The following is a 56,433-nucleotide window of genomic DNA, read 5'->3' as shown; positions in this document are numbered from 1 at the left end:
AGTGCTGCTGGCGGACATGGCGCGGCGCGCGGATCTCGTAATCCAGAATTTCCGCCCTGGGGTCGCCGAACGCATGGGGGTGGGCTACGACAGCCTGGCCGCACGTTGCCCGGGCCTGGTCTACGTGTCCATCAGCGGCTACGGACCGGACGGCCCCTACGCCAACGCGCCCGCCTCCGACTCCGTGATGCAGGCGGATAGCGGCCTGATGTTCGCCAACCAGACACCCGCCGGCGAGCCGCGCCGCATCGGCCTTCTGATGGCGGACATCGCCACCGCGCTGTACGCCGTGCAGGCGGCCAGCGCCGCGCTCTACCAATTGGCGCGCAGCGGCCGCGGCCAGCATGTGCAGCTGAATCTGCTGCAGGCCTGCGCGGCCTTGCAGGTGAACGACATCCTTGCGTACGGCATTGCGGGACAGCGGGAGGCCGTGGCGGTCAGCGCCCCCAACGGCGTCTTCGACACCGCGGATGCGCGCCTGTCCGTGCTGGCGTTGAACAACGACCAGTTCGCGCGCTTGTGCCGCGCGCTCGAACGAACCGACTGGCTGGCGGACCCCGCCCTGTCCACCAACGCAGGCCGCATGGCGCAGCGCGAGCGACTGCATCGGGAAATGGCGGAACAGTTGGCGCGGCGCCCTGCCGCGCACTGGGTGGAGCGCCTGGCGCGCGAGGACGTGCTGCACGCGTACGTGCGGGACTACGACGGCCTGGCGGCGCATCCGCAGGCCACGCATCTGGGACTGCTGGAACCGCTGGCGCAGCCCGGCGGCCAGCCCCTGCCCTATGCGCGCGCGGCAGGGGCCTTGTCACGCCGGCCGCTCACCGCGGCGCCGGCGGTTGGCGAGCACACCGTGGATGTGTTGACCGAGTGGGGCGTCGCGCCCGCCGACATCCAGGCCATGCTGCATGCCGGCGTGCTGCGCCAGGCGGAATGCGGCAAGGAGGCCCGCTGATGCGCGCCCTGGTCTGCCATCGCCATGGTCCGGTTGAAGACGTGTTGCCCGGCGAGCTTCCCGAGGCGCCGGCGCCCGCGCCCGACGAAGTCACCATCGCCGTCGAGCATGCCAGCGTCAGCCACGCAACCAAGCTGCTCATCGAGGGACGCTATCAAAGCCGTCCGCCGCTGCCGTTTGCGCCCGGCACGGAGGCCGCGGGCCGCGTCATCGCGTGCGGCGCCAAGGTCACGCGGTTCAAGCCCGGCGACAAGGTCGTGGCGCTGGCGCGCTGGGGCTGCTATGCCGAACGACTGACCTTGCCGGAATACACCGTCTATCCCGTGCCCGAGGATCTGCCGCTTCTGACCGCGCTGCCCATTCCCATCTCGTACGGCACGGCATGGGGCGCGTTGTTGTGGCGCGCCGCGATGCAGCCCGGCGACACGGTGCTGGTGCTGGGTGCGGGCTCGGGCGTGGGACTGGCGGCCGTGGAGATTGCGTCGGCGCTGGGCGCGACCGTGCTGGCCTGCGCCAGCACACCGGCCAAGCGCCAGGCCGCGCTGGACGCGGGCGCGGTGCAGGCGTTCGCCGCTGACGAGTCCATGCCGCAGGCCGTCAAGGCGGCCAGCGACGGGCGCGGCGCTGACGTGGTGCTGGACGCGGTGGGCGGCGACGCCTTCGAACGCAGCGTGCGCGCCGCGGCGGCCAATGCCCGCATGGTGTCGGTGGGTTTCGCCAGCGGCCGCGTCCCCGACGTGCCGCTGAACCTGCTGCTTGTAAAGAACATTGCCCTGCATGGGTTTTTCTTTGGCCGCTACATCGGCTGGACGCCCGCGGACGAACGCATCGTCCACGCGCCCGCCATGCAGCGGACCATGTCCACCCTGTTCGACTGGGCCCGCCGCCAGCGGATCCGGCCGGCTGTAACGGCGATCTATCCGATCACCGGTCTTGCCGCAGCACTCGCCGCCCTGGAAAGCCGACAAGTCGTCGGCAAGGTGGCGATCACGATAACGACGGAGACAACCCCATGCGTACCAACGACTTCCGGCGCGCCGCCCGGCCACGCCACCTTGCCGCCGCGGCGCTAGCCGCCTGCTGCGTCAGCCTGCCCGTCGCCGCGGTGGCGGCCGACGCCTATCCCAGCAAACCCATCACGATGGTCGTGCCCTACCCGCCCGGCGGGCCGACCGACATCGTGGCGCGGCTGGTGGCCGCCGAGATGTCCAAGACCATCGGCCAGAACATCGTCGTCGACAACAAGCCCGGCGCCAGCGGCATGATCGGCGCGGACCTCGTGGCGCGCGCCGCGCCCGACGGCTACACGTTCCTGGCCAACGCGTCGCTGCACGTCATCAACCCGTACATCTACGCGTCGATGCGTTACGACGCCTTCAAGGACTTCGCGCCCATCACGCAGCTTGCGGACGTGCCGCTCGTGCTGGTCGTGCCTGAAACGTCGAAGGTGCGCACGGTGCAGGACCTTGTGGCGCAGGGCAAGGCCCAGCCGTTGAACTTCGGGTCGGCGGGCTCGGCCTCCGCGCAACAGCTTGCGGGCGAATCGTTCAAGGTGCGTTCCGGCCTGCCGATGCAACACGTGCCTTACAAGGGCAGCGCGCCCGCGCTGACGGATCTGGTGGGCGGACAGATTCAGTTGATGTTCGATTCCATGCCGTCGGCGATGCCGTTCATCAAGTCGGGCAAGCTGCGGGCGGTGGCGGTGACAACCAGCCGCCGCGTCGATGAACTGCCCGACGTGCCCACCATGGCCGAATCCGGATTCCCGGGCTTTGACATCAGCACGTGGTACGGCCTGTGGGCGCCCAAGGGCACGCCGCCGGCCATTGTGGCCAAGCTGTCCGAGCACGCGGCGCGGGCGCTCAAGCAGCCCAATGTCGTGACGCAGTACGCCGGCCTGGGCGCCAAGCCGGTGGGATCGGATCCCGCCACGTTTGCCCGGTTCAACGTGACCGAGGGCGAAAAGTGGCGCGACATCGTCAAGGCGGCGCATATCACGCCGCAATAGTGGACATCCGCGTCCGCGGGCGGGGCTAGCCGCGCCTGCGGCGTGTCACCATGCGTACTTCAGGGTGGCAAGCACCAGGCGGCCCGCGCCATAGGTGCATGCCGTGGCGGTGACGCAGGTGCCCACGTAGGTGCGGTCAAACAGGTTGCTGGCGTTCAGATCCAGCGTCAGTCCGCGCATCGCGGGCTGCAGCTGTCCAAAATCGTAGGACAGGGCCGCATCGAACAGCGTGACCGCCGGAATCCGCAAGGTGTTGGCAGGGTCGCCCCAATCGGCGCCGATGTAGCGCACGCCCGCCCCCAGTCCCAGGCCTTGCAACGGGCCGCCCTGCACCTTGTAGCCCAGCCACGCGGCCGCCTGGTGCGCCGGCGCGTAATACTGCTTCTTGCCCTGGCGCGACTCCGGCACACCATTGACGATATCCACGTTGGCGCTTCGCGTGACCACCGCATCGACATAAGCGTACGACGCGATCAGATCCCATCCCCGCGCCAGGTTCGCCTTGCCTTCCAGCTCGATCCCGCGCGCGCGGATCTGGCCGGTCTGCGTCTGAAAGCCCGGCGGCCGTCCGGGCGTCGTGTCGCTGGTCAGCACGTTGTCCTGCGTGAGCTGATACGCCGACAGCGTGACCAGGCTGTCGCTGCCGGGCGGCTGGTACTTCAGCCCCGCTTCGATCTGCCGGCCCTCGGCAGGCCGGAAGGGATTCGAATTGAAATCCGTTCCCCCCGTTGGCGCGAAGGACGTGGAGTACGCCACATACGGCGCCAGGCCGTTCGCCATCAGATAGGTCAGCCCCGCGCGCCCCGTAAAGGCGGAATCGTCCTGCGACGTCTTGGCCGACGTCAGCTGGTTGCGCGTCGTGCTGCGCGCCATGTCGTAGCGCCCGCCCAGCGTGAGCAACCAGCCGCCATAGGAAATCTGGTCCTGCATATAGACGCCCGTCTGCTCGGTGTCTTGCCGCGTGTCGATGCGCGGGATCAGATCGCGCAGCCTCGGGCGCGGCTTGCCATAGACGGGGTCGAAGAGATCCAGCGCGGGCACCCCGGCAATGACGTTGGCGAATTTGTAGGTGTCGCGCATGTCGAGATAGTCGAGGCCCATCAGGAATTCGTGTCCGACGGCGCCCGTGCGGAACCGCGCGATGGCCTGCGTGTCAACATTCAGCGTGGCGCCGGTGCCCTGCCCGCGCGTCATAGTGCGCGACCACGTCCGCATGTCGACCGGACTCAGCAGATAGCCGACGGCGGTGCGGGCCTCGCCGCGCATGTGGCTGTAGCGCAATTGCTGTTTGACGCTCCAGGTGTCATTGAACGCATGCGTGAACAGATAGCCCGCCGAATATTGCTCGCGGTCATAGCGATCCCAGCCGGGTTCTCCGGGAAACCGGTCGCGCGGGATGCGGCCATTGGGATTGCTGTAAAGCGTTCCTGCGGCGGGCAGGTTGCCGTACAACGGCACCTGCCGGTCCTCCTGGTAGAACCCCAAGAGGCTCAGCGACGTGGCGGCGCTGGGCCGCCATGTCAGCGCCGGTGCCACGAAAGTGCGATCGTCCTTGGTGTAGTGCGAAGACTGCGCGGCATCGCGGGCCAGCGCCACCAGGCGGTAGCTCCACACGCCGGCCTCGCCCACCGGACCGCTCAGGTCCATCGCGGCCTGGGCACGTCCGTAGCTGCCGGTCTGCAGCGCGATCTCGCGCTGCGGCGTGGCAGTGGGCAGCTTGCTTACCATGTTAATGAGGCCGCCGGGATTGTTCTGGCCATACAGCACCGACGACGGCCCCTTGAGCACCTCGATCCGTTCCAGGCCATAGGGCTCGATCTGCAGCATGCCGAAGCTGTAAGCGCCGAAGGGCAGGCGCGCGCCGTCCAGGTTGTTGCGCGCCCCGAAGCCGCCGCGCAGATAGATGTTGTCGTAGCGCAGATCCGTGCTGCCGCCCGGCGCATAGACGCCAGGCGTGTAGGCCAGCGCCTCGACGATGCTGCGCGCGCCGCGCGAGGCGATCTCGTCCCGCGTGACGACGTTGACCGTCTGCGGGATTTCGATGATCGGCGTGTCGGTCTTGGTGCCGGTGGCGCTGCGCAGCGCGACGATCCCCGTCACCGGTCCGTAGGCGGATTCGTTCGCGCCCTCCACCCGCACCGCGGGCAGCAGGGCCGTGGGTCCCGGCGGCAACAGCTGAAGCGTGAAGACGTTGGCCGCGTCGCGGCGCGCCGCCAGATTGGTGCCGGCCAAGAGGCGGGCCAGGCCCTCCGCCACCGGCCACGTCCCTTGCAGGCCCGCCGTCGCGCGGCCTTCAGCCAGGGCAGGGTCAAACGACAAGTTGATGCGCGCCGCACCGGCAAAGGCCGTGAGCGCCGGCCCGAGCGGACCGGCCGGAATGTTGAAGCGGGTGGACGCCGCCGCGGACGATGCCGCCTCGCCGGATTGCGCGTGCGCCTGCGGCGCGGTCACGGCCAACGCCGCACATAGCGCGCCCGCGGCGGCGCGGCGTTGCGGCCAGGCCGCGGAAGGAGTGAATCTGGAAGACATGCTGATCCCGACAGAGTCCAAGCGAAGGTGCTTTATGAACATGTCGGACGAGCGCAAAAAAGGTGACATGCGGGAGGACACGCGTTGCGGTGACAACTTGCCGGACCGCGCCGCGCCGGGTCTCAAGCGGGAACGACGCTGACCCAGTATCGCGTCCGGGTCACCACGCGCACGGGCAGGCTGCGCGCCACGGCGAACAGCGCGGCGTCGGTATCGTCCAGCTGAAAGCCGCCGGATATCCGCAGATCGGCCACGGCGGGATCACAGCGCAGCACGCCGGGGCGATATCGCCCCAGTTCCCGCAGAAAATCCCCGAGCCGCTGGTTGTCCGCGTACAGCACGCCATCCAGCCAGGCTGCGGGAGAGTGCCGGCTGGAGGCAGGGGCCTGCACCGCCAACGCTGAGAAATCCACGCGCTGCCCGGGTTCCAGCACGAGGCCTGCCGTGTCCGCGCGCGGTTGCACCCGGACCCGGCCTTCGATGACCGCCACGCGGGTGCGCGCGTCCATCTGCCGCACCGAAAAGTACGTGCCGAGCGCCTGCGCGCTGCCCTCGGCGGTACGCACCAGCAAAGGCCGGGGATCGGCAGTTGCCGAATGCGCCGAGCGCAGCAGGATTTCCCCTTCCCGCAGCCACACCAGGCGCTGCGCGGCGTCGCAGGCCAGATCCACCGCGCTGGCGGTGTTGAGCACCAGGATGGCGCCGTCGGGCAGTTCGATCCGGCGGCGTTCGCCACTGCGCGTGGCGTAGTCGGCCGTCCATTGCGCCGGGGCCGCGCGCCACGCCAGCCAGCCGGCAGGCGCCGCCACGATCAGCCCGGCGAGCACCTTCAGCCCCGCCCGCCGCGACGCCGTGGCGTGCACGGTGGCGCGGCCCAGGCCGGGCGGCAGACCGCCCAGCTTGGCCAGCACCGCCTGCGCCCGCGTCCACGCACGGTCGTGCTCATCGCTGCGCTGGCGCCAGCGTTCGCACGCCAGACGGTCGGATTCCGAGAAACGCCCGGAATGCAGGCGCACCAGCCACTCGGCAGCCTCGCCGGCAATCTGTGGGTCGATCGGCATGCCCGCGCCGTTCATGTGTCCGCGAGGATGCAATGGGTGAACGCCTCGGCCATGTGGCGTTTGACCGTGCGGACGCTGACGCGCATTTCGGTGGCGATCTGCTCGTACGTCAGGCCATCCAGTTGCGACAGCAGAAAGGCCGCTCGCACCTTGTCGGGCAGCGCGGCGAGCAAGGCGTCCACCTCGCGCAGCGTCTGCAGCACGGCGAGCCGCTGTTCCTCGGAAGGCGCGTGCCGCGCCGGCATTGCGGCCAGGACCTCGAGGTACGCCTGCTCCAGCGCCAGCCGCCGATACAGGTCCACCATCAACCGCTTGGCGATGGTGGTCAGATAGGCGCGCGGTTCCTGCAGATCCGGCAGGGCCCGACGGCGATACGCGCCAAGCAATCCGACAAAAGTGTCCTGCGCCAGATCCGCCGCATCCGCGCTGTTGCCCAGCCGGCGCCGCAGCCAGCCGAACAGCCAGCCGTGATGCGCGTCGTAAAGCCGCTGCACGGCAATGGCGGGAGAGGGGTCGGAAGTCGGCATGGATCGCGCCAGGCAAATTATCTAAATAGGAAGCAGTCGCAATTATCCTGATTAAGCGGCGGCGTGACAACGTCGATTGCCGAGCATGAATGCCCGATCATCGGCCGGGGTTGTCTGCTCGGCGCATTCCCCGGGTTTCCCCTCATAAGCAGCGCCCTTCCCCTGGATAAGAATTCAGGGTTGCTGATCCGCGGCCGCCGCGCATGTGGCGTGCCAACCAACCCAGAGGTCCCAGGCATGAAGGCGTTCTTCCACGACGATCAAAAGCTTCACCATCCGCAGACCTACTTTTCGCGCGGCAAGATGCGCACGCCGCAGGAGGTGCCGTCGCGGCTGGACGGCCTGGTGCAGGCGGCGCGCAAGCTGGGATTCGACGTCCAGGCGCCCGCCGACGACGGGGCGGGTGCGATCGCGGCGGTCCATAGCCTGGATTACCTGCGCTTCCTGCAGGACGCGCATGAGGACTGGATGAAGCTGCCCGGCGACTGGGGCGGCGAAGTGGTGTCGAACGTCTTCGTGCGAGAACGCAACGCGCTGCGCGGCGTGCTGGCCAAGGCCGGACGTTACCTGGCCGACGGCAGTTGTCCGGTCGGCCCGAAGACGTGGCAGTCGGCGTATTGGTCGGCGCAATGCGCCATCGCGGGCGCCGATGCCCTGCTGGCCGGAGACCGCAGCGCCTACGCGATCTGCCGCCCGCCCGGTCACCACGCGCGGCGCGATGCCGCGGGCGGCTTCTGTTACCTGAACAACGCCGCTATCGCCGCAGAGCGGCTGACGTCGGGATTTCCCCGCGTGGCCATCCTGGACACGGACATGCACCACGGCCAAGGCATCCAGGAGATCTTCTACGAACGCAGCGACGTGCTGTACGTGTCCATTCACGGCGACCCCGAGAACTTCTATCCGGTGGTGGCGGGCTTTGAAGACGAGCGCGGGGCGGGCGAAGGATACGGCTACAACATCAACCTGCCCATGCCGCACGGCTCGCCCGAATCCGTGTTCTTCGACCGGTTGGCGCAGGCGCGCCGCGCGATCACGTTGTTTCAGCCCGATGCGCTGGTGCTGTCGCTGGGATTCGACATCTTCGAAAAGGATCCGCAGGCCATGGTCAGCGTGACCGAAGACGGCTTCGAGCGATTGGGCCGCGAGGTGGGCGGACTGAATCTGCCCACGCTGATCGTGCAGGAAGGTGGCTACTACATCGAAGGCCTGGAATCGAACGCGAAGCGGTTCTTCGCGGGTCTGGCCGGCGCCTGATCCGACGGCGGGCAAGCTGGCCGTCAGAAGCTGACCGCCAGTCCCACCGAAAAGCCCGACACGTTGTTGCCGAAGACATAGCGTCCCACCAGCCGCGTGCGCGTGATGATCACGTCGTACGCGCTGGAGTCCAGTTCCAGCCCCGCCCCCAACGCGGTCAAACGGTCGAAGCCGAGCGCCCCGCGCTGGTCGCCCAGGAATTCCGAGTGCGTCAGCTCAAGCACATACCGCAGCGGGCGCTGCAACAGCACGAACCCGGTGGGCGCCCGGTAGCGCGCCCACAGGTTGGCGGACTGCGCCACCGCATTGCCCTGCACGGCGGACGAGCTGTCGAAGCTCTTGAGCCGGATGTCGGAATAGCGCAGCTCCACGTCCACTTCGTAGCCGGGCCGGTAATGCTCGTAGTCCAGCATCAGCGATCCGCCCAATCCGTAGGCGTTCAATGAGCCTCGGTCCAGGAAGTCCACCTCCCTGCCCGTGCGCTGCCCGACATACCAGCTTGCGGCTCGCAGGTCGCTGGTGACGTTGCCCAGCGCGAAGTTGAAGATGGGCCGCAGCTTCAATTCATCGGTCAGCTTGAAGTCCCACCCGATGCCGCCCGTGGCAGACACGCTGTTCCACTTGGTCGGGATGCTGCGCGTTTCTGCGCCCTGCGTGGCGACGAACGTCGGGTCGTAGCGGCTGCCCGCGATGACGCCTTCCAGATAAATGGGCACCGACTTGGACACCGTGTCGCCACCGCCGAGCTGGGTCATGTAGAAGCCGGTGGATCCCGACGTGGATCCCCCGCCGCCGCTGATGGACAGGGAGCTTGTCGTGATGTCGGGCACGATAGAAAAAGACATCAACGCCAGCACGCCGTTCGCGCGCTTTTGCAGATCGTCTTGCGATAAGCGCACGGTTGGCTGCGCCGCCGCGCCCGACGCCGCTGCGCACGCGCACGCCGCGATCAGCCTTGCCGACGTCATACCGGCCAGCCGCCTGGCCGTCTGCATTCGATTCGACATGCCATTCCCCACGTTTCCGACGCGTTTCCCGCCTCATGCGCAAGCGTGATTCCCAGGGCGGCTGGCCGTGTTCAAGCCTGCGCCGCCGCTTCCCAAATCGTCACCCGATCCCGCCCCGACTGCTTTGATTGGTACAGCGCCTGATCGGCGCATTTGATGACGGCCTGCGGCGATGCGCCGTCCCGCGGCCACTGCGCCACGCCTACGGACACGGTCACCGGACGCACGCCGTCGGGCATCGGGCGCGCCGCGACGGCCGCCCGGATGCGCTCGGCCGCCTGGGCTGCAGTCCGTGCCGCGGACCGCGTGGCGTCCTGCGCCGTGTCCTGCGCCGTGTCCTGCGCCGTGTCCTGCGTCGTGTCCTGCGTCGTGTTCTGCGTCATTTCGTGCGCCGTGTCCTGCGTGTCGTCCTGCGCTTCGTCCTTCCCGCCCCGCTGAGGCAGGATCATCACGAATTCCTCGCCGCCGATGCGAAAGGCCTGATCGCCGGCGCGCACGTTCTCCTGCAGGGTCCGCGCCAGCGCCACCAAGACCTTATCGCCCGTGGGATGGCCATACACATCATTGATCTGTTTGAAGTGGTCGAGATCGAGCGCGATGACCGCGAACGGCGACGCGGCGGCGACCAGCTCGTCGATCCGCGCGCGCAGGGCGCGGCGATTCATCAGCCCGGTCATGGGATCGGTCAGCGATTCCGTGTTCAAGCGGCCGACTTCGTCCCGATGGCGCGCTTGCGCGGCGGCCAACGCCTGCCGCAGCTTTTCGGCCTCGAAATACCAGGTCTTCAGCGTGGTGGCGCGCAAGGCCGTCGGACCAACCGGCTCGTCGCTGGCGAAGGCGTCAGCCAGGCGTGCGAGGGGCCGCGCGATCGCGTAGGCGCATGCGCTGACGAGCAACAAGGTCAGCACCACAGCCGGCACGGCGAACTGCAGCGACGCGCCCAACAGGTCCTGGAGGGGCGACAGCGCGCTGTCGAGCGGACGCTGCACCACGACCGCCCAGTTGCCCTTGACCAGCGGCGCGTATCCCGCGATCACCGCCGCGCCGGAAGCGTCCATGACTTGCTCGACGCCCGGCCCCGTCGCGGGCGACAGGCGCGCCTGGACCGCGCTCGCAATGTCCGCGTCCGCGCCATGCCGGTACAGCATCTGACCCTCGCCGTTGACCAGATACACGGAGGTGCCGTCCGCATACGCATGCTGGCCGACGAGCCGGTCCAGGCCGCCGCCATGCTCCAGCACAACGATGGCGGCGAGATAGCCTGAAACCGCGTTTTGCGGGCCAGGCACAGGTTCCACCAGTGTCAGCGTCGCAAAGCGCGCGCCGGGCAGGCAGCATGGCCGCGCCCATTGCCCCGCGCGCAGCTCCCGTACGCCCAGTTCGTCCAGTTGCTTGATGGCGGCCAGCGGCGACGGACTGTCCTTGGACCGGCTGGTGATCCGGCCACCGGGATCGGCCAGCAGCACCGCCGTCACGCCTTCGATCGTGCCGGCCAGATCCGACAGTTCAGCCTGCAGCGCGCCGGGCGCATCCGCCAGCCGCGGGATGCGGTTTGCCCCGGCGGTAAGCTGCCGGTCGCCCGTCTGGATATACAGATTGATGATGTCCGCCAGCTTCTGCGCGTAGGCCAGATTGGCGTCGAGCGTGTTCTTGACGACCTGCGTCTTCTGCGCCTGGTAGCCCGCGTACATGGCATTGAAAAAGCCGACCGCCACGCTGAGCACCGCCAGCGAAATAAGCACGGTCAACAAGCGCACTCTGCGTTCTCTTGCCATGTCGCTCCTGAGGGGAGAGCACCGCGAATCGCCCGGATCGGCGTAGCTGCCGGATGCGCGCGCCACGGAGGACGACTGCGCAGTCACCGGCGCGGGCTGGCGCACCGGGATAACGCAGAATACCGAACTATTTTTGGGTAATCCAGCGGTCACCAACCGCAGTTCGGCACGCCCAACGCGGCGCTTGGGCTATGCGTCCGGTGCCTGCTGCAGGCGCATCGCGACGCGCCGCTCAACCGGCAGCCCGTGGCCGGCCTCGGCCGCCAGCACCGCATGCAGCCGTGAGCCGGGCACTGCCTGCACATCGCGGAATCCGAGCCGCGCATACCAGGGCGCATTCCATGCCAGGTCGCGAAAGGTCGTCAGGGTGACCGCAGCCAGGCCGGATGCCCAGGCATGGCCGCACGCGGCCTGCACCAGGGAGCGGCCAATTCCCATGCGCTGATGACCGGCATCGACCGCAAGCTCCCGCAAGTGCAACGCGTCTTCGAAGCGCTCGGCGCATAGAAATCCGCACAAGTGGTCCGACGTTTGCGCCACCCATGAGGTGCCCTGCGCGATCAGGCGCAGATGGTCGGCCTCGGACATCACCGCGTCGTCCGCGATCCATTCCAGGCCGGGCGCGGCGCGAAACAGCGCGCCCGCGGACCGTTCGATCGCGGGCAGCTGCGCAGCATCCTCGGGGCGGGCGGGGCGGATAAACGTGGACAAGGCGACTCCAGATTGCGGCGGGCGCATGCGATTCTACGCCCCGCTCTGGTTGACGCTCCTCTCTGCCGGGAGTCAGACACCGATCTGCCACGACCCGCCATCAACGCGCGCCATGTTTCAGCCGCCGCGCAGAATCCAGTGTTTTAATCGGCGCTCCCTCGCGGGAAATTTCGTCCGGGCGGCAGCGAGACGCCGGGCCGGGCGATTCCAACAACAAGATTCAGGATTTCGCACGTGTTTCATGTCATCACAGGGCTTATCGCGCTCTACGTCATCTGGCGCTTCGTCTGGCAATTGAAGTGGCCCGCTTCCAGCCGAGTGCTGCTGTCGATATTGGTCGTGCTGGCCGCCGAGCACCATCTCATCACCCGCAACTTCTTCGGCACCATGGCGTCGCCCGAGGTGCCCGCCGCCGTGCTGATGACGCTGGGCTGGGCATTTGGCGCGCTCATTCTGCTGGCCAGTTTTCTCTTCATTACGGATGTGGCCGGGATCATCGTGTCGCTGTTCTCGCGCGGACGCGGACGCGCGCTGCTGGGCTGCACGCGTCTGCGCGCTGGGTCCGCCGTGGCCGCGCTTGCGCTGTCCGCCGTTGGCGTCTGGCAGGCCGTGCGCGTGCCGGAGGTCAAGACGATCGAGGTCGCCTTGCCCAACCTGCCGCAAGCGTATGACGGCTTTCGCATCGTGCACCTGACCGACCTGCACGCCAGCCGCCTGCTGCAGGGCGACTGGATGCAGGCCGTCGTGGCGCGCACCAATGCGCTCAAGCCGGACCTGACGCTCATCACCGGCGATCTGGTCGACGGCACGCCTGCGGCGCGCGCCGCCGACGTGCAACCGCTGGCCGATCTGCGCGCGCAATATGGCGTGGTGGCGATTCCGGGCAACCACGAGTATTACGCCGAGTACCTGGGCTGGATCGAGGCCTTCAGGAAACTCGGCCTGCGCATGCTGCTCAATGAACACATGACAATTGAACGCGACGGCCAGCCGCTGGTCCTGGCGGGCATCACCGACAGCGTGGCAGCGCGCGTGAACCAGCCGCTGCCGGACATCGACGCGGCCATGAAGGGCGTTCCGCCGTCGTCGGCGGTGATCCTGCTTAGCCATCGGCCCGTGGGCGCTGAGCGCCACGCGCAAGCCGGCGCCGGCCTGCAGCTGTCGGGCCATACGCATGGCGGCCAGATTCTGGGTCCGCATTTCATCACCCAACTGGCCAACGAAGGCTATGTGTCGGGCATGTACCAGGTCGGCAACATGCAGCTCTACGTGAGCAACGGCGCGGGCCTGTGGCCAGGCTTTCCCATCCGGCTTGGCCGGCCGTCGGAGATCACGCAGATCGTGCTGCGCGCCGCGCCGCCCGCCTGACGCGGACCTGCCACACACGCGGCGGCGCATTGACAAGCGCCGCCGCGCTGACTTAGCATTCGGCCCTGCTTTTTCAACGCCTTTCGCTTCTTGGGTGCAACCGTGTCTGCCATTCGTCAATTCGCCTGAACGCCGACGAGTACCGTCCTGGTACCGCGGTCAGCCTGCCCGCATTCGCTGCTCGACGCCATGTAATGAGCACACCCCCGCCCGGCAGGCGCGGATCCAGGAAGCGCAACACCTCCCATCCCCGCTTCCCCTCCCGTAAAGACTGTGTCGTCGGCTTTTCCCATTTGCTGGAGAAGACCCATGACGCTGGATTTCTGCGCCTACGCGCAATCGCTAGACCTGTTCCGATATCCCCGAACGCCCCACCTTGAAGGCTCGCGCCTGCAGGACGGGGACGAAGGCCATGACCACGTGCCCTATCGCACGCTGGCCGGCCAGACGCTCGTCGTCGAAGAAAAGCTGGACGGCGCCAACACCGGCATCAGTTTCAGCCCGTCCGGCGAACTGCTGCTGCAATCCCGCGGCCACTACCTGGTGGGCGGCGGCCGCGAGCGGCAGTTCAGCTTCGTCAAGGCCTGGGCCGCCGCGCACGCGGACTGGCTGCTGGAGCGGCTGGAAGATCGCTATGTGATGTACGGCGAAACGCTGTCGAAGAAGCACTCCGTGTTCTACGACGCCCTGCCGCATCACTTCTTTGAATTCGACGTGCTGGACCGGCGCACCGGCGAGTTCCTGTCGACCGGCGCGCGCCGCGCGTTGCTGGCCGATGGTCCGGTGCTGTCGGTGCCCGTGCTTTACGAAGGCCCCGCGCCCGCGCGGCTGGCCGAACTGAAGGCCATGCTCAAGCCGTCGCTTGCCAAGACGGCTGGCTGGCGCGATGCCTTCGAGGCCACCGTGCTGCGCGAAGGCCTGGACCTGGCTCGCGCGTGGAAGCAGTGCGACAAGTCGGATCTGTCGGAAGGCCTGTATATCAAGGCCGAAGCGGACGGCAAGACCATCGCCCGCTACAAGTGGGTGCGCCGCGACTTCGTACAGGCCATTCTGGATTCGGACATGCACCATTCGGAGCAGCCGTTCATCTCCAACCAGCTCGCCGACGGCGTCGACCTGTACGCACCGCGCCTTGCAGTCGGCTGGGACACGTTGCGCGACGCGCGCACGGGAGAGACATCATGAATCACGAACACATCCGGGCCCTCGTGCCCAAGCCGGGGCGCGGCGCGGACTATGCGGCCTGCCTGGCCGCCTTCCCCGCGCTGGAGCTGGCCAAGACCACGCCGCAGGACCCCCGCTATCACGGCGAGGGCGATGTATGGACGCATACGCAGATGGTGGTGGACGCGCTGCTCGCGCTGCCGCAGTACCAGGCCGCGACCCGCGCCGAGCAGGAGATCGTGTTCCTGGCCGCGCTGCTGCACGACGTGGCCAAGCACAGCACCACGGTGATCGACCCGGTAACCGGCGCCATCGGCCAGCCTGGCCATTCGCGCAAGGGCGCCATCGACGCGCGCATCGCATTGTGGGACGCGGGCGTGCCGTTCGCGGTGCGCGAAGCGATATGCCGGCTGATCGCCACGCATCAGGTGCCGTTCTTCGCGCTGGAAGGCTCGCGCCGCGGCCGCTCGCCGGAGTTCATCGTGCGCGAGTTGTCCTGGCACGTGTCCCTTCCATTGCTCGCCATGCTGGCCGAAGCCGACATGCGCGGCCGGATATGCGCTGACTCCGCCCGCGTGCTGGACAACATCGCCCTCTTCTGCGAGCTGGCGCGCGACGAGCAATGCTTCGGCCAGCCCCGAGCCTTTGCCGACGCGCACACCGCCGTCAGCTATTTCCGCGGCGCCGACGTGCATCCCGACTATGCGTTGTTCCAGGAGCCGGGCTCGCGGGTCATCGTCATGTCGGGGTTGCCGGCGTCCGGCAAGAACACGTGGGTGGCGGCGCATCATCCGGATCTGCCGGTGGTGTCGTTCGACGACGCGCGCGAGGAACTGGGCCTGCGCCATGGCAAGAACGAGGGCATGGTCGCGCACCTGGCCATTGACCGTGCAAAGGCACTGCTGCGCGCCTGCGCGCCGTTTGTGTGGAACGCCACCAACCTCAGCGAGCTGATGCGCAAGAAGACACTGGATCTGCTCTTTGCCTATCACGCGGACGTGGAGCTGGTGTATCTGGAAAAGCCGCGTGCCGAGCTGCTGCGCCGCAATGCGCGGCGCGATACGTCGCTGTCCAACAAGACGCTGACCGGCATGCTGCACCGCTGGGACCTGCCGCTGCCCACGGAGGCACACCGGGTGGTTTATGCGGTGTAGCGCGGTGTAGCGCGGGTCAGGCAGGCACAAGCGCCGGCGTCAGCATGCTGTCGCGCAGGCGCAGCACGGATGCGCACGAGGTGTCGCGATGCGTCACCAGCGACAGCGACAGCGCGCCCTGCGCATCCAGGTCGGTCAGCGGCACAAACGCCACGTGCGGCGTCGAATACGCGCGGGTCACGCCGGGCACCAGCGCCACGCCCAGGCCGCTGGCGACCAGGCTGACGAGCGTCTGCACCTGAATGGCTTCCTGGCTGATGCGAGGCGAAAACCCCGCCTTGTGACACAGCGCCAGCGTCACGCCGTTCAACCCCGGCACCTTGGCTGGCGAATACAGCACGAAGTTTTCGGACCGCATGCGTTCGAGTGCGATCGGGCCCGCGTCGGCCAGGGGATGGCGGGCCGGCACGGCCAGCATCAGGTCGTCGCGCTCGACCACCCATGAATCCAGCTCGCTGTCTTCGGCCAACGGACCGCGCACCAAACCCGCGTCGATCTCGTTGGCGCGCAGCATCGCCACCAATCCGACCGTGCTGTCTTCGCGCAGGTCCAGTTGCACATCCGGGTACTGCGCGCGGAAGGCCGGCAGGCAGCGCGGCAGCAGCATGTACGTGGCCGAGCCCACAAAGCCCAGGCGCAGCGTCCCCCATTCCCCCAACGCCACCCGGCGTGCCGCCTGGCGCGCCTGATCGGTATGGAACAGCGCGCGGCGCGCATCGGCCATCAGGGCGTCGCCCGCCGGTGTCGTGGTGACGCCCTTGGCGCCCCGCACCAGCAGCGGCACGCCCACCGCGTGCTCCAGCTTCTGGATCGACACCGACAGCGCAGGTTGGGCGATGTGCAGCGCATCGGCGGCGCGGCGGTAACTCCCCAGCTCGGCGATCGTGACGAATTGCCGAAGCTGGCGCAAATCTATAGCCATAACAGATTCCGTATCAAGCAATACCGAAGCCATATTAGACGCGTATGTGCGGCGCCGATAGGATTTCCGCCATGACGACAACTCCCCTCTCAAATGGCCCGGCGCTGGACGGCATCCGCGTCCTGGACCTGACTTCCGTCGTATTCGGCCCCTATGCCTCGCAGATCCTGGCCGACTACGGCGCGGACGTCATCAAGGTCGAAGCGCCCGGCGGCGACTCCACCCGGCAAACCGGCCCCGCGCAGGAACCCGGCCTGTCCGCGATCTTTCTGGGTCTGAACCGCAACAAGCGCAGCATCGTGCTGGACCTGAAGCAGCCCGCCGCGCGCGAGGCGCTGCTGACGCTGGTGGACCAGACCGACGTGCTGATGCACAGCATGCGGCCGGCCAAGATGGCGGCGTTGGGGCTGGACCCCGCCACGCTGTGCGCGCGCAACCCGCGGCTGGTCTATGCCGGCCTGTATGGCTTCGGTGAAGGCGGCGCGTACGACGGCCGCCCAGCCTACGACGACATCATCCAGGGCCTGTCGGGGTTCGCGGATCTTGTCGGCCGCCAGACCGGCGCGCCGCGCTACCTGCCCACCGTCGCCGCCGACAAGACGTGCGGCCTGGTCGCCGCGCACGCCATTCTGGCGGCGCTGTTCCAGCGCACGCGTACCGGACAGGGACAGCAGCTGGAAGTGCCCATGTTCGAAAGCATGGCGTCCTTTGCGCTGGTCGAGCACTACTACGGCCGGCATCTGGCGGACGAGCCCGGCGACGCCGGTTATCCGCGCGTGCTCACCCCCTGGCGCCGGCCCTGCCAGACCGCAGACGGACACGTCTGCCTGATGCCCTACACCGACGCGCATTGGCGCGACTTCTTCAACGCGGCCGGCCGCCCCGATCTGGCGCAGGATCCGCGCTTTACCGACATCTCGGCGCGCACGCGGCACATCGAGACCCTGTACGAATTGCAGGCCGGCCTCGTCGCGGCCCATGACACGGCGTACTGGCTGGTGCTGTGCGAGCGGCTGCAGATCCCGGCCGCACCCGTGAACCGGCTGGAAGATCTGGAGACCGACCCACATCTGGCCAGCGTGGACTTCTTCGTGCCGCTGGAAAGCGCGTCCGGCAGTCACTACCGCTTTCCGCGTAACCCCGTGCGTTTGCAGCATTCCCACGTGCCGCCTGCCATGCCGCCGCGCCTGGGCGAGCACACGCGCAACGTGCTGGCCGAAGCGGGCCTCTCGCCGGCAGCCGTCGACGCGCTGCTGGACACCGGCGCCGCCTGCCAAGCCAACACCCTCCTTTCTGAAAACGCCAAGGACCCCGCATGACCCAAGACCGCGACACCTCGCCCGCCATCCAACTCGGCCAAGGTTTTTACTGGCAGGACCTGACGGTCGGCCAGCGCTTCCAGACATTTCGCCGCACGGTGACCGAGACCGACATCGTCAACTTCATCAGCGTCACCGGCATGCTGGAGACCATCTTCATCGACGCCACCTACACCCACGGCGCCATCCAGGGCCGCCCCGCGCCGGGCGCGCTGACCTATGGCCTGATCGAAGGCCTGATCATGCAGGGCATGGTGCAGGGAACGGGTCTGGCGCTGCTGGAGGTTCACAAGAAGATGATTGCGCCGGTGGTGGCCGGCGACACCATCTGGGCCGAGATCGAAGTCACCGGCGTGCGCCCGACCTCGCAGCACAACCGCGCGGTCGTCACGTCCGCCATCGACGTGCGCAACCAGCACGGCAAGCCGGTGATGGCCTACACGGCAGTGCGCATGCTGGCCGGCAGGCCGCGCTGACCAGGCTGACCGCTATCAGCGGCAGGCATCCCGCAGAGGACGCCGCCGCCCATCCGCAGTACCCATAACAGCCCAAGGAGACAACCCATGAAACAAGCACTGCTGGCGACCACGCTGGCCATTCTGGCGCTAGGTGGCGCCGCCAGCGCCCAGGCCGCGTGGCCCGACCGCCCGATCACGATGGTGGTGCCCTTCCCGCCCGGCGGTCCGACCGACCTGGTGGCGCGCGTGCTGGCCAAGCAGTTGACGGACCAGCTGGGCCAGACCGTCGTCGTCGAAAACAAGGGCGGCGCCAACGGCAACATCGGCATGCAGTACGCAGCCGCGGCCAAGCCCGACGGCTACACGGTGCTGTACAACACCTCGTCCATCGCGCTCAGCCCCAACCTGTATCGCTCGCTGGCCTTCGACCCGGTCAAGGACTTTGCGCCGGTGTCCACCACGGCCGTCATTCCGCTCGTCCTGCTTGTGCATCCGTCGGTGCCCGCCGACACGGCGCCGGCCTTCGTGGACTATGCCCGCAAGCATCCCGGCAAGCTGTCGTACGGCTCTGCCGGCGCCGGCAACGTCACGCATCTGGGCGCGCTCCTGCTTTTGCGGTCGCTGGATATCGATGCGGTCCACGTGCCCTATCGCGGCAGCGCCCCGGCCATGACGGATCTCGTCGGCGGACAGGTCCAGGTGATGACCAATACGCTGAACGATTCGCTGGGCTTCATCCGCGAAGGCAAGCTGCGTGCGCTGGCGGTGACCAGCGAGACGCGCAGCGACCAACTGCCCAACGTGCCGACGGTGGCGGAAACCGTGGCGCCGGGTTTTGGGATGGGGGCTTGGCAAGGCGTGGTGGTGCCGGCCGGCACGCCCGCGCCTGTGATCGACAAGCTCAATGCCGAGATCCTGCGCGCCCTGAAATCCCCGGAGATGCAGAAGCAGCTGAAGGTGCAAGGCGCGCAGGCGCTGGGGTCGACGCCGCAGGAGTATGCCGCCTACATCAAGAGCGAGATCGCGCGATGGGGCGAGGTGGTGAAGGCGGCGAACGTGAAGCTGGATTGAACGCAATTGCGCCTACGCGTCACTCGCCAAGACAAACGCCCGCGTGAAGCGGGCGTTTTCAATACTGCTTTGGTAAGCCGGGCGACTTAACGTCCCGCGGCCTTGGCGCTCAGGCCATTTGCCACGCCCATGTCGGTCTTGGGCACGTCGCGCAGGATCACGCGGACGTCTTCGCCAGAGATGTCGAGACTGGCGCACACGGCCTGGTTCAGCGCCGCGATCAGGGCGGCCTTCTTGGCTTCGTCGCGGCCTTCGATCAGATCCACGTCCACGCGCGCCATGCGCTTGCCGATTTCCCCCGCGACGATCACGTGTTCGGCCGGGACTTCGTGCAGCACGGCGCGCACGCTGGACAGCGGCGCCGCGATGCTTTCGACCACCGCGTTGGACGCGGCTTTGAGCAGGTCGGCTTTCTGGGCGGCCGTGTGGCCTTGCATGATCTGGACGTTCAAGAGGGGCATGACGATTCCGATGTTCCGATAAAAGGAAAACCGGTCAAGCCGACCGGCAAGCCATCATATCGTGACTGCGCCCGCGTGCAAGCAACTGCACGCGGGCGCAAGGGGTCATGCGGGGAACGCCGGAATCAGGCGGCGGCCTTGCCTTCGCGTTCCAGTTCCGGTTGGGCGTTCGACGCGTCTGCATCCGCCGTAGCCGGGGTTTCCGTCAGGGTTTCAGCCGACACCGGCGTCTCGGTCAGGGCCGGCGTGACCAGTTCCACGACCTTTTTGCGGGACAGCATGCCCAGGAACTCGTCGTCCTCGCCCGTCACGGCGACCGGCTGGTCGCTGTGCACCAGTTGCGCCAGCACTTCGCCCAGGCCCGCGGTGGCAGGCACCGACGCCAGGTCCTCGACAAAGCGGGACACATCGCGTGCGCCTTCCTGCATCGCCTTCGCGGCCGCCTCGGCGGTCAACACGCCGGCGAGGCGCTTGCCGTCCAGCACCGGCGCGTACTCGTAGTTCAGCGCGCTCATGCGGTCCACCGCATGCGCGGGGCGCGAGCGCATGGTCAGCGTCAGGCGCGCCGGATTCACGGCGTGCGTGGCGTTGAGCACCTTGGTGCGGTTCACGTCCTGCAGGAACGACTGCACGTAATCGTTGGCCGGGTTCAGCAAAATGTCTTCCGGCGTGCCTTCCTGCACCAGTTCGCCGTCCTTCAGGATGGCAATGCGGTTGCCCAGGCGCAGCGCTTCGTCCAGATCGTGCGTGATGAAGACAATGGTCTTGTTGAGCTTGGCCTGCAGTTGCAGCAGCTGATCCTGCATTTCGCGGCGGATCAGCGGGTCCAGCGCGGAGAACGCTTCGTCCATCAGCAGGATTTCGGCGTCGGTAGCCAGCGCGCGCGCCAGGCCGACACGCTGCTGCATGCCGCCGGAAAGCTGATGCGGGTACTGGTTCTCGAAGCCCGACAGGCCCACCTGTTCCAGCCATTCGCGGGCGCGCTGCTCACGCTCGGCCTTGCCCACGCCTTGCACGGTCAGGCCGTACGCGGCGTTGTCCAGCACCGTGCGGTGCGGAAACAGGCCAAAGCGCTGGAAGACCATGCTCATCTTCTTTTGGCGGAAGACTTCCAGATCGCGCTTGTTCAGGCTGACCACGTCCACGCCATCGACCAGGATGTGGCCCGCGCTGGGCTCGATCAGGCGGTTGAAGTGACGGATCAGCGTCGACTTGCCCGAACCGGACAGGCCCATGATGACGTAGATGCTGCCTTCTTCGATGGACAGGCTGATGTCGCGCAGACCCAGCGTGTGGCCGCTTTTGGCCAGCAGCTCTTCCTTGCTCATGCCGCCCTGCGCGGCTTCCAGCCACTTCTTCGGATGCGCTCCGAAGATCTTGTAGATGTTCTTGACTTCGATCTTGCTCATCGCTGGCCTCCCATGCGCATGCGCTGTCCATACGATTGCGTGATCCGGTCGAACAGCACGGCCAGCACCACGATACCCAGGCCTGCCAACAGGCCCCGGCCCACTTCCAGGCGGTTGATGCCCAGCAGCACTTCATAACCCAGACCGCGCGCGCCGATCATCGACGCAATGACGACCATCGACAGCGCCATCATCGTGGTCTGGTTGATGCCGGCCATGATGTTGGGCAGCGCCAGGGGCAATTGCACGCCGAACAGCTGCTGACGCGGATTGGCGCCAAAGGCGCGCGACGCTTCCAGCACTTCGCGGTCGACCAGGCGGATGCCCAGGTCGGTCAGACGAATGAGCGGCGGAACGGCATAGATGACGGTCGCGATAATGGCGGGAATCTTGCCCAGGCCGAACAGCATGACGACGGGAATCAGGTACACGAAGCTGGGCATCGTCTGCATCACGTCCAGCACGGGCAGCATGCCCGAACGCAGCCAGTTCACACGCGCCATCAGCACGCCCAGCGGGATGCCGATCAGCACCGACAGGCCGGCAGCCATGATCATCAGCGCCAGCGTCTGCATGCCGGCGTCCCACAGGCCCAGCACGCCGATCACGCACAGCAGCGCGCCCATCGCCAGGCTCAGCCCGACGCGGCGGCTCACGCCATAGGCGATCGCAATGGTGACCGCGACAACCGCCCACCAGGGCGAGCTGCGCAAGAGTTGCTCCAACCACACCAACGCATGCAGCACGGGCTGGGACAACGTCTCCAGCGTGTCGGCATAGTTGGTGACCAGATGATCGACAAAGCCGTCGATCGCCCCCCGTACCTGACGGGCGGGAATAATTTCAGGAAACATCGTTTTGACTCCATTCTGGCGCGCTCGCCGCCCGTGTCGCCACCGGGCGCGCCGGCGCAGCGGAAAACAACGAGACTGAGACGGGTGCCTGGCACCTGGACGGATGATGGATCGCGCAGATCACATCCGCATCGGTGCCCTGCACCGGTATCACTGCCACCGCAGGTGGCGGCACAAGCACGCTTGCCGGGCCGGACGCTTGCGCCCGGCCGGCGGCCATCCCGGCAAAGAGGTCCGGTCCCTCAAGGGGCCGGTACGCGCCACCGCGGCGCGCAGCCAGGATCACAGTGCTTTACAGCGCGCTTTGGACGCGCCCGGCGACGTCGGCGGGGACCCACTTGGTCCAGACGTCGGGTTTGTTCTTCAGGAACCACTTGGCCACGGCGGTGGATTCATCGCCGGACTCTTCCATGTGGGCCAGGGTTTCGTTGATGACCGGCAGCGGCACCGAAACCTTGGACAGGAATTCGGTCAGCTTGGGCGCATCTTCGGAGAACTTGGTGTTCACCGCCGTGAAGACGGGATTGTCGGGATAGGCGCTGGGCTCCGGCTTGGCGCACTTGGGCGACGTCAGGCACTTGTGCTTTTCGGCGTCGTAGGGCGGCAGGTCCAGCTTGACCAGATCCATGGCGCCGACCAGCGGCGTGGGGGACCAGTAGTAGAAGACAACGTTCTGCTTGCGCTTGTAGGCCGACATCAGGGCCGCTTTCTGCGCCGCGCCCGTGCCGGGCGAATACAGCGTGTAGGAGTCGTCAAGCTTCAGGGCATGGAACAGGTTGTTGCTGGTGACTTCGCAACCCCAGCCTGCCGGGCAGCCGTAGAAACGGCCCTTGCCAGGCTCTTCCGGATCCTTGAACTGGTCCTTGAACTTGGGCAGGTCGGCGGCGGACTTCAGTTCCGGCAGGCGCTCGGCCGTGTACTTGGGGATGTACCAGCCTTCGGCGCCCATGTACAGGTCACCGATGCGCTTGACCTTGCCGGTCTTCTCGGCGCGGGCCCAGGGGTCGGCCACGCTGTTCAGCCAGATTTCGGTATTGATGTCCAGATCGCCGCGCTCGAGGGCAGCCAGGGCGGGCAGCGTTTCGGTCGGCAGGGTTTCGGTCTTGCAACCGTAGCCCTTTTCCATGATGAAACGTTCGACGTCAACCAGGACCAGATTGGATTCCCAGTTCATGGCGCCGAAGGTGACCGGCCGCTTGATTTCGCATTGCGGCGCGTCGGCGGCTTGGGCCGAACCGGCAAACGCAAACAGAACGGCCGCGGCGGCCAGGGTCTTGACAGGGGTAAAACGCATTGGCTTTTGCCTCCATAGGTTCAGGCACGCACGCCGGGAACAGGCCCGGGAGGCACCGTGGAGCTAAGGGGGTTGTGCGGAAGACGGGCAGAACCGCCAATACAAACCGACACTAGCAACAAGACGGCCCGCGAGGGACGCGGCGTCTTGCAAGACAGGGAGCTTCAAAAACGGGTTTTTGAGAACTCAGAGAAAGAGAACAAACTGAACGAAGAAGGCGGCATCTTAAACGAAATTGACATGCCGACCAACCCCGAGGGTGAATGAAACAGATACATTCGCCACGAAAAACGTCAGGGAAAACCCGGTATGCACTTGGGTAGATGGCCGTTTCCCCCAGGGAAAATTCGTCCCTGGATGATCGATACATTTAGTTAACAATATGTTCGGATAAACACATACAGGGCGTTCCAAAACGGGCGTCAGGAACGGGAAACGGCGAGTTGGCGGGGGCGTTTGGACGCGCATTTCCCGGCAAGCGGCCCGGCTTTTCTGCCGCAGTTCGGGCGAGGTGTCAGACACCCTTGCGGCAGAGCCTAAACCTGAAGACTGTCTCACCGGGGTGTCAGACACCGGGGCAATTCGCCGCGCCCACTTCGGCCTGGCCGTATTCCAGCGCCGCTTTGCGCCGGAGCCGAGTTCTGACGGAGCATCGAATCACCCGCACCTGCGCCCACGGGCGCAGAGGTTGATCGAGGAACCCACCGACCCTCAGCTACCCGCGGTGGCGTGGGCCGGCGCGAAGAAGTAATCCTTCCAGCTGTCGGCCTGCCCGTGCAGCACGCCGATCTCGCGCAGCTTGTCGGCATACACCTTGGTCTGCTGCGGCGTGATAGTGAACTGGTTTTCGGGATCGTCCAGGATCTTCTTCACAAAATCGACCGGGAGCTTGGAATTCTGCTGGCGAATGAAGATCGCGGCGGCCTCGTCCTTGTGGCCGGGAATCCACGCCGCAGCCTCCGCCAGCGCAGCGTAGAACGCCTGATAGGTCTTGGGATTGGCGTCGTGGAATTTCTGGGTGGTGTACAGCACGTTGAACGTCGCGGGTCCGCCCAGGATGTCGTACGAACTGATCACCTTGTGCACCGCCGGATTGCGCTCCAGCGCCTGGTAGTAGAACGGCGCGCTGGAAAAATGCGCGTTCACTTCCAGGCCGCCGGAGATCAGCGCGGTGGTCGCATCCGGATGCGGCAGGCTGATGGAAATATCGTCGAAGCGCTTGAAGTTGTCCTTGCCATAACGCTTGGCCGCTTCGATCTGCAGGGTGCGCGACTGGAATCCGACGCCCGCGGCCGGCACCGCGATGCGATCCTTGGCGCCAAAGTCATCCAGCGTCTTCACTGCCGGATTGTTGCTCAGCAAATAGTTGGGCAACGACCCCAGCGCCGCCACCAGCTTCACGTTCTGCTTGCCGCGCGTGCGATCCCACAGCACCAGCGCAGGCGGCACGCCGGCCGACACCATGTCCAGCGCGCCCGCCAGCAGCGCCTCGTTCATGGCCGACGCACCGGAAATCTGCGCCCATTCCACCTTGATATCCACGCCGGCCTGCTTGCCGTGCTTCTCGATCAGCTTCTGGTCTTTGACCACATCAAGGATCAAATACGCGATGCCGAACTGCTGCGCCACGCGCAATGTGCCTTCGGCATGCGCCGGTGCAGCGGCCGCGACTAGCGTTGCGAAGGCCAGCGCCGAGGTCGCTGCAAAGCGCCGCAGGGGAAAGGGATTGATGGACATGAGGTCGCGGGCTCCTTGGGCCGGTGGGTTCGCCACACCGCGCCATTCGCGATGTAGGGTGGCAACGCAGGGTGGCAACGTAGGTTGGCCGGCGATCCTAGCAACGCGCGCGCGGCGGAGGAACGAACTATTTCTGCTATCCAAATAGCGCCGATGGCAGGCCGCTCAGCGCAGCCTCAATGCCCACGCCGAACGCGCCAGCGCAGCCGAAGGAAACAAGCATATGTCCAGATATTCTTTGTCGGCGCAGCCTTCGCTCCGTAGCATGCCCCCAAGCTATTTCACATGCATATCGGGGCGGGCAAGTTCGATGGTATGCCGCCAGTCCGCCGTCACGAACGACGGATCGGCGATTTGCAAATCACCGGGTTGATGCGCTTTGTCCGGCCATCACTGCCCGGGCGGGTCTCCGTACATATAGTCCCGCCGCCACGGATACGACAGATCGGCGGGAAGATCCAGTTCATCCGCGCGCCCCGTCGCGGGATGCTGCGCAAGAATCTGATGCAGCGCGATCCACCCATGCTCGAAGGCCATCGCGCAACCGGCCAGATACAGCCGGTAGGCGCGCAGCGAGCGCTCGCCCTGGTCCGCGCCCAGAATGCGCGCCGCGTCCGGCAACCGCGCTTCCAGCCGATCGCTCCACGCCCACAGCGTGCGCGCATAGTGCGGACGCAGGTTCTCCACGTCCAGGTCTTCCAGGCCGCCGTTGGCCAATGTCTGCATCACGACGCTGACGTGCGTCAGCTCGCCGCCCGGGAAGATGTACTTCTCGATGAACTCGCCCATGCCGTTGCCGAGTTCCGCGTTATCCACGCCGGCGGCGGTGATGCCGTGGTTCATGATGAGCCCGCCCGGCTTGAGCAGGCGGCGCAGCGTGGCGAAGTAGCATTCCAGTTGCGCGCGGCCTACGTGCTCGAACATGCCCACCGACGCAATCTTGTCGTAGGGTTGTGACGCGTCCAGCTTGCGGTAGTCCAGCAGTTCGATGCGCACGCGGTCTGACAGGCCTTTTTCCTGAATCAGCCGGCTGACGTGCGCATGCTGGTTGCGCGACAGCGTGATGCCGGTGGCGTCCACGCCATAGTGTTCGGCCGCCCACAGCAACAGCCCGCCCCACCCCGCCCCCACATCCAGGAAGCGCTCGCCCGACGCCAGGCGCAGCTTGCGGCAGATGAGATCCAGTTTGGCTTCCTGCGCCTGCGCGAGCGTCATGCCCGGTTCGCGGAAGTACGCGCAGGAATACACGCGGCGCGGATCCAGCCACAGCGCGTAGAAGTCGTCGGACAGGTCGTAGTGAAATTCGATCTGCCGGGCGTCGCGCTCGATGGAATGGCGCCACACCGACATCACCTTGCGCACCAGGTCAGTCAGCCAGCCGCCGCGCGCCGCGTCCATCGGAGAGCCGGGCAGCAGCGCCGCGGCCGCCGCCATCACATCGCGCATGCTGCCCTCGATATCGATGCGGCCTTCGACATAGTCCTGGCCCAGCACGCCAACGGCCCCTTCGGCCAGATGCGCCAACGCGGTCTTGTCATGCGTCACGAACCGCACGCGCGGGTCGGATGGGCCGAGCACGGCGCCATCGGGCAGCACAAGCTGAACGGAAACAGGCAAGGCCTGAAGTTTGCGCTCCACGACAGATAGCAAAGGATTCACGGCTTATCCTCCGGATGCATAGGGACACCAGGGACGCTAACGGAAAATGCCCGCAATCTTCCTGTAAGCCCGCCCATGATAAAGTCCCCGGCTTGGCGCGGCCAATACAGCCTCTGCACTGCCACGCGCCCTGTCCCTGCGTTTTACCGCGATCTACATGCCCCCAATGCAAACATCCCGCAGCAGCCTGCCCGGTTGGCTCATTCTCATGGGCGCGCTGACGGCCATCGGCCCGTTCGCCATCGACATGTATCTGCCCGCGTTCCCCACGATCGCGGCGAACCTTGGCGTGGCCCGCGGCGATGTCGAACGCACGCTGGCGGCGTACCTGATCGGCCTGGCGCTGGCGCAGGTGTTCTACGGCCCGATGGCGGACCGCTACGGCCGCAAGCCGCCGCTGCTGGTGGGCCTGACGCTGTTCATGATCGCCTCGCTGGGGTGCGCGCTGTCGGGTTCGGTCGAAGCCCTGACCGGCTGGCGCGTCGTGCAGGCCATGGGCGGCGCGGCCGGCATCGTGATCCCGCGCGCGGTCATCCGCGACCATTACGAAACCCATGAAGCCGCGCGCGCGATGTCGCTGCTGATGCTCATCATGGGCCTCGCGCCCATCCTCGCGCCGCTGATCGGCGGCCAGCTGCTGGCCATCACCTCGTGGCGCAGCCTGTTCTGGGTGATGCTGGCGGGCGGTGCGATGCTGATGGCCGCGGTCATCATGATCATGAAGGAATCGCTCACGCCGGACCGCGTGGTGCCGCTGCGCTGGAGCACCATCCTGCAGAACTACCGCGGCCTCTTCGCGCACCGCGGCTTCATGGCGCACAGCCTGGCGGGCGGGTTCGGGCAGGCGGGCATGTTCGCCTACATCATCGGTTCGCCGCGCGTCTTCATCGAACTCTACGGCGTGCCGCCGCAGTACTACGGCCTGCTGTTCGGCACCAATGCGCTGTCGCTCATCATCTGCTCGCAGATCAGCGCCCGCCTGCTGCGCACCCACACGCCGCGACAACTGCAGCGCCGTGCGCTGGTCACGCTGGCCTGCGCCAGCCTCGCCGCCGTCGCCCTGACGCTGGCCGGCCTGATGACGCTGCCGTTGCTGATGCTGTGCCTGATCGCCTACATGGGCAGCCAGGGCTTCGTGAACCCCAACTCGGCGGCGCTCGCGCTGTCCGACCAAGGCAAGCGCCTGGGCGCTGCGTCGGCGCTATTGGGGACGCTTCAATTGTCCTGCGGCGCCCTGGCGGGTTTTGCCGTCAGCGCCTGGCAGGCCGACACCGCCCTGCCCCTGACGACCACCCTGGCGGCGTGCGCCTGCCTGTCCTGGACAGCCGGCCGTGTGGCGCGTTCGCACACGACTTAGTCCTTTGGCTTGATTTATTTAAGAATTCCGTATTAGAATCGCGGTCTTCACATGAAGTTTCCCGTGCCGGACTACTATGCTTTGTAGTTCAGCACTCTGACCCCCAACCGCGTGTTGTGAATTCAAGCGTGAATTCAAGCGGGTGGCAGGCAGCGGGTATAAGCACTGGGGTGAAATCACTTTCCCCCTCATCCACTAAGACTGGGTGGCCGGCCAAGGCAGCGCACAGCGCAGCCCACACAGCCCGGCGGCTAAACCCCCGTCTACCCCCCGAAGCGATGCGCGGCAAGAACGACACTAAAGAGGTGCATCCATGGCACGCGTATGCCAAGTGACCGGCAAAGGCCCGATGGTGGGCAACAATGTTTCGCACGCGAACAACAAGACCAAGCGCCGCTTCCTGCCCAACCTGCAATCGCGCCGGTTCTGGGTTGAAAGCGAAAACCGCTGGGTTCGCCTGCGTGTTTCGGCCAAGGCCATCCGCACGATCGACAAGAACGGCATCGAAGCCGTGCTGGCCGACATGCGTGCCCGCGGCGAACTGGCCTAATCGGCCGCCCCGCCAATCTACATACTAGGAGCACGACATGGCCAAAGGTATCCGCGAAAAGATCAAACTCGAGTCGACCGCCGGCACGGGTCATTTCTACACGACCACCAAGAACAAGCGCAACATGCCCGAGAAGATGCTGATCAAGAAATTTGATCCGGTCGCTCGCAAGCACGTCGACTACAAGGAAACCAAGCTGAAGTAATTCAGCCGGTATCCCGCAAAAAAGGCCCTGTCATGCAGGGCCTTTTTTATTGCCGTTATTTTCGTGCCATTCGTTTTCCACCGCCATTTGCCGCCGCGCTGAAGGCCATGTTTCAATTAGGCCGCACCCGCGGCGCCCCAGGCGCGCGCAGGGGCCCGATTCATTCAACGCTGCGATAACCCGCCATGATCCGTCCCTGCCTCACCCTGCTGCGCCGCGCCGTTGCGCCCGCTCTCATCGCCCTGGCGCTGGCGCCTGCCGCCCCCGCCGCCGCGAAAGACAAGGAACCGCCGATCCGCATCGGCGAGATCAACAGCTACAAGGCCATTCCCGCCTTTCTGGGCCCGTACAAGAAGGGTTGGCAGTTGGCGCTTGAAGAAGTCAACGCCGCGGGCGGCGTGCTGGGCAGAAAGCTCGAGGTCATCTCGCGCGACGATAACGGCAACCCCGGCGACTCGGTCCGCGCCGCACAGGAACTGCTGGCGCGCGAAAAAGTCGAGTTGCTGTTCGGCGGCTTTCTTTCCAACACGGGTCTCGCCCTGACCGACTTCGCCAAGCAGCAAGAGGTTTTCTTCCTGGCCGCCGAGCCGTTGACCGACAAGATCACCTGGCAGGAAGGCAACCGCTATACCTACCGCCTGCGTCCCTCCACCTGGATGCACGTGGCGGCGCTGGCCCCCAAGGCGCTCGCCCTGCGCAAGAAGCGCTGGGCCATCGTCTATCCCAATTACGAATACGGCCAATCCGCCGTGGCCACGTTCAAGGCCATGATGCAGTCGTTCCAGTCCGACGTCGAATTCGTCGCCGAACAGGCCGTGCCGCTGGGCAAGGTGGATGCCGGCGCGGTCGTGCAGGCATTGGCCGACGCCAAGCCCGACGCCATCTTCAACGTGCTGTTCGCCGCCGATCTGACCCGCTTCGTGCGCGAAGGCAACACGCGCGGCCTGTTTGAAAACATGCCCGTCGTGTCGCTCTTGTCCGGCGAACCCGAGTACCTGGAACCGCTGGGCGCCGACACGCCTACCGGCTGGATCGTCACCGGCTACCCCTGGTACGCCATCGACACCCCGGCCAACAAGACCTTCGTCGAAGCCTACAAAAAGCGCTTCAACGAGACGCCCAAGGTCGGTTCCGTCGTCGGCTATGCGTCGCTGATGTCCATTGCGCAGGGCCTGAAGGCCGCCGGTTCCGTCGACACGGAAAAGCTCGTCGACGCCTTTGCCGGCCTGAAGGTGGACACGCCCTATGGTCCCATCCAGTACCGCAAGATCGACCATCAATCGACGATGGGCGTCTATGTGGGCGTGACGGCGGTCGAAGACGGCAAGGGCATCATGAAGGATTTCGCCTACATCGACGGCGCCCGCCTGCAACCGCCTGACGAGCAGGTGCGCAAGATGCGGCCGGCGCCTGCCCGCTGATGAATGTATCCGGGCTGCTGCTGCAGCTACTCAATGGCCTCGCCGACGCCAGCGCGCTGTTTCTGGTCGCCGCCGGGCTGTCGCTGATCTTTGGCGTGACGCGCGTGGTCAACTTCGCGCACGGCTCGTTCTACATGCTGGGCGTGTATCTGGCCTGGACCTTCACCAGCCACTTCGGCGGCGGCGCGGGCTACTGGTTCGGGCTGCTGCTGGCGGCGCTGGCCACCGGCCTGATCGGCGCCGCGGCCGAATTGCTGGTGCTCAAGCGCCTGTACCGCGCCCCCGAACTCTTCCAGTTGCTGGCCACTTTCGCGCTGGTCCTCATCATCGGCGACGTGGCCCTGGCGGTCTGGGGTCCCGAAGACCTCTTCTCCGCCCGCGCGCCAGGCCTGTCGGGCGCCGTGCAAATCCTGGGCCGGCGCTACCCCGAATACGACCTGCTGCTGATCGCCGCCGGTCCCATCGTGCTGGGCCTGCTGTGGCTGCTGCTCATGCGCACGCGCTGGGGCCGGTTGCTGCGCGCCGCCGCTGAAAACCGCACGATGCTCGCGGCCCTTGGCGTGAACCAGGCCTGGCTGTTCACGTCGGCCTTCACGCTGGGCGCCTTCCTTGCCGGCCTGGGCGGCGCGCTGGCCGCGCCGCGCGTGCCCGCCACGCTGGGCCTGGACCTGGAGATCATCGCCAGCGCCTTCGTGGTGGTGGTCGTGGGCGGGCTCGGATCGATACCGGGCGCGTTCCTGGCGGCCGTCCTGATCTGTTCGGTCAAGGCGCTGTTCGTGTTCCTGGGCCAGGTCGCCATCGGCCCCTGGGTATTCAACCTGTCCAAGCTCACGCTGCTGGCTGAATTCGCGGTAATGGCCGTGGTGCTGGTCGTGCGGCCGTGGGGCCTGATGGGCAAGCCGCCCGCGCCGGCCTCGCACGCCGGTCCGCCCGAACGCCCCATCGCCCCCGCCGGGCCACGGCTGCGTCTGGCCTACGCCGTGCTGCTGGTCCTGTTGGCGCTGGTGCCCGTCGCCACGCTGTACTGGCCCTATCTCAGCATCCTGATGACCGAGATCCTGATCGTCGCGCTGTTTGCCGCCAGCCTGCACTTTCTGACCGGACTGGCGGGCATGACCTCGTTCGGCCACGCCGCGTGGTTCGGGCTGGGCGCCTACGGCGCCGCGTTGCTGCTGAAACTGGCCGCCATCCCCATGGAGGCGGCGCTGCTGCTTGGCCCTTTCGCCGCGGCCCTTGGCGCGCTGGTGTTCGGCTGGTTCTGCGTGCGCCTGTCCGGCGTGTACCTGGCCATGCTGACGCTGGCCGTCGCGCAGATCCTGTGGGCGCTCACCTACCAATGGGATGACGTGACCGGCGGCAGCAACGGGCTGACCGGCTTGTGGCCCTCGGCATGGCTCTCGCAAGGACCGTGGTTCTATTACCTGTCGCTGGTGCTGTGCGCGGCCGGGGTCTGGTGGCTGCGGCGGCTGGCGTTTTCCCCACTGGGCTTTGCGCTGCGCGGCGTGCGCGATTCGTCCTTGCGCGCCGAAGCGCTGGGCATGGACACGCGCCGCATCCAGTGGGCCGGATTTGTGGCCGCCTCGTTCGCGGCGGGCCTGGCCGGATCGCTCTATGCATTTTCCAAGGGCAGCATCGCGCCCGACGTGCTGGCGGTAAGCCGCTCGGTGGACGGGCTGGTCATGGTGCTGCTGGGCGGCATCCAGACGCTGGCCGGTCCCCTCGTTGGCGCGGCCTCCTACACCTGGCTGCAGGATGCTGCGGCGCGCAGCACCGAATACTGGCACGCAGTGCTGGGCCTGGCCATCCTGGCGCTGGTCATGGCCTTCCCCGAAGGCCTGGCCGGCGCGGCAGCCCGCCTGCGCAGGAGGTCCGCATGACAACGGCAGTTCCCCTGCTGCAGGTGCGCAACCTGCGCAAATCCTTCGGCGGCATCGACGCGCTGGCCGACGTGTCGTTCGACCTGCAAGCCGGACACATGCTGGCCTTGATCGGCCCGAACGGCGCGGGCAAGTCGACATGCTTCAACGTGCTGGGCGGGCAGTTGCGCCCGGATTCGGGTTCGGTTCGGCTGGACGGGCAGGAGCTTGTTGGCCTGTCGGCCGGCAAGATCTGCCGGCTGGGCGTGGGCCGCAGCTTCCAGACCGCGGCCACGTTCCGGTCCATGACCGTGCTTGAAAACGTGCAGACAGCCCTGCTGTCCCGCGACCGGCTGCTCTTCAACCCTTGGCGGCGCGCCGATCGCCATGCCGCTGATGAAGCCAGGACCCTGCTGTCGCAAGTGCAGATGGCGGACAAGGCTGACGAGGCCTGCGGCACGCTGGCCTATGGCGACGTCAAACGGGTGGAGCTTGCGATGGCGTTGGCGCACCAGCCGCGTCTGTTGCTGATGGACGAGCCCACGGCCGGCATGGCCACCAACGAACGCCACGCGCTGATGCGCCTGACCCGCCAGCTGGCGGACACGCAACGCATTGCCGTACTGTTCACGGAACACAGCCTGGACGTCGTGTTCAAGCACGCAGATCGCATCGCGGTGCTGGTGCGCGGCGGCCTGCTGGCCGAAGGCGCTCCCGCCGCCATCGCGGCTGACGAGCGGGTCAAGGCCGCTTATCTGGGCACCGAGGCGCCGCAAGGCGCCTGACGTCAACGCGGGCCGCGGACCGTCAGGGCCGCGACGGCGCCTGCGTCAACAAGCCCGCCGCAATCATCGCATCACCCATCTCGCTGCGGGCTGTCCGGCTGGCATTCCCAGAAGATCCGGGCCGTGCATCCCGCGCAAATGTTCCGGTCCAGCTTCGCGTAGATCGCATGCAATGCCGTCGCCTTGTCCGGAAAGATGTGATCGGCGCCCAGCCGCTCCAGAAATCCTGTGCGGCGCCACATGTCCATGACCTCTGGCCGAGGCCGGTGGAAATAAAGGTCGCCGCCCATCGCGCGCCGGGCCGCCAGTTCGTCGTCCCAGACCTGCGCGCCGGCCAGGTCGATGAAATTCATGCTCTTGGCCATGACCAGCAGATGGCGCGGCGCGCCGGGCGCCGAGCGCAGGTCATGCAGCCGCTGCGCCACGTGCGCCGCCGCGCCGAAATAGACCGACCCTTCCATGCGCAGCAGCTTCAGTTGGGGACATTCCGGCAACGCGTCCGGCTGATGCTCCAGCACGACGAAGCGGCGATCCAGCCCGCGTGAATCAAATCCCATTGTGCGCATCGCCGGCCGCGACGTGCGGTGCAGATACACCATGAGCGACAGCACCGTGCCCAGCAGGATCGCGACTTCCATGCGGATGGCGATCGTGGCGGCCAGCGTGGTGCCGGCGATGGCGCATTCGCCAGGCTGCGTGCGCAGCAGGTGCCGCCAGCGCGGCACGTCCAGCAGGGTCCAGGCCACGAGCAACAGCAACCCCGAGATCGCGGCATGCGGAATCAACGCCAGCAACGGCGCGGACACCGCCACCAGCAGCATCAGCAGCAGTGCCGAAAACACCGATGCCAGCGGCGTCTTCGCGCCGGCCTCGAAGTTGGGAATGGAGCGATTGAGCGATCCGCAGGACAGATAACAGGAAAAGAACCCGCCGACGACGTTGGACAGACCCTGCCCCACAAACTCGCGGTTCGCGTCGATGCGCTGCCCGGAACGCGTCGCCACCGCCTTGGCGATGGAAATGGACTGCGCCAGCGCCACGATGGTCAGCGCGAACGCCAGGCTCAGCAGATCGGGAAGCGCGCGCCAGTCGACGCTGGGCACATGAAACGGCGGCCACGGTTGCGCGATCGCGCCCAGCACGGGAACCGGCGCATCCCCGGGGGCCAGGACCCACGTATTGAAAACCCATGCCGCAAACGTCCCCGCGGCCAAGCCCAGCAGCATGTAAGGTTTGCGCTTGTCCAGCCCGCGTGCCAGCAACGCCGTGACCAGGGTGACCAGCGTCACCAGCAAAGCACCCGGATGCACCTGCCCGAGATGCGTGGCGACGCTTTCCAGCACCGCCCCCGCGCCGTGCGCTTCTGGCGACGGCAGGCCCAGCGCGTCCTTCAAAGCATGCACCGCGATCAGCACGGCCGCGCCGCTGGTAAAGCCGAACAACGCCGACGGTGATATGAAGTGCGCCAGCGATCCCAGCCGCAAGACACCCACCAGCCACTGCATGACGCCGACCAGCACGGTCACGGCAAGCGCAAGCTGGATGTAGGCGGGGCTGCCCGCAGCCGCCAGCGGCGCCAGCACGGCAAACAGCGCCAGCGAATTCGCGTTGGTCGGGCCCGACATCACATGGCGGCTGGAGCCGAACAACGCCGCCACGATACAGGGCACGATGGCCGAATACAGGCCGTACTCCGGCGGCAGGCCCGCCAGCGTGGCAAACGCAACGCCCTGCGGCAGCACCAGCAACGCCCCCAACAGGCCCGCCGCCAGATCGGCGCGCAGCGTCAACCGGTTGACGTCGTCCACCCACGAGCCGAAAAGCCGGCGCGCGACGTTCATTCCCCCCTGCATCATCCTGTCTTGTTCCCTGGGCATCGGCGTTCACGCCGGTCCGGCTAGGGTAAACGCTCGACCTTGACCACGCAACGCGGCAATCAGCGGATTAGCCCGCTTCACCGCCACGGCGCGCCTTCATGGCCTGGCCGATCGCGGCCAGCGCATCGTCAGGTATCAGCCGCGCCGCCATCGGCAGCAGCTCGTCCTCTTCGCGCCGGATGTGCGCGTTGTAGGCGTCGGTGAAGGCCTGGACCTGCTGCGCCGGCAATTGCGCCGGCCGACCCGCCGCGATCTCGGACAGCGTCTCGCGCAGGGGTTCCCACAGTCCGGCCAAATGCCGATGATCAGCCATCAGACCGTCAACCAGCGCGTGCAGGCACACCGCGTCGGACCCCGCCATGGAATCGATCAGGGCGGGAAACAGGTCCTCTTCTTCGTCTTCGTGGTGATGGGCGGCGGCCGTGTCGAAATACCGGCGCACACTGGTGGCGGCAGTTTGCGCCGCAGCGTCGCTGCCATGCGCGGGCAGGTGCGCCGCCAGCCGCGCCAGCGTGGCGCATTGGCGCGCGATGCGTCCGTGGCACGCCGACAGCAGTGCCAGCGGATCGTCAGGGCCCGGCGCCGCGGCCGGTCCGCCTGGAAAGCTCACTGCCATCGCCTACCTCCGAAATCGTGTTGCGTTATCCCTGCGTGCCGCGCCACCACAAACGGATGGAGTCCCACGCGCGGCCGGCAATGCCCGCCTCGGCCACCGGCTCCAGCGCGACAACCGGGAAGTGCATGGCGGGCTTGCCGTCCACCGTCACCCGCAGTTCGCCCACCGTCGATTGCGCGGCGATCGGCGCAACCAGCGGCGCCTGCGGCGCCCAGACCGATTCGACCTTCGCGCCGGCGGGCACGGTGACGTACGCGTCCCGCGAGAAGCCGACCTTCATGCTGTCCGCCTCGCCCTTCCAGACCTCCGGCGTCGCGACGGTTTGCCCGCTCGCGTAGAGCTTGATGGTATTGAACCCCTGGAAGCCCCATTCCAGCAACTCGCGGCTTTCCTGCGTGCGCAGCTTGTCGGACGCGGTGCCGACCACCACCGTGATCAGCCGCCGCTGATCGCTGCCATTGGGCCGGCGCGCCGAGGCAATGATGCAATAGCCGGCCGATGCCGTATGTCCGGTCTTCAACCCATCAACGCTGGGATCCAGCCACAGCAGCCGGTTGCGGTTGGGCTGCGTGATCTTGTTGAAGGTGAACTGTTTGGCCGAATCGTAGGTCTTGTAGAGCTGAGGAAAATCGCGGATGAAGCGGGTGGCCAGGATCGACAGGTCGCTCGCGGTGGAATACGTATTCGGATCCGGCAGCCCGTGCGGACTGGCGAAACGCGTAGCGTGCAAGCCCAGACGCGCGGCGGTGTCGTTCATGCGTTCGACAAAGGCTTCGACGCTGCCCGACACGGCCTCGGCCAGCGCGACGGCCGCGTCATTGCCCGATTGGATCATCAACCCGCGCAGCAGGTCGTCCACCGACACCTTGGTGTTTGGCTCCAGGAACATCTTCGAGCTTCCCGCCGGCACCTTCCAGGCCCGCGTCGAGATCGTGACGAGCTGGTTCGCGGTGAGCTCTTTCTTGGTCAACGCCTCGAACACCACATAGGCCGTCATGATCTTGGTCAGGGACGCCGGCTCGATGCGCGTCGTGGCCGCGTGCGACGCAATGACCTGGCCGCTGGTTTCATCCAGCAGCAGCCACGCCTTGGCCGACAGCGCTGGCGCGGGCATCGATTGCGCCATTGCGCTGGATATACAAGCGGTCGCAACGAGCAGGCTCGCCGCCAACTTCTTCATCAACATATAGCTGCTTCACTTCCATGTTCTGGTTTTCTTCGGGCGCGCGCGATTGCAAGGGAAAGGCCTGATTCCAGGCACTTTCCGCGCCTGCCTGCCGCGCGCGCCGCCCGCAATTGGAACATGCGCCGCCAGATAGGTTCATCCGCATGCCTCGCGACGGCGTCTGACCGCGCGCCTTCACAGCGATTTCCATCGCGCGCGCGGCCTGCGGCTATGGCCCGCGAAAACGCCGGCGAATGTCACGACATCTTGCGAAACCCCTTGCAGAAAGCACTTTTCTGCGTCGAAAACAACAAACAGTGGCTTAAAACCCGGTGGAAAGCCGCTTTTACCGCCACTCTTCCGCTATCATCGGGCGCGTAGCGTCAAATGCCGATATCCGGCACACGCTGCTCCATGTCCTCAACATACGGATTTTGACCATGGCCACGAAAGCTAAAGCTCCTGCCAAGAAAGTCACCAAGACCGCCGTCAAGGCGCCCGCAAAGAAGGCAACTGCCGCCAAGCCCGCCGTGAAGCCGGCTGCCAAGAAGGCCGTCGCCGCCAAGAAGGTCGCTGCCGCCCCCAAGGCCATCAAGGCCGCGATGAACAAGACCCAGCTCATCGCCTACATCGTTGAGCAATCGGGCGTCGAAGCCAAGTCGGTCAAGGCCGTCCTGGCCAGCCTGGAAACCTCGGTGCTGGGTTCCGTGGACAAGAAGGGCGCTGGCGAATTCACGCTGCCCGGCCTGTTCAAGGTTGCCGTGCAAAAGGTTCCCGCCAAGGCCAAGCGCTTCGGCAAGGATCCGTTCACGGGCGAAGAGCGCTGGTTCCCCGCCAAGCCGGCTTCGGTCAAGGTGAAGGTTCGCCCGCTCAAGAAGCTGAAGGACGCCGCGCAGTAATTTCATTACGCGCAGTCTCCGGTCAAGCCGGAAAGGCCCGCCTCGCAAGAGGCGGGCCTTTCTTTTTTTCGCGCGCGCTTTGCGCTATGCCGCCCACGCTTTGCGTTGATCCCGAGCCGCTGCTAGAATTTTGTCTTTACGTGAAGATACTTCACATTAAAACAACAGCCACTCGCCATGAATGACCTCGTCGATCTCGTGATTTCGCAGTGGGCCAAAGAGTGCCCGTCGCAAGACTTCTCCGCCATGTCGGTCGTTGCGCGTCTCTTCCGCCTGAATGCCTTCGCGGCCCGCAACGTCAACCGCACCTTTCGCCAATACAACCTGCACCAGGGCGAATTCGACGTGCTCGCCACGCTCTACCGCACCGGCGCCCCCCACGCCATGAATCCGCAAAAGCTTGTCGAAGCCCTGTTGCTCACGTCCGGCGCCATGACCAATCGCCTGGACAGGCTGGAACAGGCCGGGCTGCTCGTGCGCAGCCCCAATCCCAAGGACCGGCGCGGCGTCATCGTGTCGCTCACCGCCGAAGGACTGCGCGTCATCAAGGTCGTGCTCAAGGACTATCTGGCCGATCTGAATGAATTTCTCGAACCGCTGTCGGCGGCCGAGCGCCGCCAATTGGCCGGTCTGCTGAAGAAACTGCTGCTCAAGCAGGACCAGGACACGCCCGGCAGCGTCGGTGCGTAACCCGTAGCGACCGCTTCATCTTCAATACCATTTGCGCTTCAGATCAGTGACTTCCCCCGAACAAACCACCCCGACCCTCACCGCCCCCATCATCCTCCTGATGTCGGTGGCGACCGGCCTGGCCGTCGCCAGCAATTATTACGCGCAGCCCCTCTTGCACACCATCGGCCAGCAGTTCTCGATTTCGAACGCAACGGCCGGCACGATCGTCACCACCGCGCAGCTCAGCTACGCCGTGGGGCTGATGCTGCTGGTGCCGCTGGGCGACATGTTCGAGCGCCGTTCGCTGATCGTGCTGATGAACCTGCTGTCGGCGGGCGGCCTGCTGATTTCCGCCTTCTCCACCAGCATCTCGATGCTCATCATCGGCACCGCGCTGACCGGCATGCTGTCCGTCGTCGCCCAGATCCTCGTGCCGTTCGCGGCCACGCTGGCGGCGCCCCACGAGCGCGGCAAGGCCGTGGGCACGGTCATGAGCGGGCTGCTGCTGGGCATCCTGCTGGCCCGCACCGCGGCGGGCGCGCTGGCCGACGTGGGCAGCTGGCGCACGGTGTATTGGGTCGCCGCCATCCTGATGCTGTGCATGTCCGCCGTCCTGTGGCGCGTATTGCCTCGCTACCAGAGTCCCACGGCAATGAGCTATCCGCAGCTGCTGGGCTCCATCCTGCGCATGTTCGTCGAGGAACCCCTGTTCCGCGCCCGGTCCCTCATCGGCGGGCTGCTGTTCGCCGCCTTCAGCATGCTGTGGACGCCGCTGACCTTCCTTCTGGCTGGCCCGCCCTATGAATACAGCAACACCACCATCGGCCTGTTTGGCTTGGCGGGCGCCGCCGGGGCCTACGCTGCCAACCGCTTCGGGCGCCTCGCCGACCGCGGTCTGGGCAATCTCGCCACCCGCGTTGGTCTGCTGCTTCTGCTGGGCTCCTGGGGACTGATGGCCTTCGGGCAGGTGTCGGTGCTTGCTCTGCTGGCCGGCATCCTGGTGCAGGATCTGGCGATCCAGGGCGTACACGTCACCAACACCAGCTCCATCTACCGCCTGCGGCCCGAGGCGCGCAGCCGCCTGACCGCCGGTTACGTCACCTGCTACTTCATCGGCGGCGCGTCGGGTTCGCTGGTTTCGTCCTGGTTGTACGCCCATTTCGGCTGGCCCGCGGTGGTGATCGCGGGCGCCGTCCTGGCGGCCCTCACGCTGGCTTATGGCGCGCTTGCGCCCAGTGCGCGCATCCCCGAAATGCCCTCGCCCCCTGCCAGCGCCTAGCACCTCCTATAATCAGGGGTTTTGACCGCCACCGCGCCCCGGCGCGATGGGGCGGCTCACCCCTTTTTCGCCACCGCGCACGAGCCCATGCAGGAACGCTACCTCCCCACTACCGTCGAAGCGGCCGCCCAACAAGACTGGCAGGCCCGCGACGTCTATCTGGTCCACGAACACGCCAAGAACTCCGACGGCTCCGAAAAGCCCAAGTTCTACGCCTGCTCCATGCTGCCCTATCCCAGCGGCAAGCTGCACATGGGCCACGTGCGCAACTACACCATCAACGACATGATGGCCCGCCAGCTGCGCATGCGCGGTTACAACGTGCTCATGCCCATGGGCTGGGACGCCTTCGGCATGCCGGCCGAAAACGCCGCCATCAAGTCCAAGGTGCCGCCCGCCAAGTGGACCTACGACAACATCGCCTACATGAAGAAGCAGATGAAGGCGATGGGTCTGGCGATCGACTGGACGCGCGAAATGTGCGCCTGCGATCCGCAGTACTACAAGTGGAACCAGTGGCTGTTCCTGAAGATGCTCGAAAAGGGCGTGGCCTACCGCAAGACCCAGGTCGTCAACTGGGATCCGGTCGACCAGACCGTGCTGGCCAACGAACAGGTCATCGACGGCCGCGGCTGGCGTTCCGGCGCCCTCGTTGAAAAGCGCGAGATCCCCGGCTACTACCTGCGCATCACCGATTACGCCGACGAACTGCTCGGCGCCGTTCAGAACGACCTGCCCGGCTGGCCCGAGCGCGTGCGCCTGATGCAGGAAAACTGGATCGGCAAGTCCGAAGGCCTGCGCTTTGCCTTCCCGCACCAGATCGCCGGCCAGGACGGCCAGCTGATCCAGGACGGCAAGCTGTACGTCTTCACCACCCGCGCCGACACGATCATGGGCGTGACGTTCTGCGCCGTGGCGCCCGAACACCCGCTGGCCTCGCACGCGGCGGCCAACAATGCGCCGCTGGCCGCGTTCATCGAACAATGCAAGCTTGGCGGCACCACCGAGGCCGAAATGGCCACGCGTGAAAAAGAAGGCATGCCCACGGGCCTGTTCGTCACGCACCCCATCACGGGCGCGCAGGTCGAAGTCTGGGTCGGCAACTACGTGCTCATGACCTACGGCGACGGCGCCGTCATGGGCGTGCCGTCGCACGACGAGCGCGACTTCGCCTTCGCCAAGAAATACAACCTGCCCATCGTGCAGGTCGTGGACGTGCCCGGCAAGGACTATTCCACCGACGCCTGGCAAGAATGGTACGGCGACAAGCAATCGGGCCGCACCATCAATTCCGGCAAGTACGACGGCCTGTCCTACAAGGAAGCCGTGGACGCCATCGCGGCCGACCTCGGCGAAAAGGGCCTGGGCGAAAAGCAGACCACGTGGCGCCTGCGCGACTGGGGCATTTCGCGCCAGCGCTACTGGGGCACCCCGATCCCGATCATCCACTGCGAAGACTGCGGCCCGGTGCCGGTCCCGGAAAAGGACCTGCCCGTGGTCCTGCCCGACGACCTCATCCCCGATGGCAGCGGCAATCCGCTGGCCAAGAACGAGGCCTTCCTGTCCTGCGCGTGCCCCAAGTGCGGCAAGCCCGCGCGCCGCGAGACGGACACGATGGACACGTTCGTGGACTCGTCCTGGTATTTCATGCGCTACACCTCGCCCGGCAACGACAACGCCATGGTCGACCAGCGCAATGACTACTGGATGCCGATGGACCAGTACATCGGCGGCATCGAGCACGCCGTGCTGCACCTGCTGTATGCGCGCTTCTGGACCAAGGTCATGCGCGACATGGGCCTGCTCAACTTCGACGAACCCTTCACCAAGCTGCTGTGCCAGGGCATGGTGCTGAACCACATCTACTCGCGCAAGACGCCCCAGGGCGGCATCGAGTATTTCTGGCCTGAAGACGTCGACAACGTCTACGACGATCGCGGCGCCATCGTCGGCGCCAAGCTGAAGTCGGACGGCTCGGCCATCAACTACGGCGGCGTGGGCACGATGTCCAAGTCCAAGAACAACGGCGTCGATCCGCAATCCCTGATCGACACGCTGGGCGCCGACACGGCCCGCCTGTTCGTCATGTTCGCCAGCCCGCCCGAGCAGACCCTCGAATGGTCCGACTCCGGCGTCGAAGGTTCCAACCGCTTCCTGCGCCGCCTCTGGTCCATCAGCTACGGCCATCGCGAAGCCATCGCCCGTGGCCTGGCCCAAGGTACGGACTGGACGCAGGCGCCCGCCGCCGTCAAGGATCTGCGCCGCGAGGTCTACGGATTGCTCAAGCAGGCCGACTACGACTACCAGCGCATCCAGTACAACACCGTCGTGTCCGCCTGCATGAAGATGCTGAACGCCATCGACGACGCCAAGCTGCCGGAAGGCGCCGAGGCCGACGCAGCCTATGCCGAAACCGTCGGCGTCCTGCTCCGCGTGCTGTACCCGGTCGTGCCGCACGTCACCTGGCACCTGTGGCAGGATCTGGGCTACGCCAAGGAACTCGGCGACCTGCTCGATGCGCCGTGGCCGCACGTGGACGAAGCCGCCCTCGTCGCCGACGAGATCGAACTGATGCTGCAGGTCAACGGCAAGCTGCGCGGCTCCATCCGCGTGGCCGCCAAGGCCCCCAAGGAAGACATCGAAAAACTGGCCGCCAGCCAGGAAGAGGTCGCCCGATTCCTGGAAGGCCGTCCGCCCAAGCGTGTCATCGTGGTTCCGGGCAAACTGGTCAACGTCGTAGGCTGATGAGGTCAAGCATGTACTTCGCCGGGCAACAATCGCAACTCTCCCGCCAATCCTGGCTGCTGCGCGGCGCCTGCCTGGCGCTGTTCATGCTGCTCACCGCCTGCGGTTTCGCGCTGCGCGGCGTGACCCCGATGCCGTTCGAACGCCTGTACGTAGGCATCCCCGATACCACCCAGTTCGGCGCGGACGTGCGCCGCGCGCTGCGCGCGGCCTCGCCCGACACCAAGCTGGTCGACACGCCCAAGGAAGCGCAGGCGATCCTCCAGCAGGTCAATGACTCGCGCACGCTGCGCGAGGTCTCGCTCAACGCTCAGGGCCGTGTGGAATCCTACGAACTCGGCATCAACTACACGTTCCGCCTGATCGACGCCCAGGGCCGCGCGCTGGTCCCGGACACGACGCTGTCCATCTACCGGGAAATGCCGTACGACGATCAGGTCGTGCAGGCCAAGCAGGGCCAGATCGACACCCTGTTCAAGGCCATGCAACGCGATCTGGTCTCGCGCGTGCTGCGCCGCATCACCGCGCCTGACGTGCACAAGGCATTCGAAGCCGCGCAGGAAGGCGACGACGAAAACACGCCGCTGTTCAACCCGAACGAACCGCAGCGGCCGCGCGTGCCCACTCCCTGGCAGACGCCGTCCGTCACCGACCCGACCAACGTCCGCTAGCCCATGGCACAGCCTCTGGACGCGGATCGGCTGGCCGAACACCTGCAGCGGCCCGGCAATCGGCTGGCGCCGCTGTACACGGTCTCCGGCGACGAACCGCTGCTGGTGACCGAAGCCGTCGACGCGTTGCGCGCTGCCGCGCGCAACGCCGGCTACACCGAGCGCCTGTCCATGGTGATGGACGCGCGAAGCGACTGGAGCGCGGTCCTTGCCGCCACCCAGAGCGTGTCGCTGTTCGGCGACCGCCGCATCCTTGAAATCAAGATCCCCACCGGCAAGCCGGGCAAATCCGGCGCCGACACCCTGACCAAGCTGGCCGAACAGGCCGAAAAGCAGCCCGAGGCCGATACGCTCGTCTTGATCGCCTTACCGCGCCTGGACAAGGCCACCCGCGAAAGTCGCTGGATGCAAGCGCTGGTGCGCGCCGGCATGGCCGTCGACATCGCCAACATCGAACGCAGCCGCCTGCCCGCCTGGGTCGGCATGCGCTTGGCGCGTCAGAACCAGCGCGCCGACAGCGCCACCCTGCAATGGATGGCGGACAAGGTCGAAGGCAATCTGCTGGCCGCCCACCAGGAAATCCAGAAGCTCGGCCTGCTCTACCCCGAGGGCCAGCTCGCCCCCGAGGACGTGGAGCGCGCCGTGCTGAACGTCGCCCGCTACGACGTCTTCGGCCTGCGCGACGCCATGCTGGCCGGCGACATCGGACGCACCATCCGCATGATCGACGGCTTGCGCGCCGAAGGCGAAGCCCTGCCGCTGGTGCTGTGGGCGGTCGGCGAAGAAATCCGCCTGCTTGCCCGTATTGCCGAGGCGCGCGCGTTGGGACAGGATGCCAACGGCCTCATGCGCCGCCTGCGCATCTTCGGCGCCCACGAACGCTTGGCGCTGCAGGCCCTGAACCGGGTCCAGCCCGGCGTCTGGCCCGCCGCCGTGCAGCACGCCCACGAAGTCGACCGCCTCATCAAGGGCCTCTCGGTGCCCGGCCGCCTCTCGGATCCCTGGGAAGAAATGACCCGGCTGGCCCTGCGCGTGGCCGCCGCCGGCGGACGACCGTGAAGGCGGCCTCGCCGCCGCCTTCGCCTCGTCCCCCTTGCGCTCCCACACCCGGTCCCCAGACCGGATCTCGCCCGGCCCGACAGCCGGATATACACTGAATCTCCAGGCGGCGCCCGCGCCGCCCCATCACATGATCGACGCCGCCATGTCCTCGTCCTCCATCGAACAAGCCATGCTCACCCTGGGCGAAAACGCCCGCCGCGCCTCGCGCGCCATGATGCGCGCCGACAGCGCCGCCAAAAACCAGGCGCTGATCGCCATGGCCGACGCCCTGGCCGCCAGCCACGACGAACTGAAAGCCGCCAACGAGAAAGACGTGGCCGCTGCCCGCGCCAATGGGCTGGAACCCGCGCTGCTGGACCGCCTGACGCTGTCGGACAAGACGCTGGCGCACATGGCAGAAGGCCTGCGCCAGATCGCCGCGCTGCCCGATCCGATCGGCAGCATCACCGCCACCACCGTCCGGCCAAATGGCATGCGCGTCGCCCAGATGCGCGTGCCATTAGGCGTGATCGGCATCATTTACGAATCGCGCCCCAACGTCACCATCGACGCCGCTGCCCTGTGCCTGAAGTCCGGCAATGCCGCCATCCTGCGTGGCGGCAGCGAGGCCCTGCACTCCAACGTGGCGCTCGGCCGCATCGTGCAAACGGGCCTGGCCGCCGCCGGCCTGCCGCAGGATGCGGTGCAGGTCGTCGCCACCGCCGACCGCGCGGCCGTGGGCGCGCTTATCACTATGACCGAACACATCGACGTGATCGTGCCGCGCGGCGGCAAGGGCCTCATTGCCCGCCTGTCCCAAGAGGCGCGCGTGCCGCTCATCAAGCACCTGGACGGCAACTGCCATATTTACATCGACGCCGCGGCGGATCCGGACAAGGCCCACGCCATCGCCCTGAACGCCAAGACCTACCGCTACGGCATCTGCGGCGCCATGGAGACGCTGCTGATCGACGCGGTGGCCGCCGTGTCCATCCTGCCCAGCCTGGCCGCCGCCTTCACCGAACACGGCGTGGAACTGCGGGGCTGCCCGCGCACACTGGCGCTGCTGCCTCACGCCACGCCCGCCACCGAAGAAGACTGGGCCACCGAATACCTGGCGCCCATCCTGGCCGTGCGCATCGTCGACACGCTGGACGACGCCATCGAACACATCGCACGCTACGGCTCGGGCCACACCGACGCGATCGTCACGCAAGACCTGTCGGCGGCGCAGCGCTTTCAGCGCGAGGTCGACTCCAGCTCGGTCTACGTCAACCTTCCGACCTGCTTTGCGGACGGCTTCGAGTACGGCCTGGGCGCCGAGATCGGCATCTCCACGAACCGTCTGCATGCGCGCGGCCCCGTGGGCCTGGAGGGCCTGACCACGCTCAAGTGGGTGCTGAACGGCGAAGGCCAGACCCGCGGCTGACAGCCCCGGGCGCGCCCGCGCTCGTACTGACGCGGCCCTGAACACGGGGCCGCGCCAAGCCCTCTACAATAGGGCCAGCTTTTTTGCCTGAATTTGTCCATCCCACGCGGCCCGGCCGCGCATCGTTGAGATCCCCATGCATTCACCCGTCATGGCCATGGCCTTCAGCCTTTTCGTGCTCTGTTTCATCACCTGCACGATCAGCGGCATCGTGCTGTTCTTCGTCAAGACCAAGCAGGTCAACGCGGCGCTCAAGCACCCGTACCTGCAGCACCGGCCGTTCAAGCAGTTTCCGCTGGCGATCCAGGCCGCGATCATGCTGGATTACTTCTTCCGCCTGATGTTTCCGGGCACGCGCTTCTGGCTGATCGGCAACGCCAACGACCTGCTGTCCCACGTCGAACCCAAGAAGATCCCGCTCGCCCTGAAATGGCCGATCGTCGGTTTCTGGGGCTCGTGCTGGCTGGGTCTGATTGCCATGATCGTGTTGTGGATCATGCTGTTCCTTGGAGTCTGAACGCATGCAGATCAAGTTTGAAGACTATCCCGGCAGCGTCGATGCGGCGCGCTTCCTGATTGCCGCGCGCCAGTCGGGCATCGCCGGCCCGCGCCTGCCCGCCGAATGCCGCCCGCAGTCCTTGGGCCAGGCATTTGCGGTGCAGCAGCGCACGGCCGAACTGCTGCGCGCGACTCGCCAGGACAGCATCGCTGCCTGGAAAAGCGCGCTGCCGTCTCCGGAAAAAACCGTCGTGGCGCCCATCTACGCATCAGGCACGGCGGACGCCGCGGCCGGCCCCATCGCCGCCGGCAGCGACATCGTGCGCATTGAGCCCGAGATCGCATTTGAGCTTGCCCGCGACCTGCCGCCGCGCGACACGCCGTACACCGAAGCCGAGATCGACGCCGCGGTGGGCGGCGCCCGCCTGGCGCTGGAAGTCCTGGGCTGTCGCTACGCGTCCCCGGAACACGCCAGCCTGCCCGAACTGCTGGCGGACCACATGTTCAATCAGGGACTGGTGCTTGGCCCCCGCATCTCGTCGCCCGATTCGGCGCCGGGCTGCATGACCATCACGCTCAAGGTCGACGGCGTCGAAGTCGAGCAGCACGCCGGCATCCACCCCAACGATCGTCCCAAAGCCGGACTTTATTGGCTGGCCAATTTCCTGCGAGAGCAAGGTCTGGGTCTGACGGCCGGCCAGCATGTCATCACCGGATCGTACGCGGGATTCCTGGACGTCCCTGCGAATAAGGATGTCGAACTGACGTACGGTGACCTAGGCGTGCTGAAGGTGCGTTTCGGCGGCTGAACACGCACGCCGGCGGTTGAAGGTGCGCTCAGGCGGTTGAACACGCACATCAGATGAAGACGCGGCGCCAGCCCTGACGCCGCCCACGTTCCCCTGCCACGGTCACCGCTTACCGCTACCACCGGCCGAAAGCAAAGCTGCGGTTATCGACCACCGCCCCCAGCCCGCCGACCGTGGCGCGGTTATCGAAGCGCCGGCTCCGCAATGCCGACGGCCTCGCCGCCTGCCTCGATGATCTCGCCAGCCGCCAGGCACAGATCCTCGCGGAATCGCCCCGCCACCACCTGCACGCCCACCGGGCTCGGTCCCGCAGTGCTCATGGCGCTCCCCATCGCCACGGACAGTCCGGGCAGCCCCATGAACGGCAAACCGATCTGGGTCATCTGCGCGCGCCAGACCCGCGCGTAAGCCGCATCGCCCTGCAGGTCCAGGTTGTCGGGGAACGGCAATTCCGCCGACACCGGCAGCAACAGCACGGGGTATTCAGCAAGAAACACCTCCCACAGACGCGTGAGCGTCGCACGGCGCGTCAGCACCGCCGAAAAGCTTGTCAGATCGGCGCTTGCCGCCTTGTCTCGCTGCCCGGCCAGCGCCACCAGCGCGCCGCGGTCGCCCTCTTTTTCCGCTGCCGCCAACATCGCGTCATAGCCATCGGCCATCCACATGCGGATCTGCAGGTCGGCGGCCTCCTGCATCGGGGGTATCGCGTCCAGGGTATCGACCGACCAGCCCGCCTCGCTAAGCCGCCGCGCTGCTTCCTGCAATGCCTTCACGATGGCCGGATCGGTGTCCATGCCGTCCGGGTTCAAACACAGCGCGGCCCGCTTCGGCACATCCGGGCCGGTCAGCGGCGCGGGCACCCACCACGGATCCCGCGGATCCGGCGCGGCTAGTGCGGCCAGCCCCAACCGGATATCGGCAATGGTGCGCCCCAAAGGCCCTGACACCGCCGTGATCTGCCCGCCAATCGACCGCTCCGGCAACGACGCGTTATACGCCGCCACCCGGCCCAGCGACGGACGCAGGCCATGCACGCCGCACGCATACGCCGGATAACGGATCGAACCAGCGATGTCCGTGCCATGCGCCAGATGCCCGATGCCGGCCGCCACCGCAGACGCGGCGCCGCCCGACGAGCCGCCGGGCGTCAACGCCGGATTACGGGGATTGCGCGTATCGCCATGCAGCGCGTTGCCGGTAAACCAGCGCAGCGAAAACGCCGGCGTATTGGTCCTGCCCACGATCACCGCACCGGCGCGCCGCAAGTTGTCGACGACGGGACTGTTCCGTTCGGCGATCAGGTCCTTCTGCAGGCGCACGCCGTTGGTCGTGGCAAAGCCCGCCTGATCCACGTTGACCTTCACGGTGACGGGCACACCCGCCAGCAGGCCGGGATCTTCCCCGCGCGCGACCGCCGCGTCCACCTCTGCGGCCTGCGCCAGCACGTCCTCGGGCCGGTGATCCACCACCGCGTTGATCGCGGGATTGACGGCATCGAGCCGTTGCAGCGCGCTTTGCGCAGCCTGCACGGCGGACACCTCACGCTTGCGGACAAGGGTGGCAAGCTCAACTGCGGACAAACGCCAAAGATCGGACACGCGCGACTCCTGAAAATGTGGATTTTTCTGCGGGCCAGCAAACCTTAGCGCCAGTCTCGCCGCTCCACAACCCTCGGCTTGCCGCTAATTGCTCTCTTCGAAGACGTCGACAATCGCGTCCGCCACCGCCCTCACGCGCGCGGTGCGGTTCAGGTCGCCATGCATCACCAGCCACAGGTCATAGGCCTCGCTGCGGGCTGGCCAGATCCGCACCAGTTCGGGATGGTCCGGCGCCATGTGGGTCGGCAACTCGCCGATGCCCAGTCCCGCCACCACCGCGTCGATGATCATCAGACCGGAATTCACCTCGACGCCGATGCGGCCGTTGCGGGTGGGCTCGCCGCATAGCGAGTCCGACCAGCCGGGCAGCACGGCCTGCTGATACGCGATCAAGGTGTGCCCCGCGAACGCGGTGCCGGGCTTGGGTTCACCGTGCGCGGCCAGGTACGCCCGCGACGCGTACAACCCCACCTCCTTGCGCGCCAGATGGCGATGGATCAGATCGGGGTTGTCGGGCTTGATGTTGCGGATGGCCAGATCCGCCTCGCGGCGCGTCAGGTTGCTGATCTGAATGCCAGTGGACAGCACCACGCGGATATCCGGGTGCTCGGCATGGACCCGCTTGATGGCTTCCATGATGAAGTAGCGGGCCACTGTTTCCGAAGTCGCAACCCGGACGACGCCGGACAGTCGGTGATCCAGCCCCTGCATCTGGCGTTGAAGCTGGTCAGCCGCCTGCTCCATGCGCTCGGCGGCGGCAAAGGCCAGCTCGCCCGCCGCCGTCGGCACGTACCCGCCGGGCGTGCGCAGGAAAAGACGCGCGTCCAACGACGCTTCCAATGCGGCCAAACGCCGGCCGGCAGTGGCCTGGTCGATCTGCAGAACCGCCGCAGCGCCGCGCAGCGTCCCCACGCGGTGGATCGCCAGAAATATCCGTGCGTTATCCCAATCCATTTCAAGCCCTTGATGCAATTCTGCATGACTATAAAGCAGTAATTCGGCTTTTTTGCATCAAAGGATCCGCCTAAGCTTTGCCCTCTCCGCGCGTTGCGCCATCAGAAAGAAACTTGCCATGTCCTCCGCCTGCCGCCCCGTCGTTTCAATGGACGTGCCGTCCGCTTCCTCCACGGGATGGGTGCCTTTGGTCACCCTGGCCGTCGGCTTCGTCATGGCCATGCTCGACGTGACGGTGGTCAATGTCGCAATCCCCAGCATCGCGCTCCAGTTCACCGTGCCGCTCACGGACCTCGTCTGGATCGTCGACGGCTACACTCTGACCTTCGCCGCGTTGCTTCTGGTTGCCGGCGCGCTGGCCGACCGCTATGGCGCCAAGACGCTCTACCTGACCGGGCTGGGCGTGTTCACCGCCGCGTCCCTGCTTTGCGGGCTGGCGCCGAACGCCGACATGCTGATCGCGGCGCGGATGCTGCAGGGCGTTGGCGCGGCGCTCTTCATGCCCAGCTCGCTCAGCCTGCTCACGCACGCCTATGCCGACGAAAACGTGCGCAACCGCATGCTGGCCGCATGGTCAGCCATTGTGGCCGTCGCTGGCGCATCCGGACCGTTGCTTGGCGGCGCGCTCATCCATCAGTTCGGCTGGCGCAGCATCTTCCTCATCAACATCCCGCTGGGTCTGGCCGGCCTATGGCTCGCCCGCCGCCGCATCGCAACCGCGCCGCGGCGTCCCCGCGCGCTCAACCCCTTGAGCCACCTGCTCGGCGTCGTCGCGCTGTCTTCCTTGTGCTTCGTCCTGATCCAGGGCAACGCGTATGGCTGGACCTCCCCGTCGATCGCTGCCACGGCGCTGCTGAGCCTGGCTGCGTCGGCGCTGCTCGTGCACCGCGAACGCCGGCACGCCCAGCCCATCATCCCGCGTGCGCTCTTCGCCACCCGTCAATTCGCCGCCGCCAACGGCGTGGGGTTTCTCATCAACCTCGCCTCATATGGCCAGTTGTTCCTGCTGAGCCTGTTCCTGCAACACGCGCGCGGCGCCGATGCGTTGCAGACGGGCATCGAACTCGTGCCGATGCTGGCGGTGTTCTCCATCGGCAATCTCATCTCGGGCCGTGTGTCGTCGCGGTGGAGCGTGTCGGCTTCGCTGCTGGGCGGCGTCTCGCTCGCGGCGGTGATGAGCGCCATCGGCATCGCCACCTTTACACCCGGCGTCGCCTACTGGCCATTCGCCGTTGTCGTCGCCCTGGCTAACCTGGGCGTCGGCATCGCGGTGCCTGCGATGACCAGCATCGTCATGCAGGTCTCTGGCAGCCAGCACGCCAACAGCGCAGCGGCAGCCTTGAACGCCAATCGCCAATCCGGCGCGTTGGTCGGCGTTGCAGTCATGGGCACCATCCTGCATCTCTTGCCGGACTGGCATGCCAGCCTGCCTGCCGCCTACAGCGTGATCACGGTCAGCTACGTCATCACCGTCGTGCTGACCGTGCGCTTCCTGCGCCGCGCCCGCAACGCCTGAGCGCGCGGCGGTATCTTGCTTCACCCGCCCCCCATAATCGCGACGCCGCGCCCAGCGTAGAACCTGTCGAAATCAGCCAGCGGCAGCTCCACATCCGCTTGCGAACCCGGCTCGCCCGACGGGTTGTGAAACCTCACAGACGTGGGCGTGGCGCGCGTCACCAGCACCAGGTGTCCGCCTTTTTTCGGTGGCTCCCTGTCGGGCCACCGAATCCAGGGGTGGACCGACGCCATGAAGAAATCCGACTGCGCCATCAGACCCGGCAGGTCCGAGGCGGGCAGATCGACGCACACCTGCGCATGCAAACCGAAAACGTCGGCGACATATCGCACGAACGGCGCATAGATCAGGCCCTTGATGTTTCCGTCCGCTTCCTCCACGTACGCGCCATACGGCAAGCTGCCGCGGGCGAGCGCCAAGGTTGGATGAACGCGCCCGGTCCGCGCCGCCAGCACCATCTTCAAACACGCCATCCCGCAGACATGGCTGGCCCAGCGCACATACTCGTCCAAATCTCGTGCGCCGGAATCGCGCCATGCGGGGTCGTGCGCCAGATCCAGCTCCTTGCGAATGATTTCGCCCGCCCGATGCGCGGACTCCCATTGGCAGAAATACGGAACGGTTTCGCGCGCGGGCGTCGGACTCATGCAAGGCTCCCGAGAGGTCGGAAAGCCCTTATGTTGCCGCCGCACTGCCCGCGTGGCAACGGCCCTTGCTTTGCTTCACAATGCAGCAAACCCAACAAAGGAGACCTGCATGTCCAGCATTGCGCCGTCTAGTTCTGCTTCGTCCGGTTCTGTTTCGTCCGGTTCTGCTTCGTCCGGTTCTGCTTCGTCCGGTTCTGCTTCGTCCGGTTCTGCTTCGTCCGGTTCTGCTTCGTCCGGTTCTGCTTCGTCCGGTCCTGCTTCGTCCAGCTCTGTCTCGCCCGGTCCTGTTTCGTCCAGTTCCGTTCCATCCAGTTCTATTTCGTCCAGCCTCGGCCCCATCCGCCGCGTCGCCATCGTCGGCGCCGGCACCATCGGCGCCAGTTGGGCCGCGTTGTTCCTCGCGCACGGAGTGGAAGTCGTCGTCAGCGACCCCGGCCCGCATGCACAGGCCCAGACCCTTGCCCGCGTGCAGGCGGCATGGCCGGTCCTGGCCGAGCTCGGCCACGTGCGCCCCGGCGCCACCGCCGACGCGTTGCGCTTCGACCCCGACCTGCAAACCGCCCTGGCTGGCGTCGACTTCGTCCAGGAAAACGCGCCCGAGCGCGAAGATTTCAAAACCGACCTCTTCGCCCGCATCGACGCCATCCTGCCCCCGCACGTCATCGTCGCCTCCAGTTCGTCCGGCCTCATCATGAGCCGTCTGCAATCGCGCTGCCGCCATCCCCAGCGTTTCGTGATCGGCCACCCCTTCAATCCGCCCCACCTCATTCCGCTGGTCGAAGTCGTCGGCGGCGACCAGACCTCCGCCGACACGATGGACCGCGCTATCGACTTCTACCGCAGCATGGGCAAACACCCCATCCGGCTGAACAAGGAAGTCCCGGGCCACATCGCCAACCGCCTGCAAGCCGCCCTATGGCGAGAAGCCATCCACCTGGCCGCCGAAAACGTCGCCAGCGTCGCGGACATCGACGCCGCCGTCTCCCAAGGCCCCGGCCTGCGCTGGGCCCTTTTCGGCCCCCACATGACGTTCAACCTGGGCGGCGGCGAAGGCGGCCTCGCCCACTTCATGCACCACTTGCTAGGCCCCGTGCAGACCTGGTGGGATGACCTCGGCACCCCCGAGGTCACGCCAGCACTGCAACAACGCCTGATAGAAGGCGTCAACGCCGAGGCCGGCCACCAAAGCATCGCAGACCTCGTCGAAGCCCGCGACGCGCAACTCACTGCACTGATCAAAGTGTTGCGCCGGTGAGACCCTCGGAAAGGGACGCCGGGGAGTTCAGTTCGGCGGCGCTATCATCGGGGAGTTCGACATCGAACGTCGGCAGCCAAAGCCAATCCAAGCGCCGCACGGCGGGGCGACCGAGGGTGCGCCGCGATTTATGTACGAAGCCGATATTGGAAAATCTTGCTCAAACTTCATGCGCAAGGGGCTGGCGCGCGTTCGCGCCGGCATGCTTTTCCACCGGCATGCTTTGCCACCGACACGCTTTTTCACCGGCAAGGTTCTCCACCGGCGACGCTATTCCTCAGGCGACGCCTCTCCACCAGCGACGCTTTGCGCAGGTCCGAAACTTGCTCCGCTTTTAAGTGCCTGATCGCGAGACGGGTGCCTGGTCGTGAGACGGGAATCTGCTCTCGGCAAGAAGTGCATTCTCTATCCGACCGTCTTCGTCACCAACGAAGGAGTTTTCTCGAATGATTTCCGTAATTCACGACACCGACCGTTCCCGCTTCACCGCCACCGTCGACGGCGTACTCTGCGTCCTGGACTATCAGCTCGAAAACGGCGCCATGGCCATCACGCACACGGGCGTGCCCAGTGCGGTCGGCGGCCGCGGCATCGCCGCCGAACTGACCCGCCAGGCACTGCTCACCGCGCGCGAAAACGGCTGGAAGGTCCGCCCCTACTGCTCCTACGCCGACGCCTACATCCGCCGACATCCCGAATACACTGACCTGTTGGCGTAATCCTCTCTCGCAAGACAACTCACTTCAACTCCCCCGCCGTGCCGAAGCAAACAAGTCACACCAAAGCGCCTTGCCCCTGCGGCAGTCCTCGTTCCTACGCCGACTGCTGCGGCCGCTGGCACGACGGCCCGCAATCGCTTCAAGCCCCCACTGCCGAAGCCCTCATGCGCTCGCGATACAGCGCCTTCGTGCTGGACAAGCTGCCCTACCTGCTGGCCACTTGGCATCCCACCACGCGCCCCGCGTCACTCGAGTCCAATTCGCCCGGTTTGAAATGGCTTGGCCTGCAGATCAAGGCCGCAGCCGACCAGGACGCCGAGCACGCCACCGTCGAATTCGTAGCCAGAAGCCGCCTGGACGGCCGCGCCAGCCGCATGCACGAGACCAGCCGCTTCGTGCGCGAGAACGGACAATGGTTCTACCTCGACGGCGACGTGCGCTGATCCCACGCCGCTAATTGCCAGCGTTAAGGCGCGGACGGTGCCAAGTCCCCGTCAATGGCCCGCTTCAGCGCATCCAGCAGATCGATCCCGACGGCGCCAAGCCCGCGCGCGTCGCCCACGATCGCCAGCTCGGTCGGCGGCACATCGGCAAATCCGTCTGCAGCGGCCAGTTCAACGTGCGTCTCCAGCCGCGCCGAGGTCGGCAACAGACTGATCCCCAACCCCGCCGCGACCGCTGCCTGCACGCCGGCCAGACTATGGCTGTGGTACGCGATATGCCACGGCTGCCCCGCGCTTTCCAGCGCATAGATCATCCGCTTGCGATACACACATCCCTGCGGAAATAGGACCAACGGCACCACCGCTGCCTTCTCATTGCGCTGTCGACCGCCCACCCACACCAGGCGTTCCGGCCATGCCGCAATGCAAGGACCATCGCCAGGCTCCCGCTTGACCAGCGCCAGCTCCAGCTCGCCCGACGCCAGCCCGGCGCGAAGATCCGTGCTCATGCCGCTAAGCGTTTCCAACCGCACCTGCGCGTGGCGCGCGGCAAATTCCGCCAGCAGCACCGTCAACCGCGACACATCGAAGTCCTCCGGCACACCCAGCCGTACCACCCGCGCGGCCCGCGGCGCCGACAACACGTGCTCCGCCTCCCCTGCGATCGCCAGCAAGCGTCGCGCATAGGTCAACATCAGCTCGCCGTCCTCGGTTGCCGACACATTGCCGCCGGCACGGTCCCGAAGCAGCAACGTCTTGCCCACGCTCTGCTCAAGCTTGCGCACCTGCTGACTGACGGTCGATTGCGTGCGATGCACCCGGCTGGCGGCACGGGTGAAACTGCCTTCGTCCACGACGCAGACCAGCGTCTTCAATAGTTCAAGATCCAGCATCTGGTTCAACTCGTATTGGACAGCGCCCGCCATGACCTTCACACAGGATAGGCTTATTTAGCAATCAACTGAGTGCGCGATTTTTATTAATTTTACAACTGCGGCACCGGAATCTTACGCTGTAGATTCCACCACCGCTGAAGGAACCGACATGCCCCTCGATCACACTCGACCCCAATGGCTCACCTTTGACTGCTACGGCACGCTCATTCAATGGGACGAAGGCCTGCAGGCCGCAGTGGAAAAAATTCTCGAGGCCCACCCCGGGTCCACGCCAAGGCCCTCCGCTGCGCAGTTCCTGCATGAATACGACGAGCACGAGCACCGCCTCGAGCGCACCCCGCCCTACCGCAACTTCGCTGACGTAACCCGCGAATCGTTGCGGCTCACCATGAAGCATTTTGGCCTTCCGTACCGGCCCGAAGACGCAACGATGCTCACGAGCAGCATCTCCCGCATGCCACCGTTTCCCGAAGTCGTCGACACGCTCGCCAAGCTAAAGCAAGCCGGTTTCCGCCTTTGCATCATTTCCAACACGGACGACGACATCATCGCCGGCAACGTCGCCCAACTGGGCGGCCATATCGACCGCGTCATCACAGCCGAGCAGGCCCACGCCTACAAACCGTCACGCGCCATCTTCGCTCACGCCCATCAAGCGCTGGGGGTCACCGCAGCAGACGTCGTGCACATCTGCGCCAGCCCGCACCTGGACCTCGTCGCGGCCCGGGACATCGGCTTCCGATGCGTCTGGATCGACCGCGGCACCGGCCGCAAGCCCTTGCCTGACTACCGCCCTGAAGCTACCGTAGCAACTCTGGATCGTGTGCCTGACCTGTTCCGCGACGCCGGCTGGCTCTGATCCCCCTCTCATCTTTTTTTGAAGGTTGCCATGAACCAGGAACCCGGTTTCGCCGACGCTCTCTTCCATGCCGATCCCGTAACCGCCCTGCGCACGGATCTGGCGCTGGCACTACGTGCGGCGGCAGCTCACGGCTTGGGCGAAGGCGTCTGCAACCACTTCAGCGTCGCGTTGCCCGGCGACCCCGATCATTTCCTTCTCAACCCTCGAGGCCTGATGTGGAACGAGGTCCAGGCGGAAGACATCGTGCTCGTCGACGCGTATGGCAACAAACTCGCCGGCCGGCACGAGGTTGAACCGACAGCCATGTTCATCCACGCTGCGATCCATCGCATCGCGGGCAAGGCCTGTGTGCTGCACACCCACATGCCCTACGCCACCGCGCTCACCCTTACTTCCGATCGCGGCCTGGACACCACCCTGTCCCAAAACGCCATGCGCTTCCATGCCCGACTTGCCATCGACGCGGAATACAACGGACTCGCGTTGGACGTGACCGAAGGCGAACGCATCGCCCACGCCATGCAGGGCGCCGACATCGTCTTTTTGGGCAATCATGGCGTCGTCGTCTGCGGGGAACGACTCGATTACGCGTACGACGACCTCTTCTTCCTCGAACGCGCCTGTACCGCGCAAGTCCTCGCGCAGTCCACCGGGCGTCCACTCGAACCCGTCAACGCGGAAATCGCAGCGAAGGTCGCCGGACAGATTCAAAGCGAACGCCTGCAGTCCGAGCTGTTCTTCGAAGCCCTGCGCCGCCAGCTCCCCTAACCTCGAAAACATCGAACCAAACAAAACCCCTCGCGGCGCCAGCCGCGAGGGGTTTCTTAATTAAAGCGATATACCAAGGATGTTCTGAGGCCAGCAGCGCATAGCCGCGCCCCGCGCCGACGTATTAGCGCTCCGCGCCCAACCTGCTTCTGTTGTCAGGCAAAGGCACCGCTCGCCACGCGCCAGCAAGCTGGGCACTC

53 protein-coding genes (1 of these 53 only partly in view) are annotated in these 56,433 nt (G+C 66.3%); 31 read left to right on the top strand and 22 right to left on the bottom strand.

What is annotated here, in order from left to right; all coding sequences use genetic code 11:
- The 3 genes in view from AC6CIE_RS27185 to AC6CIE_RS27175 are tightly spaced (each overlapping or abutting the next) and all read left to right on the top strand, a layout consistent with a single transcriptional unit that may run on beyond the window.
- Positions 1-955, top strand: the 3' portion of a protein-coding gene (locus AC6CIE_RS27185; protein WP_498094854.1) for a CaiB/BaiF CoA transferase family protein. Its footprint begins 257 nt before the window's first position; 955 of the gene's 1,212 nt are visible here — the last part of the coding sequence; the start codon falls outside the window, past its left edge; it ends in the stop codon at positions 953-955.
- Positions 955-2,028: an NADPH:quinone oxidoreductase family protein gene (locus tag AC6CIE_RS27180; RefSeq protein WP_498094852.1), complete on the top strand. Its 1,074-nt coding sequence runs from the start codon at positions 955-957 to the stop codon at positions 2,026-2,028. The genes AC6CIE_RS27185 and AC6CIE_RS27180 overlap by 1 nt, the downstream gene beginning before the upstream one ends.
- Positions 1,968-2,963, top strand: a complete 996-nt coding sequence (locus AC6CIE_RS27175) for a Bug family tripartite tricarboxylate transporter substrate binding protein (protein WP_498094850.1) — start codon at positions 1,968-1,970, stop codon at positions 2,961-2,963. The genes AC6CIE_RS27180 and AC6CIE_RS27175 overlap by 61 nt, the downstream gene beginning before the upstream one ends.
- 45 nt (positions 2,964-3,008) lie before the next feature.
- On the opposite strand, the gene AC6CIE_RS27170 is transcribed toward AC6CIE_RS27175, so the two are convergent.
- The 3 genes from AC6CIE_RS27170 to AC6CIE_RS27160 form a co-directional block, all read right to left on the bottom strand.
- The gene (locus AC6CIE_RS27170; RefSeq protein ID WP_279975217.1) at positions 3,009-5,492 is read right to left on the bottom strand and encodes a TonB-dependent siderophore receptor; all 2,484 of its coding nucleotides are present in this window, start codon (positions 5,490-5,492) and stop codon (positions 3,009-3,011) included.
- Between the two features lie 122 nt (positions 5,493-5,614).
- The gene (locus tag AC6CIE_RS27165) at positions 5,615-6,553 is read right to left on the bottom strand and encodes a FecR domain-containing protein (RefSeq protein WP_498094848.1); all 939 of its coding nucleotides are present in this window, start codon (positions 6,551-6,553) and stop codon (positions 5,615-5,617) included.
- Between the two features lie 11 nt (positions 6,554-6,564).
- A complete protein-coding gene (locus tag AC6CIE_RS27160; protein ID WP_498094846.1) occupies positions 6,565-7,080 on the bottom strand; it encodes a sigma-70 family RNA polymerase sigma factor in 516 nt (171 codons plus the stop codon).
- Positions 7,081-7,317: 237 nt separating this feature from the next.
- Here AC6CIE_RS27160 and AC6CIE_RS27155 point away from each other — a divergent pair, with 237 nt between their 5' ends.
- Positions 7,318-8,337: a histone deacetylase family protein gene (locus AC6CIE_RS27155; RefSeq protein ID WP_239214166.1), complete on the top strand. Its 1,020-nt coding sequence runs from the start codon at positions 7,318-7,320 to the stop codon at positions 8,335-8,337.
- 23 nt (positions 8,338-8,360) lie between these two features.
- Here AC6CIE_RS27155 and AC6CIE_RS27150 read toward each other — a convergent pair whose 3' ends face one another.
- The 3 genes from AC6CIE_RS27150 to AC6CIE_RS27140 all read right to left on the bottom strand — a co-directional run bounded on the left by AC6CIE_RS27150 (position 8,361) and on the right by AC6CIE_RS27140 (position 11,830).
- The gene (locus tag AC6CIE_RS27150; RefSeq protein ID WP_498094917.1) at positions 8,361-9,305 is read right to left on the bottom strand and encodes a hypothetical protein; all 945 of its coding nucleotides are present in this window, start codon (positions 9,303-9,305) and stop codon (positions 8,361-8,363) included.
- Between the two features lie 110 nt (positions 9,306-9,415).
- A complete protein-coding gene (locus tag AC6CIE_RS27145) occupies positions 9,416-11,101 on the bottom strand; it encodes a GGDEF domain-containing protein (protein ID WP_498094844.1) in 1,686 nt (561 codons plus the stop codon).
- A 207-nt stretch (positions 11,102-11,308) separates the two neighbouring features.
- Positions 11,309-11,830 carry a GNAT family N-acetyltransferase gene (locus AC6CIE_RS27140; RefSeq protein WP_498094842.1) on the bottom strand — a complete coding sequence of 174 codons (522 nt, stop codon included), beginning with the start codon at positions 11,828-11,830 and terminating at the stop codon, positions 11,309-11,311.
- Positions 11,831-12,064: 234 nt separating this feature from the next.
- Here AC6CIE_RS27140 and AC6CIE_RS27135 point away from each other — a divergent pair, with 234 nt between their 5' ends.
- The 3 genes from AC6CIE_RS27135 to AC6CIE_RS27125 all read left to right on the top strand — a co-directional run bounded on the left by AC6CIE_RS27135 (position 12,065) and on the right by AC6CIE_RS27125 (position 15,516).
- Positions 12,065-13,198, top strand: coding sequence for a metallophosphoesterase (locus AC6CIE_RS27135; RefSeq protein WP_498094840.1), 1,134 nt, complete (start codon positions 12,065-12,067; stop codon positions 13,196-13,198).
- Between the two features lie 309 nt (positions 13,199-13,507).
- The gene (locus AC6CIE_RS27130; protein ID WP_498094838.1) at positions 13,508-14,383 is read left to right on the top strand and encodes an RNA ligase family protein; all 876 of its coding nucleotides are present in this window, start codon (positions 13,508-13,510) and stop codon (positions 14,381-14,383) included.
- A complete protein-coding gene (locus tag AC6CIE_RS27125; RefSeq protein ID WP_498094836.1) occupies positions 14,380-15,516 on the top strand; it encodes an AAA family ATPase in 1,137 nt (378 codons plus the stop codon). Before AC6CIE_RS27130 ends, AC6CIE_RS27125 begins: the two co-directional genes overlap by 4 nt.
- Positions 15,517-15,532: 16 nt before the next feature.
- On the opposite strand, the gene AC6CIE_RS27120 is transcribed toward AC6CIE_RS27125, so the two are convergent.
- Positions 15,533-16,438 (bottom strand): LysR family transcriptional regulator, encoded by a 906-nt coding sequence (locus AC6CIE_RS27120; protein WP_498094834.1) that lies wholly within the window; start codon positions 16,436-16,438, stop codon positions 15,533-15,535.
- A gap of 71 nt (positions 16,439-16,509) precedes the next feature.
- On the opposite strand from AC6CIE_RS27120, the gene AC6CIE_RS27115 reads away from it, so the two are divergent.
- The 3 genes from AC6CIE_RS27115 (at position 16,510) to AC6CIE_RS27105 (ending at position 19,286) form a co-directional block, all read left to right on the top strand.
- Positions 16,510-17,757 carry a CaiB/BaiF CoA transferase family protein gene (locus tag AC6CIE_RS27115; protein WP_498094832.1) on the top strand — a complete coding sequence of 416 codons (1,248 nt, stop codon included), beginning with the start codon at positions 16,510-16,512 and terminating at the stop codon, positions 17,755-17,757.
- The gene (locus AC6CIE_RS27110) at positions 17,754-18,233 is read left to right on the top strand and encodes a MaoC family dehydratase (RefSeq protein WP_175125232.1); all 480 of its coding nucleotides are present in this window, start codon (positions 17,754-17,756) and stop codon (positions 18,231-18,233) included. Before AC6CIE_RS27115 ends, AC6CIE_RS27110 begins: the two co-directional genes overlap by 4 nt.
- Positions 18,234-18,320: 87 nt before the next feature.
- Complete coding sequence (locus AC6CIE_RS27105; protein WP_452005303.1) at positions 18,321-19,286, top strand: Bug family tripartite tricarboxylate transporter substrate binding protein; 966 nt, start codon at positions 18,321-18,323, stop codon at positions 19,284-19,286.
- Positions 19,287-19,372: 86 nt separating this feature from the next.
- Here AC6CIE_RS27105 and AC6CIE_RS27100 read toward each other — a convergent pair whose 3' ends face one another.
- From AC6CIE_RS27100 to AC6CIE_RS27075, 6 genes are all read right to left on the bottom strand, one after another.
- Complete coding sequence (locus AC6CIE_RS27100) at positions 19,373-19,747, bottom strand: tautomerase family protein (protein ID WP_175139351.1); 375 nt, start codon at positions 19,745-19,747, stop codon at positions 19,373-19,375.
- A 125-nt stretch (positions 19,748-19,872) separates the two neighbouring features.
- Positions 19,873-21,156, bottom strand: coding sequence for a quaternary amine ABC transporter ATP-binding protein (locus AC6CIE_RS27095; RefSeq protein WP_313065812.1), 1,284 nt, complete (start codon positions 21,154-21,156; stop codon positions 19,873-19,875).
- Complete coding sequence (locus tag AC6CIE_RS27090; protein WP_218344358.1) at positions 21,153-22,010, bottom strand: ABC transporter permease; 858 nt, start codon at positions 22,008-22,010, stop codon at positions 21,153-21,155. Before AC6CIE_RS27090 ends, AC6CIE_RS27095 begins: the two co-directional genes overlap by 4 nt.
- A 292-nt stretch (positions 22,011-22,302) precedes the next feature.
- A complete protein-coding gene (locus AC6CIE_RS27085) occupies positions 22,303-23,304 on the bottom strand; it encodes an ABC transporter substrate-binding protein (protein ID WP_175125229.1) in 1,002 nt (333 codons plus the stop codon).
- A 711-nt stretch (positions 23,305-24,015) separates the two neighbouring features.
- A complete protein-coding gene (locus AC6CIE_RS27080) occupies positions 24,016-25,041 on the bottom strand; it encodes an ABC transporter substrate-binding protein (RefSeq protein WP_367352858.1) in 1,026 nt (341 codons plus the stop codon).
- Between the two features lie 390 nt (positions 25,042-25,431).
- Positions 25,432-26,700 carry a class I SAM-dependent methyltransferase gene (locus tag AC6CIE_RS27075; RefSeq protein WP_498094829.1) on the bottom strand — a complete coding sequence of 423 codons (1,269 nt, stop codon included), beginning with the start codon at positions 26,698-26,700 and terminating at the stop codon, positions 25,432-25,434.
- Positions 26,701-26,857: 157 nt separating this feature from the next.
- Here AC6CIE_RS27075 and AC6CIE_RS27070 point away from each other — a divergent pair, with 157 nt between their 5' ends.
- From AC6CIE_RS27070 to AC6CIE_RS27045, 6 genes are all read left to right on the top strand, one after another.
- Positions 26,858-28,057, top strand: a complete 1,200-nt coding sequence (locus AC6CIE_RS27070) for a Bcr/CflA family multidrug efflux MFS transporter (RefSeq protein WP_175139355.1) — start codon at positions 26,858-26,860, stop codon at positions 28,055-28,057.
- Positions 28,058-28,370: 313 nt separating this feature from the next.
- Positions 28,371-28,607: a 50S ribosomal protein L28 gene (rpmB, locus tag AC6CIE_RS27065; protein WP_076515521.1), complete on the top strand. Its 237-nt coding sequence runs from the start codon at positions 28,371-28,373 to the stop codon at positions 28,605-28,607.
- Positions 28,608-28,644: 37 nt separating this feature from the next.
- Entirely contained in the window at positions 28,645-28,812 is a 168-nt protein-coding gene (rpmG, locus tag AC6CIE_RS27060; RefSeq protein ID WP_003810296.1) for a 50S ribosomal protein L33, read from the top strand.
- 185 nt (positions 28,813-28,997) lie between these two features.
- Positions 28,998-30,233 carry an ABC transporter substrate-binding protein gene (locus AC6CIE_RS27055; protein ID WP_175139356.1) on the top strand — a complete coding sequence of 412 codons (1,236 nt, stop codon included), beginning with the start codon at positions 28,998-29,000 and terminating at the stop codon, positions 30,231-30,233.
- Positions 30,233-32,110, top strand: coding sequence for an ABC transporter permease (locus AC6CIE_RS27050; RefSeq protein ID WP_498094827.1), 1,878 nt, complete (start codon positions 30,233-30,235; stop codon positions 32,108-32,110). Before AC6CIE_RS27055 ends, AC6CIE_RS27050 begins: the two co-directional genes overlap by 1 nt.
- The gene (locus AC6CIE_RS27045; protein WP_498094825.1) at positions 32,107-32,874 is read left to right on the top strand and encodes an ABC transporter ATP-binding protein; all 768 of its coding nucleotides are present in this window, start codon (positions 32,107-32,109) and stop codon (positions 32,872-32,874) included. The genes AC6CIE_RS27050 and AC6CIE_RS27045 overlap by 4 nt, the downstream gene beginning before the upstream one ends.
- A gap of 71 nt (positions 32,875-32,945) precedes the next feature.
- Here the strand turns inward: AC6CIE_RS27045 and AC6CIE_RS27040 are convergent, their stop codons facing one another.
- From AC6CIE_RS27040 to AC6CIE_RS27025, 4 genes are all read right to left on the bottom strand, one after another.
- A complete protein-coding gene (locus AC6CIE_RS27040) occupies positions 32,946-34,715 on the bottom strand; it encodes a SulP family inorganic anion transporter (protein WP_498094823.1) in 1,770 nt (589 codons plus the stop codon).
- Positions 34,716-34,818: 103 nt separating this feature from the next.
- Complete coding sequence (locus AC6CIE_RS27035) at positions 34,819-35,367, bottom strand: hemerythrin domain-containing protein (protein ID WP_279975236.1); 549 nt, start codon at positions 35,365-35,367, stop codon at positions 34,819-34,821.
- A gap of 25 nt (positions 35,368-35,392) precedes the next feature.
- Entirely contained in the window at positions 35,393-36,553 is a 1,161-nt protein-coding gene (locus AC6CIE_RS27030) for a D-alanyl-D-alanine carboxypeptidase family protein (RefSeq protein ID WP_286898753.1), read from the bottom strand.
- On the bottom strand, positions 36,435-36,743 hold the full coding sequence (locus AC6CIE_RS27025; protein WP_498094923.1) for a hypothetical protein: 309 nt from the start codon (positions 36,741-36,743) through the stop codon (positions 36,435-36,437). Before AC6CIE_RS27025 ends, AC6CIE_RS27030 begins: the two co-directional genes overlap by 119 nt.
- Before the next feature lie 229 nt (positions 36,744-36,972).
- Between AC6CIE_RS27025 and AC6CIE_RS27020 the strand changes: the two genes are divergently transcribed.
- From AC6CIE_RS27020 to AC6CIE_RS26980, 9 genes are all read left to right on the top strand, one after another.
- Positions 36,973-37,431: an HU family DNA-binding protein gene (locus AC6CIE_RS27020; RefSeq protein ID WP_063954526.1), complete on the top strand. Its 459-nt coding sequence runs from the start codon at positions 36,973-36,975 to the stop codon at positions 37,429-37,431.
- Positions 37,432-37,608: 177 nt separating this feature from the next.
- On the top strand, positions 37,609-38,121 hold the full coding sequence (locus AC6CIE_RS27015) for a MarR family winged helix-turn-helix transcriptional regulator (protein WP_498094821.1): 513 nt from the start codon (positions 37,609-37,611) through the stop codon (positions 38,119-38,121).
- 100 nt (positions 38,122-38,221) lie between these two features.
- Positions 38,222-39,382 carry an MFS transporter gene (locus AC6CIE_RS27010; RefSeq protein ID WP_279975252.1) on the top strand — a complete coding sequence of 387 codons (1,161 nt, stop codon included), beginning with the start codon at positions 38,222-38,224 and terminating at the stop codon, positions 39,380-39,382.
- Between the two features lie 87 nt (positions 39,383-39,469).
- The gene (gene leuS / locus AC6CIE_RS27005) at positions 39,470-42,127 is read left to right on the top strand and encodes a leucine--tRNA ligase (RefSeq protein WP_498094819.1); all 2,658 of its coding nucleotides are present in this window, start codon (positions 39,470-39,472) and stop codon (positions 42,125-42,127) included.
- An 11-nt stretch (positions 42,128-42,138) separates the two neighbouring features.
- Entirely contained in the window at positions 42,139-42,798 is a 660-nt protein-coding gene (locus AC6CIE_RS27000; RefSeq protein ID WP_175125200.1) for an LPS-assembly lipoprotein LptE, read from the top strand.
- A gap of 3 nt (positions 42,799-42,801) precedes the next feature.
- Positions 42,802-43,857: a DNA polymerase III subunit delta gene (gene holA / locus AC6CIE_RS26995; RefSeq protein WP_343738098.1), complete on the top strand. Its 1,056-nt coding sequence runs from the start codon at positions 42,802-42,804 to the stop codon at positions 43,855-43,857.
- 130 nt (positions 43,858-43,987) lie between these two features.
- A complete protein-coding gene (locus AC6CIE_RS26990) occupies positions 43,988-45,268 on the top strand; it encodes a glutamate-5-semialdehyde dehydrogenase (protein WP_175139363.1) in 1,281 nt (426 codons plus the stop codon).
- A gap of 136 nt (positions 45,269-45,404) precedes the next feature.
- Positions 45,405-45,785 (top strand): hypothetical protein, encoded by a 381-nt coding sequence (locus AC6CIE_RS26985; RefSeq protein ID WP_175185805.1) that lies wholly within the window; start codon positions 45,405-45,407, stop codon positions 45,783-45,785.
- Between the two features lie 4 nt (positions 45,786-45,789).
- Complete coding sequence (locus AC6CIE_RS26980) at positions 45,790-46,575, top strand: 2-keto-4-pentenoate hydratase (RefSeq protein WP_498094816.1); 786 nt, start codon at positions 45,790-45,792, stop codon at positions 46,573-46,575.
- A 182-nt stretch (positions 46,576-46,757) separates the two neighbouring features.
- On the opposite strand, the gene AC6CIE_RS26975 is transcribed toward AC6CIE_RS26980, so the two are convergent.
- Positions 46,758-48,173, bottom strand: coding sequence for an amidase family protein (locus AC6CIE_RS26975; RefSeq protein ID WP_498094814.1), 1,416 nt, complete (start codon positions 48,171-48,173; stop codon positions 46,758-46,760).
- A gap of 84 nt (positions 48,174-48,257) precedes the next feature.
- Positions 48,258-49,127 (bottom strand): LysR family transcriptional regulator, encoded by an 870-nt coding sequence (locus tag AC6CIE_RS26970; protein WP_498094812.1) that lies wholly within the window; start codon positions 49,125-49,127, stop codon positions 48,258-48,260.
- Positions 49,128-49,245: 118 nt separating this feature from the next.
- On the opposite strand from AC6CIE_RS26970, the gene AC6CIE_RS26965 reads away from it, so the two are divergent.
- On the top strand, positions 49,246-50,643 hold the full coding sequence (locus tag AC6CIE_RS26965; protein ID WP_498094810.1) for an MFS transporter: 1,398 nt from the start codon (positions 49,246-49,248) through the stop codon (positions 50,641-50,643).
- A gap of 20 nt (positions 50,644-50,663) precedes the next feature.
- On the opposite strand, the gene AC6CIE_RS26960 is transcribed toward AC6CIE_RS26965, so the two are convergent.
- Both AC6CIE_RS26960 and AC6CIE_RS26955 read right to left on the bottom strand, forming a co-directional pair.
- Positions 50,664-51,290 carry a hypothetical protein gene (locus AC6CIE_RS26960; protein ID WP_498094808.1) on the bottom strand — a complete coding sequence of 209 codons (627 nt, stop codon included), beginning with the start codon at positions 51,288-51,290 and terminating at the stop codon, positions 50,664-50,666.
- 75 nt (positions 51,291-51,365) lie between these two features.
- Positions 51,366-51,644, bottom strand: coding sequence for a hypothetical protein (locus AC6CIE_RS26955; protein WP_498094921.1), 279 nt, complete (start codon positions 51,642-51,644; stop codon positions 51,366-51,368).
- On the opposite strand from AC6CIE_RS26955, the gene AC6CIE_RS26950 reads away from it, so the two are divergent.
- The 3 genes from AC6CIE_RS26950 to AC6CIE_RS26940 all read left to right on the top strand — a co-directional run bounded on the left by AC6CIE_RS26950 (position 51,607) and on the right by AC6CIE_RS26940 (position 53,707).
- Positions 51,607-52,545 (top strand): 3-hydroxyacyl-CoA dehydrogenase NAD-binding domain-containing protein, encoded by a 939-nt coding sequence (locus AC6CIE_RS26950; protein ID WP_498094915.1) that lies wholly within the window; start codon positions 51,607-51,609, stop codon positions 52,543-52,545. The genes AC6CIE_RS26955 and AC6CIE_RS26950 overlap by 38 nt on opposite strands.
- Before the next feature lie 446 nt (positions 52,546-52,991).
- Positions 52,992-53,264: a GNAT family N-acetyltransferase gene (locus AC6CIE_RS26945; RefSeq protein WP_175139369.1), complete on the top strand. Its 273-nt coding sequence runs from the start codon at positions 52,992-52,994 to the stop codon at positions 53,262-53,264.
- Positions 53,265-53,302: 38 nt separating this feature from the next.
- Complete coding sequence (locus AC6CIE_RS26940; RefSeq protein WP_175139370.1) at positions 53,303-53,707, top strand: YchJ family protein; 405 nt, start codon at positions 53,303-53,305, stop codon at positions 53,705-53,707.
- 23 nt (positions 53,708-53,730) lie between these two features.
- On the opposite strand, the gene AC6CIE_RS26935 is transcribed toward AC6CIE_RS26940, so the two are convergent.
- On the bottom strand, positions 53,731-54,600 hold the full coding sequence (locus AC6CIE_RS26935) for a LysR substrate-binding domain-containing protein (protein WP_498094806.1): 870 nt from the start codon (positions 54,598-54,600) through the stop codon (positions 53,731-53,733).
- 151 nt (positions 54,601-54,751) lie between these two features.
- Here AC6CIE_RS26935 and AC6CIE_RS26930 point away from each other — a divergent pair, with 151 nt between their 5' ends.
- Together AC6CIE_RS26930 and AC6CIE_RS26925 are read left to right on the top strand one after the other, a co-directional pair.
- Complete coding sequence (locus AC6CIE_RS26930) at positions 54,752-55,462, top strand: haloacid dehalogenase type II (protein WP_175139371.1); 711 nt, start codon at positions 54,752-54,754, stop codon at positions 55,460-55,462.
- Between the two features lie 30 nt (positions 55,463-55,492).
- On the top strand, positions 55,493-56,233 hold the full coding sequence (locus AC6CIE_RS26925) for an aldolase (RefSeq protein ID WP_498094804.1): 741 nt from the start codon (positions 55,493-55,495) through the stop codon (positions 56,231-56,233).
- Positions 56,234-56,433 lie beyond the last annotated feature (200 nt).

The organism is Achromobacter sp. GQ309, assembly GCF_059759315.1.
This window is presented reverse-complemented; position numbering and strand designations above follow the sequence as displayed.

Coding starts and splice junctions, on each gene's coding strand:
- AC6CIE_RS27180 (WP_498094852.1), top strand. CDS start 955: ATGCGCGCCCTGGTCTGCCATCGCCATGGTCCGGTTGAAGACGTGTTG.
- AC6CIE_RS27175 (WP_498094850.1), top strand. CDS start 1,968: ATGCGTACCAACGACTTCCGGCGCGCCGCCCGGCCACGCCACCTTGCC.
- AC6CIE_RS27170 (WP_279975217.1), bottom strand. CDS start 5,492: ATGTCTTCCAGATTCACTCCTTCCGCGGCCTGGCCGCAACGCCGCGCC.
- AC6CIE_RS27165 (WP_498094848.1), bottom strand. CDS start 6,553: ATGCCGATCGACCCACAGATTGCCGGCGAGGCTGCCGAGTGGCTGGTG.
- AC6CIE_RS27160 (WP_498094846.1), bottom strand. CDS start 7,080: ATGCCGACTTCCGACCCCTCTCCCGCCATTGCCGTGCAGCGGCTTTAC.
- AC6CIE_RS27155 (WP_239214166.1), top strand. CDS start 7,318: ATGAAGGCGTTCTTCCACGACGATCAAAAGCTTCACCATCCGCAGACC.
- AC6CIE_RS27150 (WP_498094917.1), bottom strand. CDS start 9,305: ATGACGTCGGCAAGGCTGATCGCGGCGTGCGCGTGCGCAGCGGCGTCG.
- AC6CIE_RS27130 (WP_498094838.1), top strand. CDS start 13,508: ATGACGCTGGATTTCTGCGCCTACGCGCAATCGCTAGACCTGTTCCGA.
- AC6CIE_RS27125 (WP_498094836.1), top strand. CDS start 14,380: ATGAATCACGAACACATCCGGGCCCTCGTGCCCAAGCCGGGGCGCGGC.
- AC6CIE_RS27120 (WP_498094834.1), bottom strand. CDS start 16,438: ATGGCTATAGATTTGCGCCAGCTTCGGCAATTCGTCACGATCGCCGAG.
- AC6CIE_RS27115 (WP_498094832.1), top strand. CDS start 16,510: ATGACGACAACTCCCCTCTCAAATGGCCCGGCGCTGGACGGCATCCGC.
- AC6CIE_RS27110 (WP_175125232.1), top strand. CDS start 17,754: ATGACCCAAGACCGCGACACCTCGCCCGCCATCCAACTCGGCCAAGGT.
- AC6CIE_RS27105 (WP_452005303.1), top strand. CDS start 18,321: ATGAAACAAGCACTGCTGGCGACCACGCTGGCCATTCTGGCGCTAGGT.
- AC6CIE_RS27100 (WP_175139351.1), bottom strand. CDS start 19,747: ATGCCCCTCTTGAACGTCCAGATCATGCAAGGCCACACGGCCGCCCAG.
- AC6CIE_RS27095 (WP_313065812.1), bottom strand. CDS start 21,156: ATGAGCAAGATCGAAGTCAAGAACATCTACAAGATCTTCGGAGCGCAT.
- AC6CIE_RS27090 (WP_218344358.1), bottom strand. CDS start 22,010: ATGTTTCCTGAAATTATTCCCGCCCGTCAGGTACGGGGGGCGATCGAC.
- AC6CIE_RS27085 (WP_175125229.1), bottom strand. CDS start 23,304: ATGCGTTTTACCCCTGTCAAGACCCTGGCCGCCGCGGCCGTTCTGTTT.
- AC6CIE_RS27080 (WP_367352858.1), bottom strand. CDS start 25,041: ATGTCCATCAATCCCTTTCCCCTGCGGCGCTTTGCAGCGACCTCGGCG.
- AC6CIE_RS27070 (WP_175139355.1), top strand. CDS start 26,858: ATGCCCCCAATGCAAACATCCCGCAGCAGCCTGCCCGGTTGGCTCATT.
- rpmB (WP_076515521.1), top strand. CDS start 28,371: ATGGCACGCGTATGCCAAGTGACCGGCAAAGGCCCGATGGTGGGCAAC.
- rpmG (WP_003810296.1), top strand. CDS start 28,645: ATGGCCAAAGGTATCCGCGAAAAGATCAAACTCGAGTCGACCGCCGGC.
- AC6CIE_RS27055 (WP_175139356.1), top strand. CDS start 28,998: ATGATCCGTCCCTGCCTCACCCTGCTGCGCCGCGCCGTTGCGCCCGCT.
- AC6CIE_RS27050 (WP_498094827.1), top strand. CDS start 30,233: ATGAATGTATCCGGGCTGCTGCTGCAGCTACTCAATGGCCTCGCCGAC.
- AC6CIE_RS27045 (WP_498094825.1), top strand. CDS start 32,107: ATGACAACGGCAGTTCCCCTGCTGCAGGTGCGCAACCTGCGCAAATCC.
- AC6CIE_RS27040 (WP_498094823.1), bottom strand. CDS start 34,715: ATGAACGTCGCGCGCCGGCTTTTCGGCTCGTGGGTGGACGACGTCAAC.
- AC6CIE_RS27035 (WP_279975236.1), bottom strand. CDS start 35,367: ATGGCAGTGAGCTTTCCAGGCGGACCGGCCGCGGCGCCGGGCCCTGAC.
- AC6CIE_RS27030 (WP_286898753.1), bottom strand. CDS start 36,553: ATGTTGATGAAGAAGTTGGCGGCGAGCCTGCTCGTTGCGACCGCTTGT.
- AC6CIE_RS27025 (WP_498094923.1), bottom strand. CDS start 36,743: ATGGAAATCGCTGTGAAGGCGCGCGGTCAGACGCCGTCGCGAGGCATG.
- AC6CIE_RS27020 (WP_063954526.1), top strand. CDS start 36,973: ATGGCCACGAAAGCTAAAGCTCCTGCCAAGAAAGTCACCAAGACCGCC.
- AC6CIE_RS27015 (WP_498094821.1), top strand. CDS start 37,609: ATGAATGACCTCGTCGATCTCGTGATTTCGCAGTGGGCCAAAGAGTGC.
- AC6CIE_RS27010 (WP_279975252.1), top strand. CDS start 38,222: ATGTCGGTGGCGACCGGCCTGGCCGTCGCCAGCAATTATTACGCGCAG.
- leuS (WP_498094819.1), top strand. CDS start 39,470: ATGCAGGAACGCTACCTCCCCACTACCGTCGAAGCGGCCGCCCAACAA.
- AC6CIE_RS27000 (WP_175125200.1), top strand. CDS start 42,139: ATGTACTTCGCCGGGCAACAATCGCAACTCTCCCGCCAATCCTGGCTG.
- holA (WP_343738098.1), top strand. CDS start 42,802: ATGGCACAGCCTCTGGACGCGGATCGGCTGGCCGAACACCTGCAGCGG.
- AC6CIE_RS26990 (WP_175139363.1), top strand. CDS start 43,988: ATGATCGACGCCGCCATGTCCTCGTCCTCCATCGAACAAGCCATGCTC.
- AC6CIE_RS26985 (WP_175185805.1), top strand. CDS start 45,405: ATGCATTCACCCGTCATGGCCATGGCCTTCAGCCTTTTCGTGCTCTGT.
- AC6CIE_RS26980 (WP_498094816.1), top strand. CDS start 45,790: ATGCAGATCAAGTTTGAAGACTATCCCGGCAGCGTCGATGCGGCGCGC.
- AC6CIE_RS26970 (WP_498094812.1), bottom strand. CDS start 49,127: ATGGATTGGGATAACGCACGGATATTTCTGGCGATCCACCGCGTGGGG.
- AC6CIE_RS26965 (WP_498094810.1), top strand. CDS start 49,246: ATGTCCTCCGCCTGCCGCCCCGTCGTTTCAATGGACGTGCCGTCCGCT.
- AC6CIE_RS26960 (WP_498094808.1), bottom strand. CDS start 51,290: ATGAGTCCGACGCCCGCGCGCGAAACCGTTCCGTATTTCTGCCAATGG.
- AC6CIE_RS26955 (WP_498094921.1), bottom strand. CDS start 51,644: ATGGCGACGCGGCGGATGGGGCCGAGGCTGGACGAAATAGAACTGGAT.
- AC6CIE_RS26945 (WP_175139369.1), top strand. CDS start 52,992: ATGATTTCCGTAATTCACGACACCGACCGTTCCCGCTTCACCGCCACC.
- AC6CIE_RS26935 (WP_498094806.1), bottom strand. CDS start 54,600: ATGCTGGATCTTGAACTATTGAAGACGCTGGTCTGCGTCGTGGACGAA.
- AC6CIE_RS26930 (WP_175139371.1), top strand. CDS start 54,752: ATGCCCCTCGATCACACTCGACCCCAATGGCTCACCTTTGACTGCTAC.
- AC6CIE_RS26925 (WP_498094804.1), top strand. CDS start 55,493: ATGAACCAGGAACCCGGTTTCGCCGACGCTCTCTTCCATGCCGATCCC.